Raw genomic sequence first — 57671 nt, 5'->3', positions numbered from 1 at the left:
TTCAGCTTGATGGAGCGCACAGTCAGAAAATGATCAGGGTCGATCATCGGGCCTTTTTTGTACCAAGCTTCGAGTAATTCAGGCTGACGTCCCGTAAGCATGATGTACATCCGTGAGGTAAGCTTGCCTTCATTTTTGAACTTTTGAACCAAGTCGATCACGTCCTGACCCGAACCCGCATCGTGGAAGGAAGTAATTCCTTTCTCGGCCAATTCCTGAAGAGCCAAAGTGAGTGCTTCCTCATTTTTCTCAGGGGTTGTCTCAGGGATGAGTTTAGCCACCAAAGTAAAGGCCCGCTCTACCAAGACTCCTGATGGGTTGCCGAGTTCGTCACGAAGGACTTCGCCTCCCTCGACTTCCTGTGTGGGTTTTTCGCTGCGCAAAGGAGTGATGCCCGCGAGTTCCATGGCCTTTTGGTTGACAAAGGAAGCATGACCAGAAGCATGGGCGAGGTACACCGGATTATTTGGTGTGACGGCGCTGAGGGCATCATGTGTTTGGAATCCTTTGACCGTTTTCTCGGGCATTTGCAGCCATTTGTCCTGATGCCAGCCTCGGCCTGTAATCCAGTCACCCGGCTTGGCAATGGCAGCAGCTTCGGCTACTTTCTGGATGAGTTCGTCGTAGGTTTTAACACCCATGAGGTCGATTTCGAGCTTGTTGTACCCGATGCCCATCAGGTGAGCATGAGATTCAATAAATCCAGGAGTCATGGTTTTGCCCTGTAAGTCGATCACCTCGGTAGACTCGCCCACAAATGCTTGGATTTCTTCGGTCGAGCCTAAAGCTAGGATCAACCCATCTTTGACGGCCACGGCTTGGACTTGCGGATTAGCTTCGTCCACCGTGTAGACCGTTCCGTTGATGAAAACTTTGTCAGCGGGATTTTCCGGACCGGATTTACATGCCCCGGCGAAAATTGCAAATAAAAGGAGAGTGTAGATATTCTTCATGGATTGATAAATTCTGAACCGAAGCTAGATGTTTTAGAGGAGGTGGGCAAATGGGATTTTTTGGAAGACAAAAAGGTGAAATCAGATTTTAGAAAAATGACTTTAATTACCAAAAATTGGTAATTTTATAAAAAAGAAAAAATTATGGGACGCAACACATCAGTTTCTTTGGGAGATTATTTTGAAAGTTTCGTGGACTCTAAGGTCTCGGAAGGAAGATTTTCGAGTGCCAGCGAGGTTATCCGTGCGGGCCTTCGCCTGCTAGAAGAAGAGGAAAATAAAATCCAAGCACTAAAAAATGCTATTCAAGAAGGCATTAAGAGTGGAATTATAGAAGATTTTGATCCTCAAAAACATCTTGAGTCCTTGAAAGCCAAGAAAAAACATGGCTAACTATTTTTTAACTTACAAGGCGGTTGAGGATCTATCGGAAATTTGGGATTACTCCTTTGAAACTTGGTCTGAATACCAAGCCGACAATCATGACTTAGGGAAAAATTACAAAGAAATTTCCTCCGAAATTTATGGTTATAAATCTGGTGAGCATATCGTTTTCTATCGAAAACTGAGTGAAAAAACCATCGAAATTGTTCGGTTTTTACATTCTAAGATGGATTTGAAAAGTAGAATTCTGGAATGAATCCAACCCTGAATCCTCAAAATTAGAACTCAATTGCAACTAAAAATTTGTGTGTGGCTTTTCTGAGCTCATTGAAAAATAATCACCTAACCAATACCTTTTTCACCAGCACCTTTCGATCATCCGTTTCCAACTGTAAAAAGTAAACTCCGGGCAGAAGGGCTTGGGTTTGGATTTCGATTTCCCGGTTGGCGGGAATGGTAATTTCATCCAATAGGATTTGGCCCAAAGAGGTGATCAGCCTTGCTTTCGCAACGGTATTGGAGACCACTTTAAACGAACCTGAGGTCGGATTGGGATAGACTTTGACCAAGAGTTCTCCATCGGTTGGATTTTCTGATTTTACGGATTTCAGATAGGTAATTCCTCCGCCTCGGCTTCCCAAAATCAAATCCACGTTTTCATCGAAACCCGGATTGACTACCGAGATCCACGTGTTTCTTCCCAGGCGGAAAGGGTAATTTTGATCTTCCATCTTAACCAAAACCTGATCTCTAACCTCCGAATTCATCATGTCCTTGACCAGAAATATCCGTCCTGTCTGATCCGCCGAGTACAAATCCGGTTTGTCCTGAATTCGTACCGACACACTCAGATTTCTGTTTGCAGGATTATCCTGATAACCCAAGAAATTAGCTGTTTTCAAAGTAGCCGAGCGAGCTTCCAGATCTAATTCATAGAGCGTCAGGCTTCCATTTTGCGCAGCGACGAGCAGGTAATCTTTCCCTTGGTAAGGAAAAAGGGTCAGCTGATCCCCTACCCGAAGCGCCAAGCCGGAAAGCTGAAAATCGTTCCAATCCGCACCTTGACTTCGTAAAAGTACCTGACTCGGGACACCATTGGTAGTCCGCACCGCAGAGACTAAGAGATAAGATTGGTTTTTTACACTGCCGTATTCGATCAGTTGGATCTCCAGCAGGTTTAAATTGGATAAACCGAGGTAGTCTTCATTCAACAGCTCAAATCGGTCTCCGAAGTAGCTCAGGCGATAGGCTTGGCCTTGGACAGTATTTCCATTTTTGACATTTGCCGTCAACCAAAGTTCCCCTGCAAAGACATTTCCTTTGAAGTAGGGTCTTACATTTTCCCCCAAATCGAACAATTGATCTTGAAGAATCGGGCTGATGACTCCCGTATTTTTCTCCAGCATCACTACCGCCTTGGCAAAGTCAATTCGAAATGGGGCTGAGGTCTCATTGGTATTCAGACTGACAATCAAATCCTCTTCGATCACTTGCCCCACATGAAATCTGGGAAAGACAGGCAGATTTCCAAACCCTGGTACCTCGGTGGAAAATGAAGTGAATTTTGGATTGTCGGAAGAACCCGAGTTGGGCATAAAATAGAGCGTATTGCACTCATCCCTTCCCAACAGCAGGTCAGGAACACCGTCTTCGGTAAAATCGCGGTACAAAATACTATGCCCACCGGCATGTAGGATTCGGGCACCCTCATCGATTTGGATATTGGGGCCTAGTGGACGGCCATCACAAGTTTGGCTAAAACTAACCTGTGCGCAAGCGCAAAATTCAAAATTACCCCAATGCCGGATAGGGAAGGAAAAACCATCGACATCCGGTGTTCCTTTTCGCTCCATGGAAGTATTGCGGTAAAACTCCAAAAAATCACCCACAGCAAAGTTGAAAATCACCAAATCCAAGTCCCCGTCACCGTCCACATCCTGAATAAGTGGAATATCCAAATTGTTGGCAGGTATGTTATTCGCACCTTCGAGTCTTAGGAAATTTTGAGCTATGGTCCATGAAACTTGAATCCCTGAAGAGGTATTGCGGAATGCCCGGATTCCAAGAGGAGTAGAAGTAAACAGGTCTTTTTTACCATCCCCATCAAAATCTGCGAAGACTAAAAATCCACTGATTTCTGTCGGGAGTAAATAGGCAAGATCCGGTCTTAATCTGAAATCCCCTCCAATTTTCTCAAAAACCTGGAGCTGTCGGGAATTGATATCCCATGCGACCCACTCCTCCACTCCATCTCCGGTGAGGTCGACTGTTTGGATTTGTGCAGAATTGATTCCTTGTGATAAGCCTATGGGAACAGTCTGTCCATTTACCCTTACCGATTTGCTTTGGTCCCAATCAAATACTGTCTGGGCGAAAGTCTGAGAACAGATCGACAGAAAAATCAGGACAAGTATTTTTTGCATAGCAAGGGAAAATGAAACTCCAAAATAAAACGAAACGAGCTCTGCAAAGATGTGGCCTTTGCGTTATTTTGTGGCAAATTTTCCCGAAAAATGAACCTCGATATCCTTTACCAGCTTTTTCTCAAAAGCACAGGCGTAAGCACCGATACCCGTAAGATCGATCCGGGTAATCTCTTTTTTGCATTGAAGGGACCGAATTTCAACGCGAATGACTTTGCGGCCAAAGCTTTAGAAATGGGCGCATCCGCTGTGGTGATTGACGAGGCAAAGTACTTCGTGGAAGATGACGAGCGCTATTTTATCTGCGAAGATGTATTGACCACCTTGCAACATCTGGCTACGCATCACCGTCGGAAGTTTACCATTCCGGTGATTGGATTGACTGGTTCGAATGGCAAAACGACTTCCAAGGAACTTTTGCATGCTGTCTTGAAGCAAAAATTCAATACGCTGGCCACTATCGGAAATCTGAACAATCACATTGGCGTGCCTTTGACTTTGCTCAGATTAAAGCCCGAACACGAAATTGCTATCATCGAAATGGGAGCCAATAAGCAGGGCGATATCAAGGAGCTCTGCGATATTGCCGAGCCAACTCATGGCTTTATCACCAATATCGGAAAGGCGCATTTGGAAGGAATGGGCGGTCCAGAAGGCGTGCTCAAAACCAAAACTGAATTGTACCAGCACTTGAGGGAAAATAAAGGGACGGTCTTTATCAACACCCAAGACCCGATCCTGTCGAATATGATCAAGCGATTTGAGAATCCGGTGCTTTATCCGGCGAATGGGGATTTCTGTGAAGTTCAGTTTCTGGGTGCGGATCCGTTTGTAAAGTTTTCGGTTGAAGGAGTCCCGGGTGAGCACTTGACCTCGCTGATTGGGGCTTATAATTTTGGAAATATCGCCAATGCCTTGACGATTGGGAAGTTTTATGGAGTGCCAATGGATAAAGCAGTAGAGGGAATTGTCCATTACAAACCCGAAAACATGCGCTCTCAACTCATCGAGAAAGGCAGCAATCTAATCATTCTCGATGCATACAATGCTAACCCATCGAGTATGGAAGTGGCAATCCGGACTTTTGGTCAGATGACCGGGAAAAAACACAAAATGATCATTCTCGGAGACATGTTTGAGCTTGGGGAGCATGCCGAAGAAGAGCACCGAAAGTTGGGTGAAATCGTCAGTGAGTACCCGATTGACAAGGTGTGTTTTACAGGTAAGCTGATTGTCTCAGCACTGGAAAAAGCTCCTAAAGCACTTTATTTCCCTGATCCTTTTTCCTTTAGAAACTGGCTGGAAGACAGCAAATTGGAAGACTACCTCATCCTGATCAAAGGCAGCCGTGGGATGAAGCTGGAGACCTTGGTGGATTTTATTTGAAAGTGGAAAGAAAAACTTCAGGCGTGAAAACCGGTATTTGAGACTTCTTGTAGTCAGCTGAGTTTCGGGTAATGATGCCTTTAATCTCTGGATTTTGGACTGCAGTAAAATGCTGGATAGCGTCCTCGAAATCAGAAAATCCACTTTTGATGGCTGAGAAAATTTCTTTTTCCGAGACGGGAAGGATTTTACAGAATCTCAACAATTCAGTAATCTTTTCCAATGCTCCCTCGTTGCCATATCTCTTCCGGAGTAGGTAATGAATATTTGCAACAGTGAGAGATGAGAAGAAAATCTGAATTTCCTTGTTTACTGCTTTTTCAAAAATTTCATCAGCTGAAAAATTAAATGGGTCTCTATTGAGTAGGAAATCTAAAATGACATCCGAATCTAAAAAGTAACTAGAGTCCATATTTTTCCTCCAATGCCTTGGTCAGTTCTTCTTTGTAGTCAAATTCACCTTCATGTTTCAGGCAGCCTTTCAACTTTAAAAAACTTTCTGGAAGTGGCTTCCTTTCTTTTTTCTTTGGTTCTTCTTTATGCTCAAAGGTGAGCAGCTTGAAGTAGTTTTCCACTAAAGAAGAAAGACTCTGTCCCTGGCGGGCTGCAAATTCTTTGGCTTTTTCGATCACCTCTTTTTCGAGGGTCAAGGTTAATTTCGTATTCATTACACGTGTAGTTTTTTTGAAATTTAACACGTGTAATTTACCATAAAGTTCACTTAATCCAAACCTCATAAACTTCCAAAGCATTAATCTAGTTAATCCTTCATTCTTGAATTTTCTACCTTTACTTTCACACATCTGCTTTCCCATGCGCCCGTATCTCGAATTTCTCTCAGCACTAGCCCAAAACAACCACAAAGACTGGATGGATGCCAACAAAAAATGGTATACCGACACCAGGGCTAGATTGCTCGAAGATGTGGAGATTTTGTTGAAAGAAATGACCGAGATCGAACCTGAACTTTCGGCTTTCAAACCCAAGGATTGTGTCTTTCGACAAAATCGGGATATCCGCTTTTCTGCCAACAAGGACCCATACAAAACAAATTTCGGGGTGTATTTTTCGCCGGGAGGAAAAAAATCACCCGGTCCGGGATATTACCTGCAAATCCAACCCGGAAACTCTTTTCTAGCAGGTGGAATCTGGATGCCGGAAGCCGATACGCTGAAGAAAATCCGGAAGGAAATCGACTACAGCGGAGCCGAACTTGAGCGAATAGAAAATGATCCTGAATTCAAAAAACTCTTCAAAGGTATAGAAGGCGAAAAGCTTAAAACCAGTCCACGCGATTACGAGGCAGATCACCCTTACATCGAATACCTGAAGCTGAAAAGCTTCACCGTTTCCCATCCCATTTCAGACAAGGCCGTCGATTCAGGGGCTTTTTTGACTTTTGCAATGGACGGATTTCGTCGGATGAAACCTTTCAATGATTTCCTCCGGCAGGCTATCGAAGAGGTCGAAGACGGATCTGGAATTCTTTAAATTCTCTTCATTAGGAATTAATCTGCCTTAGGATTTGGATCGGTGAAATCCCCTTACCTTTGCGCCATGATTGATTTCAAACAAATCCTTTCCGTTTCACTCATTCTGTTTTCGGTGATTGATATTCTAGGTTCCATCCCGATCATCATCAATCTCCGCAAAAAAGTAGGTCATATCCAATCCGAAAAAGCCACCTTGGCAGCAGGTGTGTTGATGATCGCATTTTTGTTGGTTGGGAAATCCATCCTTAGCCTGTTTGGCATTGGGGTAGAGGACTTTGCCATCGCAGGTGCCCTCATCATTTTTGCCTTGGGCGCAGAGATGATTTTAGGCATTGAGCTGTTCAAGCCCGATCCTGAGGCGACTTCCAGTGCTTCCATCGTCCCGATTGCATTTCCCTTGATTGCCGGCGCAGGCACTTTGACTACCATTCTGACGCTGAAAGCGGAATTTGAGCAGGTCAATATTGCCATCGGCATATTGCTTAACTTGATTTTTGTCTACATCGTGCTGAAAAGTACCACTTGGCTCGAGCGCAAACTCGGAAAGACAGGTGTCGATGTACTTCGGAGAATCTTCGGGATCATCCTTCTCTCCATCGCAGTGAAAATTTTCAAATCAAATGCCTTTCCGATCGCAGTCGGATAAGTTTAAAGCCGGAGACCCCGGCTTTTTTCATTTCTTTGCACTATGATTATCATTTTTACCGACGGTGCAGCCAAAGGAAATCCAGGTCCGGGAGGCTACGGTGTAGTGCTGAAATTTGGCCAGCATCGGAAAGAACTTTCTGAGGGCTTTCGACTGACGACCAATAACCGAATGGAATTGCTCGCGGTAATACGTGCGCTTCAGGAGCTCAAAACCACCGAATTCCCGGTTCAGATCTACTCTGACAGCAAGTATGTGGTCGATGCCATCGAGAAAGGCTGGCTTTGGGGCTGGCAGAAAAAGGGCTTCAAGGACAAGAAAAATCCCGATCTCTGGCTACGCTACATTCCCCTTCACCTAAAATTCAAACCCAAGTTTGTATGGGTTAAAGGCCATGCCGGCCATCCTGAAAACGAGCGCTGTGATCAGCTGGCAGTGGCTGCCGCCATGGGAAGCAACCTTCCTGCTGATACAGGGTATGAGCAAGGATTGGGGAATTGATTGGCTAAAGGCTTTGGATTTTATGGCTAGGAGAGGAATTCTTTTAGGAATGTTCTGACTGGGATAAGTCTGACAGTTTTTTCTTCCAGAGTTAGTTTGTCATTTTGGTCCATCGTAATGATGAAGCCCTCCTTTTTCCCGAAGAAGGTCATAGCCTCTACTAGTCCATCCAGTTCTCGCTGCTTGTTATCCCCGTGCACCTGATCAGTTACTTGGATGACCCACTTGCACTGCTTGTTTTCCAATACAACGAAATCACATTCTCTTCGCTCATTGAAGTAGTATAGCTCAAAATCCTTTTTTCTCAAGAGGATAAAAACCAAGTTTTCAAGGAGTCTGCCGCTGTCACCGCTGAAGCTGAGTGAGTTTGCTTTTGCAAATCCTGTATCGATAGCGTAGACTTTTTTGGGATTTTTCGAAATGCTTTTGGCGGACCAACTAAACTTTGGCACGAAAAAGAACAAGTAGGCATCTTCCATCCAGGATAAATAGTCAGAGACTGTGCTGGGAGAGCCCACATCAAAGGTCTTTCTCAAACTATTGATGCTCGTCGTTTTTCCCACATTGGACAGGAGAAATAGAGCGATTTCCATCAGGGTTTTGGTGTTTTTGATGCCATAGCGGATGGCGATGTCCCTGAAGACGATGTCTTTTAAGAGATTCTGAAGTACTTCGGGATTTCGGTCTCGAAGAAACTCAGGGAATCCTCCCGAAAACAGATAGTCTAGGAAACTCTCCTTACTGTCTTCGAGCTCAGTGTATGCCAAATATTCGGAGTAAGAAAATGGAAATATTTCGTACGAAAGGTGGCGTCCTGTCAGTCTTGTACCCAACTCGCTGCTGAGAAGAGAGGCATTAGACCCGGTGATAAATACTTTGCTTCCCCTGTCATGTAGCTGCCTGACGAAAACTTCCCAACCGCTGACGTTCTGGATTTCATCAAAGAAATAAACGGACACCGCCTCTCCAAACACTTCATCCAATTTGGCAAAGTCGCTAATCTCAAATCCGAATATCCTCGGATCCTCAAAGTTCAGGTAGGCATAATCTTTATGAGTATTGCTTATTAGCTGACGCATGAGGGTGCTTTTTCCGCAGCGTCGTATACCTGTGATTACCTCGATATGGGTACTTGAAGGCTTAAATCCAGTTATTGCCTCTCGTTCAGTGAGCCTGGTTGTTTTTGACAATCCTTTTTTCTGTCCACTGACTGCCGCTGCTAATTCTTCCTTAAGTACCATTGATCTAGTGGTTTATAGCCTTAAAGGTAAAATTTATTTTAAGGAAGTAAAAACATTTACTTTTCTAAAATAAAAAAGTTTACACTGTCAACGTAAACTTTTAAATGATTTCAAATAATACCTAAGACTAATTAGACCAATTCATTCATAGTCAGCAACGGAACATCAGTCCTGAGAAGATCCTTTAAGGGAGTGTATTCTCGGGAAGGATAGGTCCAACCTTCGTCGGATAACTCCCAAAGCAAAGGTGCCAGGTTTTGAACAGCCGCTTTGCAGCCTTGGACGATGGCCCCCATTTTTCCGGTCTGCTTGGAAAGTACCGCTTCATTCTCAATTTCAAAGGGACCTGAAAACCCTTTTTCCTTTAGAATAGATACAAAAGCTCTCCAATCCATAGAGTCACCTAGTCCAAATCCGGGAAGGGTGGCTTCATAATGGTGTCTATCCCAAGGATTTTTGCTGGAGCTGACACCCAGTTTTTCGGCCCATTCGGGACGGATTTGCTGCATCGGGTACATATTACCCCAGAAAGGATCGGGTACATTTCGGGTGGACTTCACATGGATACGCTTTAAGCGGGCCATGTCGGTATGCTTCATCACCTCCACCGGATCAGTATGCTGCCATACGTCATGGGAAGGGTCGTAGATTTCCCCGTGATTTTTTTCTGGCACCAATTCATACATCAGTTTACGGGCAGCGAGTACTCCGGTCAGGTTATTGAAAGTACCCGTGTAGCCGGAGCTTCTCCATCCTTCCATGGGACAGTTTTCATAGAGTACGGTCACCCCAAGACTATTGGCATAGCGGATGATCGGTCCGAATATTCGTTGATATTCCAGCAGGTTTTTTTCAAATCCACCGTCTTGATTTCCGAGCTCGTGATTGTATCCCACGAAGGTTCCGACTTTTACGTCATTCTCATCGCCTCCAAGCAGATAAGCCATACGTATGAGGCGTAGCAGGTGATTTTGGTTTTTGACTCTATGGATAGGGTCGCCACCGATGAGATTTTCAAATGCACCAATGGATAGTCTAAGATTGGCGCCATTAAACTGATCGATCAGGGCTTTGGCTTGGTCCGGGCCGAAATTTTCATAATCCAGATGCGTCGCCACGAAGTCATCCCGGGTCCCATCTTTTCTAAAGACACAAAGGTCAAGTCCTTGAACACCGATTTCTATTGCTTTCTCTACGGTCTGATCCAGGTTGAGCTGGTCAAATGCAGAAGTCATGATCCATATTGGGTTTGCCATGGTTTTTGGGTTTTTGCTAAAAATAAAAGAAAGACCTCATCTGAGGAAACAAGACCTGGATTAGTGGTGAAAAATGAATCGAAGACTTATTTAAGCTATCTTTGAAGAATGCGAAGTAGTAAAAAAACGATTCAGGGAAGAAAATTGGAAATCATCAAAGGAATCCTGGAAATCGAGGATGTAGAGTCCATAGAATTTTTAGAGGCATTTCTCAGAAATAAGATCCGGAGGATATCCAAGGAGGATTTATTGGAGGGAAATTCTTCTGCAGAAAAAGACCTTACCTAAAACCAAAGAAAAGGGATTCATGATTATCCCTCCGAATATTTTCTCCTGATTTCTACTTTTTGCTTTTGACGGTCCCAAAGGGCTTTGGCTAAATCAGAGGCTACTTGGTCAGGCTCCGATTCGTGGAGGATTTGCTTCAACTTATTTTCGGAAAGATCCACGCGATAGCAGATTTGAAGCAATCTTTCAAGGTTTCGATCCATCAGTTGACTGATGGCTTTGGACAAAATTTCTATTGCCTTTTCCTCGGAAAATTCCTCCTTGACTTCCGGAAGTTGAAAGTCTTTGGTGATTAGGGAGAAAGCTTCATTTGCGATGGGTTGAACCATAGTGAAAAATATAAGAAAAAAGCCCCGAATTGCTCAGGGCTTCATGTTATGCTTCTTTTTCAGTTTCGTTGCTCTCTTCCAGGACCTCAGGAATGCTTTTGCGAATGATCTGATACCAAGCATTTAATTTCTTGATATCGGATACATATACTCGTTCTTGATCGAATTCGGGAAGGACAGACTTCAGAAAGGCTCTCAATTCCGCATCAGAAGAGGATGCGTCCACACCGGTATCGCCTTTGTATTCAGCCTCGATTTTTTTCATCACAGACTCCAATGGCTCAGCACCTTCCTCGGTCATGGTGTAGATAGAAATATCACTCAGGATGGAAACTCTCATGGACATACCCGCCACCAATTTGGCCTTTTTCTCATCCAAAGATTCCAAAATCACACCCGAACGGGTTGGTTTGAGGATTTTATACAAACCCGGCTTACCGGCTACTGTTGCAATGTCTTTAAAATTCATATTCTTCTTAATTCAGGCTGCAAATATAGGACTCTCGATCAATTTCTTCCCTCAGCCTCGAATTCAGACACCAATTCATAAAGGAATTTGCTCAACTCTTCTTTTCCCTGACCCTTTTCTGCTGAGGTGACAAAGTAATCCGGAGTTTCACCGAAAATTTCTACCAGTTTATTCAGAAAAGTCCTGACGTTTTTGTCGGTTTGGGTTTTGGATTGCTTGTCGGCTTTGGTAAAAGCCACGGCAAAGGGCACACCTTCTTCCCCACACCAATTCAAAAATTCCAAATCGATCATCTGAGGCTCCAATCTACTGTCAATCAAAACGATCACCCCGCAAAGGTTGGCTCTGTTGGTCAGGTAGTCACTGATCATTTTTTCCCACTTTACCTTTTTGTCCTTACTCACCTTGGCGAAGCCATAACCGGGCAAATCCACCAAATACCACCGGTCATCAATGGTGAAATGATTGATCAATTGCGTTTTACCGGGTTTTTGAGAGGTTTTTGCAAGCTCCTTTACCCCAGTCAGCATGTTAATCAATGAGCTCTTGCCTACGTTGGATCGTCCGATGAAAGCAATTTCGGCCCGGTCGGGTTTTGGACACTTTTTGGGATCAGTATTGCTTATCAGGAAGGTTGCTTTTCGGATCATAACTTTTTTATTCGAGGCAAAAATACGCTTTTATTTCAGAAGGGCTTTTTGCCTTTGGTTTCAACATTTTTCGATTCCTCGGGTTTGTGTAGTAATATTGCGCCACCAAAGAAGATTCGTGATGTCCGTCGTCCCCTACAAAGATAAGCAAGACCCCAAGAAGGCACAGGTTGCTGAAATGTTTAACAACATCAGCCCTAAATACGATTTGCTCAACCATGTGCTCAGCTTGGGTATTGATATTATCTGGAGAAAAAAGGCGGTGAAAATGCTCAAAAAAGATCAGCCTAAGCTGATTTTGGACATTGCTACAGGAACGGGGGATTTTGCCATCGAAGCCTTGGCTCTCCATCCTGACAAAATCATCGGAGTGGACATTTCTGAAGGAATGCTAGCCGAAGGTCGAAAGAAAATGGTGAAGCGAGGTCTTCAGGACAAGATCGAAATGCACCTAGGAGATTCGGAGGGTCTGCAGTTTGAGGATAATAAGTTTGATGCGGTCATCGTTTCATTTGGAGTCAGAAACTTCGAGAATTTGGAAAAGGGGCTGGCAGACATGTATCGGGTACTTAAGCCGGGCGGCAAAACGGTGATTTTGGAGTTCAGCAAGCCAAAAGCTTTTCCTATGAAGCAGGCTTACTCCTTTTATTCCAATACCATTTTGCCTCAGGTGGGAAAAATTGTATCCAAAGACAATTCTGCCTATACTTACCTTCCTGAGTCTGTACAGGCCTTTCCCGACGGAGAGGATTTTCTGGCAGTATTGAAAAAAGTCGGATTTCACAGCACCGTATGCAAGCCACTCACTTTTGGAATCAGCTCCATCTACGTAGGACAAAAATAATCCTCCTTCTGCTTTCCTTTTTAGGATTGGGGCTTGATGCACATGCACAGGGTTTATTTGGAATGACCAGCACCTCAGGATCGGATGATAAGGTGATTTCCTACGGTTTTTTCTTGGCACCACACACGTCTACCTATCAAATCAGGTATTCGGAACAGTATTTCAACTTCAACCTGGCTGCCGGTCCCAATGATCAGATCTATTCAATTTACCCCAAATATACCCCCGGGTTTTCTTTGGGGTTCACGGGGATCCTGAGGTTTCACGACCAAGTCAATCTGATGTTTACTCCGAAGATCGCCTTTTATGAGTACCGGGTGGACTTCAACTATGTCAACCTCAACCCAAATCCGGCACCAACGCCAGTACCAGGGGGATCAGGAAACACTACTGGAAATACAAATTCTGATCCGGCGGCAAGTAACCTCGGCTATCGAACCGAAGAATTGGTCAATGAAGCGACTATTGTGGAATTACCCCTCCTCTTCAAATACCGATCCCAGCGATTTAACAATACCCGAATGTATTTTATCGGAGGAGGAAGCTATCAATTCCGCACCAAATCTCAGGATGAAGCCAATTTGGATCCTATTGTGACCTCTGGCCGGGATTTTACAATCGAGGCAGGAATGGGCTTTGAGGTTTATTTCAAGTTTTTCAAGTTTGCTCCGGAAATACGGTTTTCCCACGGGCTAAACAATCTTTACATACCAGAAAAAAACGACCCTCAGTTCAGGGATGTCATTTCCTCCATTCGCAGAAAAGGAATTACACTTTACCTCAATTTCCAATAAGCTCCGAAATTGATTCCGTAAAAACCTGAGCCTAAGGTCTGGGTTGAATTTTAGTCACACTGGTCATCCACCAGAATATTGCTATTTTAAGCCGAACAAGCAGAAAAGCCTGTTCGGCTTTTCTATTCCCAAACTAACCCAGCATCCAAACCATGACTCTCAGACCTTGGCATTTCCTTGCCTTAGCAGTATTCCTGCTCACCTTGATTTCATTTATTTGGCTATTTCAGGAGGAAAAAACCACGCCTGGTCTTGGTTCGATCCCTTTCATCTTTTGGTCTAGTTTCGTGGTCACGCTTTTTGTCGTACTGGCCACTTTTCTGGGCTCCAAAATCTTCCCACATAAAGAAACTCCAAAATCATGACGGGCTGGTTGATTCTATTTTTCACCCTGTTTTTGGCTTCTTTGGGATACGCCTCTTACAGATCCTACAGCAAAAACCGTAGTTCGGATGACTTTATGTTAGCCGGCTCCAATATTGGAGCGATATTGGGTTTTTTGACCTTTTCGGCCGCCTTGTTTAGTGCGTTTACCTTTATGGGTATGCCGGATTTCTTTCGGGTTCATGGTGTAGGTGCTTGGATTTTCCTTGGACTTTCGGATGCCCTGATGGTATTCTTTCTGCTATGGTTTGGATATAAGCTTCGAAAAAGAGCAACAGAAGTCGGCTATAAAGGGGTGGCGGGATTTGTACAAAATTGCTTTCAAACCCAGTGGGCAGGCTATCTATTGTTTCTCAGTTCCTTTTTGTTTTTGATCCCTTATGTAGCCATCCAGATCCGTGGGATATCGATTTTCTTGGATGCCGCTTTTCCCGACTTGATTCCGGGCTGGGGATGGGCGTCTCTTTTGGTGGTTTTGATGCTGGTTTACTCTGAAATTGGCGGACTTAAGGCAATCATGTACAGTGATGCCATCCAAGGATTGATCATGCTGGTAGTAATCTGGATTATCGGATACACTTGTTTGCAAATGGCCGGCGGCTTGGAAGCCGGAATTGCGAAAGTAACGGAGTCCAATGCAGGTCTCCTCAGCTTGCCGGGCCCAAAAGGGCTATTTAGCAGTCCTTTTCTGATCGCGTCAGCAATTGCGATTGTGATGATTCCGGTCTCTCAGCCTCAATTTACCACGCGACTGGTGGTGATGAAAGACCTCAAGTCGGTGCATAAAATGGCTTATGCGGTAGGCTTTTTTGCCATTTTGGTTATCCTTCCCACAGCCTTTATTGGACTTTATGGCGCAGTGAAGTATCCTGATAGCACAACCGCTGAGTTTCTTTCAGCAGCCTTATTGTTTGATCAGGCCAGCCCTGTGGCGGCATTGGCTGTGGTGGGCCTTTTTGCTGCGTGTTTGTCCACAACCAATGCTCAGATCTTTGCTTTGGGCACAGAATTGAGGTCATTGCTGACAGGTTCGGACAAAAAGGTCATGCGCATTACTCAGGTTGCCATCTTTGTTTTTTCCATCATCGTGTTGGTGTTTTCCACTTACATGAGCGATGAATTGGTGCTTTTGGCAAGAGTGAGTTTTGCAGGTACTTCCATGATCGCTCCGGTGGTTTTGGGAGCGGTGATGTTTAAGCATCCGCCCAAATCACTCCTTTTTTTATCAGCATTTGCGCTCGTTTATTTTGTGTTTTCGCTGGCCGAATTGGTCCCTGCCGGATTTGCGGGATTACCTACAGATGCAGCGATGTACCTCATCCTGATTCCTGCCACTGTGATTCTTATGCTTATTCATCATTTCAGTTCTAAATCTTCCCATGAAGCTTGATTTCAATCTTTCTTTAGAAAAAGTAAACCAACAACTCCCTCGATTCTGGGAGCTTTCGGGTCAAAAAATCCGATCCATCGAATCCACCTTTGATACGGGCAAAGGGGCTCCTGTCTTTACCGAAAAAGGAACCTATGTCACCCGAGGCTGGACTGAATGGACACAGGGTTTTCAGTATGGATCGGCGATTCTGCAATTTGACGCGACGGGTGAGACTGACTTTCTAGAAATAGGCAGAAAAAATACAGTAGCCAAAATGGCTCCTCACCTGACTCACATCGGAGTGCATGATCACGGTTTCAACAATGTCAGCACGTATGGAAATCTCCTTCGCCTGATTTTGGAAGGAAAGATTGAGGGTTCCGATTGGGAAAAGGAATTTTATACCCTAGCACTGAAAGTAACAGGAGCCGTACAGGCTACCCGTTGGACCACCATTCCAAGTGGAGGATTTATTTACTCCTTCAATGGTCCTCATTCTTTGTTTGTGGATACCATTCGCAGCTGTCGGGCCTTGGTCGTTTCACATCAGCTAGGACATGTACTTCAGGCAGAAAATGACAAGCGAATTTCCCTTATTCAGCGTGCGGTTCAGCATTTGTTGAGTACGGTTCGCTTTTCGATTTTCTATGGAAAAGGCCGAGACAGCTACGATATTTCCGGCCGAACAGCCCACGAAATCATCTTCAATACCAACGATGGCAATTATCGTTGCCCCAATTCCCAACAAGGCTATACCGGCTTTAGCACTTGGACGAGAGGTTTGGCATGGGCTATTTGTGGTTTGGGAGAGACTTTGGAGATTTTGGATCAGATCAAAGAGTCGGATTATTCCGATGTCATTTCCAAAAAAGATCTGATCGCCGAGCTTTCCCAGGCTGCCATCGCAACATCTGAGTTCTACTTGGCTAATACTCCTGTCGATGGCATTCCCTATTGGGATACCGGAGCGCCAAATCTTCACCGATTGGGGGACTACCTCAATCGACCTGCAGATCCATTCAATGGGTTCGAACCGGTGGACAGTTCTGCAGCATGCATCGCCGCCCAAGGATTGATCCGTATTGGCAACTGGCTAACAGCCTCAGATCCCGAGCGTGCCAAAACCTATCAGCAAGCAGGGATTCAACTGGCCAGTGTTCTCTTTTCCGAACCTTATCTTTCTACTCAAGGATCTCATCAAGGCTTGATTTTGCACTCGATCTACCATCAGCCTAATGGCTGGGACTATGTACCAGAAAAAGGTAAAGTGGCCCATGGCGAGTCCAGTATGTGGGGAGATTACCATGCTCGGGAATTGGCCTTGCTCATTCAGCGAATGGCTAATAAGGAACCTTATTACACTTACTTAAACTGCGTGCCGGCATGAGTGGAAAGTACAAACCCCAATACCCCAGAGTAGCCCAATTGAAAACGGCTGAGCAGTTTGGGCTGCATTTGGAAAAAGAAGGAATTCAGCTGGGTTTTGATGCAGAATTGATTTCCGAAGAAAATTCCCCTTTTGGAAAAGCACATACTCTCCGATCAGGAAGAACCATCGGAAATGCCATGTGCATCCTACCCATGGAAGGTTGGGATGGCACGGAAGACGGTAGACCTACCGATCTGACCAAAAGACGCTGGAAAAACTTTGCCCTAAGTGGTGCCAAGCTCCTTTGGGGCTGTGAAGCAGTGGCTGTCCGGCACGAGGGACGCGCCAATCCCAATCAGCTTTTGCTCAATGAAGATACATTCTCTGAATTCGTGGACTTGTTTGACTTGGTTCAAACTACCCATCAAGAGCATTTTGGAGAAACGTCCGATTTGGTAGTAGGACTTCAGCTTACCCATTCGGGGCGCTTTTGCAAACCGAATGACAAAAAGCACATGGAACCTAGGATCCTGTATCCTCATCCGGTTCTGAATAAGAAATTTGGACTGTCAGAGGATTATCCCTTGATGACCGATGAGGAGATCGATTCGATTATTGCAGATTACATCAAGGCTGCGGTGCTGGCACAAAAGGCCGGATTCCATTTTGTGGACATCAAGCATTGCCATGGCTACTTGGGACATGAGTTTCTCAGTGCCTATGATCGGGAAGGGAAATATGGAGGAAGCTTTGAGAATCGTACTCGATTTCTGAGAGATATCGTTAGCGGAATTCGGGCAGCCGCTCCGGGTCTGGAAATTGGGGTTCGACTGAGCATTTTTGACTGGGTACCTTTTCAAAAAGGCCCGGAAGAAAAGGGAGTTCCTGCTCTGGGAAGTCCCTATCGCTACGCTTTTGGGGGATCTGAAAATGGAATAGGAGAAGATTTTGAGGAATCTTCGACATTTCTGAATGTCTTAAAAGAATTGGACATCGAGCTCCTCTGTACTACAGCAGGCAGCCCGTATTACAATCCCCACATTCAGCGCCCGGCCTTGTTTCCTCCTTCGGATGGGTATTTGCCTCCCGAAGATCCCCTCCATGGTGTTGCCCGTCAGATCGCAGCTACGGCTCAGTTGAAAAAAGCTTTCCCGGAATTTTACGTAGTAGGTTCGGCGTATTCCTATTTGCAGGAATGGCTACCGAATGTTGGTCAAGAAGTATTGAAAACTGGAAAGGCGGACTCTATTGGCTTTGGCCGAATGGTGTTGAGTTATCCGGATATGCCAGCGGATATCTTGTCGGGCCAAGGCTTGAAGCGAGGCAAAATCTGCCGCACCTTTTCCGACTGCACTACCGCACCGAGAAACGGCATGATTTCAGGCTGTTTTCCGTTGGACCCGTTTTACAAATCCATGCCCGAGTACGACCAACTTAAAACTCTGAAAGGCGAATGAGAAAGACTGCATTAATTACCGGAGGCACGCGGGGAATTGGGCTTGGAATTGCCAAAAAGCTGGCCCAAGAAGGAATCGACTTGGCCCTGAATGGAGTCAGACCTGAGTCTGATGTGGAGGATATCTTGGAAGAGCTTCGCAAAACTGGAGTTCGAGTGGCCTATTTCCCGGGGAATATTGCCAAAAAGGCTGATCGGGAAATGATTCTAAGTGGGATAAAGGAAAAATTTGGATCCCTGAATTTCCTGATCAACAATGCTGGAGTGGCTCCTCGGGTTCGGGCAGATGTACTCGAAGTAGCTGAAGAGGACTTTGATCACCTGATGGATATCAATTTGCGAGGGACTTTTTTCTTGACACAGGCTATTGCCAATTGGATGCTGGAATTGAAAAAAGCAGGTGATTCTTCCGATTTTTCCATTGTCACCATCACTTCCGTGTCTGCAAAGCTGGCTTCGACCAATCGTGCTGCCTATTGCATGGCTAAGTCTGGACTATCGATGATGAGTCAGGTTTTTGCGGTGCGATTGGCAGAAGTTGGGATACCGGTTTTCGAGATTCAGCCAGGAGTGATCGAGACCGATATGACTGAGAAGGTCAAGGAAATCTATCAGGATCGAATCCAAAAAGGCTTGACCTTAGAGCCAAGAATGGGTAAACCCGAGGATATTGGAAAAATCGTAGCGGCCCTTCTCCGGGGAGATTTGAGTTATGCGACCGGACAAATTATTGCTGTAGACGGAGGTATGATGGTGGGGCGGCTTTGAGGAACTTTATTTGGGCTGAGCCGATTAAATCAATATTCTTTCTAAATTGAGTTATGCAAATCGAACGTACTGAAAAAGAAATCATTATCAGGGTTTCCTCAAAAACTGATCTCAGCGGATTGCAGCGGATTCTAGATTTTATCCGAGTGAAAGAAATGGGTGCGGAAAATATGGTTTCTGACGTGGAAATTGAGGAATTGGCAAGAGAATCCAAATCGACTTGGTGGAAGGAAAATAAATCCCGATTCATCAAGTGAATATTGTCGTAGATACGAATATCATTTTTAGCGCAATACTTAATCCCAATGGCAAAATCGGAGATTTACTTCTCGATCCTCTTGATCGATTCGCTTTTTTGCTCCAGATTTTTTGACCACGGAATTAGCCCGATATCACAAAAAACTGATTTCTCTATCCAAGCTTTCTGAAAGCGATATTTTGTTTTTGAAAAAGCTGGTTTTGTCAAAAGTGACTTGGGTTGATTTGGATACTGTCAGTGAAGAATCTTGGATGAAGGCGTTCCAACTAGTTAAACAAATCGATGAATTTGATGCTCCTTTTGTCGCTTTGAGTTTGAATATGAATAGCTATTTATGGTCGGGCGACAAAAAATTGAAAAACGGGCTGAAGGATTTGAGTTATGACAAAGTCATTGAAACGGATTCTCTTTTGGAAATCAGAAATGCTTTAGATTAGTGTTATTCCTTCATTTACTGATGTATCCAAAATCCCACCACCTCAAAACCGAAATCCTCGCAGGAATCTCCACTTTTCTAGCCTGCTTTTACATCATCATCGTCAATCCGGCAATTTTGGCTGAGGCGGGAATGCCGTTCTCAGCAGTGCTTACTGCTACCGTTTTGGTGTCTGCATTTGGGAGCTTGATGATGGGATTATATGCCAAAAATCCGATTGTCGTGGCGCCGGGCATGGGGATCAATGCCTTTTTTACCTACACCGCTGTGAAAGGCTTCGGATTGAGTTTTGAGGAAGCACTGGGAACAGTCTTTTGGTCGGGAGTGATCTTTTTGCTGCTTTCAGTTTTCAAGACCCGTGAAAAAATCATTCAGGCAATTCCTTCTGCTATCCGACATGCAGTTTCGGCAGGGATCGGATTATTCATTTGCTTTATTGGATTTCAGAATGCCCACTTCATCATTGACAATCCTGCTACTTTGGTCGGGATGGCCATGTTCAAAGATCCGATTACCCTGACTTTTTTGGCTGGACTGCTGATTACAGGAGCGTTAATCATCAGAAAGGTTTCCGGAGCGATCATCTTTGGGATCTTGATTACAACAGCATTGGCTTGGCCCATTGGACGCTGGTGGGGAGATGCGGCTGCAGTCAATTTCGGGGTTTCTACTCTGGTCAATTTCACAGGATTTTTTTCATGGCCTGACTTTAGTTTGGTAGGCAAAGCCGATATTCTCGGTTCACTGAAATACAGCTACATCCCCGTGATCTTTGTATTCACTTTCACCATTCTTTTTGACGGGATCAGTACCTTTGTTGGGCTGGCAGAAGCTTCAGGACTAAAAGATCCTGATGGCAATCCCCAAAACATGCGCAAATCGCTGTTGACTGATTCCTTTGCTACTTTGTTTGCAGGATTGGTAGGGAGCAGTTCGGGGACGGCTTACATCGAATCGGCAGTCGGAATAGAGGAAGGCGGGCGAACCGGAGCTACTGCGGTGACAGCAGGCCTGCTGTTTCTACCCTTTATGTTCTTTTCCCCGCTACTGTCCATTATTCCATCGATCGCAAGTTCGATTGCCTTGGTCTTGGTGGGTTCCTTTATGGTCATTCCTTTGACCAAGATCAACTGGAAAAAACCGGAGGAAGCCTTGCCTTCATTTCTGACCATCGTTTTAATTCCCTTTACTTACAGTTTATCCATAGGTATTTCATTTGGATTTATTTCCTGGACCCTGTTGAAGTTGGCTTCGGGAAAAATATCCGAAGTCAACCCTATTTTAGCCCTGATCAGCGTACTTTCGCTTTTCTTTTTGTGGCTATGATCAAAAAACTCCTTCTCGCGTTCTTTCTGATTGGTTCCCTTTCAGCAAACGCACAACGCATAGCCATCATGGGTGCCTTGGATCAGGAAATCGCCATTCTGCTCGACTCCATGAAGGGGAAAAAAGAGGTAGAAAGATCCGGCTTGACTTTTTATAAAGGAAAGCTGAAAGGTCAGAAAGTTGTCGTCATCAAATCAGGGGTGGGAAAAGTCAATGCCGCTTACAGCACGGCTATTCTTTTGGATCGATTTCAGCCTTCCCAACTGATTTTCACTGGCGTGGCGGGAGGATTGCATCCCGAGGCTTTGCCTGGCGATATCGTCATCGGAACCGAGCTGGTTCAGTTTGATTTTGGACAGATTGACTCTACGGGATTTAAGGTGTCTCCATTTCGAAAGCTCACCGGGGGTCGACATGATGAGCTGTACATTGCTGCGGACGCTGAGCTTTTAAAGCAAGCGGAACTCGCTGCCGGAAAGGTTGATTTTTTGTCCATATCGGGAAGGAAGCCAAGAGTTTTTTTAGGAAGAATTGCTACTGGGGATGTTTTCGTAAGTGATCAGGAGATGGCGGAAAATCTTTACCAAAATCATCAAGCGCTCGCCACAGAGATGGAAGGTGCTGCAGTAGCCCACCTTTGCCGATCAGTAGGGGTGCCATTTCTCGTTATTCGGAGCTGCAGCGACAACGCCAACCAAAATGCTCGCGTAAATTTCAATCAGTTTGTAGAACCTGCTGCTATCAATTCTGCAGGATTGGTTCTAAAACTTCTCGAATTCCTCTAACCAAATTCCAAATAATTAATCCTAGTTTTGAAGAATTTATCAAAAGGTAAATTTTCGAAAAATCAAGAAACTCTCTTCTCAAAACTCCCTATGGTACTCCAACTTATTCTCCTTGCAATTGGTCTGGTATTACTGGTCAAAGGCGCCGATTGGCTGGTAGATGGGGCATCTGTGCTCGCCAAAAAAAATAATGTATCGGATTTGGCGATCGGACTTACCATTGTTGCATTTGGTACTTCAGCTCCTGAATTGGTCGTCAATGCCGTGGCGGCTTCCGGCAACTATCCCGATATTGTATTTGGCAATATCATCGGTTCCAACAATTTCAACCTCTTCGTGATTCTAGGGATTGCAGGTCTTATTGTACCGCTTTCCGTCCAGTCCAGCACCGTTTGGAAAGAGATTCCCTTCTCTCTTCTAGCTGCTATTATTTTATTTTTTCTTGCAAATAATTACTTCTTGGCACAATCAGAGGAGCTTTCCCGATATGATGCAATCATCCTTTTGGTTTTGTTTTGTGCCTTCTTGTATTATGTGGCTACCCAACTGAAAAGCGATCCCGAAGCAGAAGTCGTCGCAGCCAAAGATTATTCTACTTTGAAAATCTGGGGGCTGATCATCATCGGCTTGGCAGGATTGGTCGGCGGTGGAAAACTGGTCGTGGACAATGCGGTAGCTATGGCCCAATCCCTTGGAGTCAGTGAAAAAATCATCGGACTCACCATTGTGGCAGCAGGAACCTCTCTTCCCGAATTGGCCACTTCTGTAGTAGCGGCGATGAAGAGAAATGCAGATATCGCCATTGGTAACATCGTCGGGTCCAATATCTTCAACATCCTGCTTATTCTCGGGGCAAGTGGATTAATCAGACCACTGGCCTACACCACTTCCTTCAATACTGATATTTACATCCTTTGTATTGGCACCATTTTCTTGTTTATGGCCATGTTTATTGGCAAAAAACACAGACTCGACAGATGGCAAGCATTTGTGTTATTAAGCTCATATTTGCTTTACACCGGATATTTGGTGGGCATGGAGTCGTAAAGTGAAATAAAACGGATGTTATCACGGGGTTCTGATCAAGGGTTGGAACCCTGTTTTTTTCCACTTGTAAAAATCAGAAGGGGGAAAATGTAAATTCCTTCTATTTTTCAGGCGATTAAGCAGGATTTATTCTGAATTAATCCAGTCCAGCCAAACCTATGAAGCTTAATTTCCAAAAATTCATTCTCCTTTTTGGGTTCATTCCACTGTATCTCGCCATGATCAATCCCGTTTTTGCTCAGCAAAGGGGAAGAATCAAAGGGGTGATTTTGGATAAAACCAGCACCGATCCCCTTCCCTTTGCTACCATAGGTGTATACACCGAAAAAGACAGCCTGGTGGGTGGAGGTATTTCTGACGAAAACGGAAAGTATCAGGTTGATCTTCCATTGGGGAAATTTTATGCCTTGGTGGAATTTATGGGTTATGAAGCAGTGAAAACTCCCGCTTTTTCACTGACAAGGGAGAATCCAATCCTAGACCTTGGCTCCCAAAGTCTTTCCACCACCGCTTCTGATCTCAATGAAGTAGTCGTGCAGGGAGAAAAAACCATCATGGAACTTTCGCTGGACAAGCGGATTTTCAATGTGGGAAAAGACCTCGCCAATGCCGGAGGAAATGCTTCTGACATTCTGATGAACCTGCCTTCTGTAGCTGTGGACCCGGAAGGAAATGTGCGGTTGAGAGGCTCCACCAATGTTAGAATTTTGATTGACGGGAAGCCATCCGGACTGGTCAGCTTCAAAGGCAGCAGCGGACTGAGGCAGCTTCCGGCCAATATGGTCGAGCGCGTGGAGGTCATCACCAATCCATCTGCCAGATATGAAGCAGAAGGGATGGCTGGAGTCATTAACATCATCCTGAAAAAAGACAGTAAACAAGGATTCAATGGCTCTTTTGAGGTCATCACGGGCTATCCGCTCAATTTAGGCTTTACCACCAATCTCAACTATCGCCACAAGCGGATCAACTGGTTTATTAACTATGGACTGTCCACCCGTCGGCAACCGGGAATCAGTGAACTGTACCAGGAAGTATACAATGAAGACGGGAGTACTTCCCTCCTTCTTCAAAACAATTCCCTGGACCTCAAAACGCTGAATAACAACCTCAGGGGTGGCTTGGATTATTACTTCAACGAAAACAGCATCCTGACGCTTTCTTACCTTTGGAGAAGAAGTGATGCCCATCGAATCTTGGATATCCGTTACGAAGATTACCTCAATACGACCAACAATTACCTGGGATACAGCCTTCGCCGTCAGGATGAAACAGAGGACGAACCCAATAAAGAAGCCATCATCAACTACAAGCGAAACTTTGGCAAAAAAGGGCACGAGCTGACTGCCTCCTTCACCTATTTGAACTATTGGGAGCGATCGGATCAGATCTACACCGAATATTCCTTCACTCCTCAAGGCACCGCTGTTCCGGCAAAAGATCTGGTTCAAACTTCCTTGAATGATGAATATGAAAATCAATATCTACTCCAAATGGACTATGTCAAACCCTTTGCGAGTAAAGGTAAATTCGAAACCGGCTTGAGAACCAGCTTCCGGGAAATGGAAAATGACTACCTCGTGCAGGAAAAAAATGAGTCGGGGGACTTTGTGACTATTCCCGGATTGGACAATATTTTTCTCTATGACGAAAATATCCTGGCAGCCTACGGGATTGTAGGAAATGAAACCGGCAAATGGAGCTATCAAGCCGGCCTGAGAGCAGAGCATACCGATGTCAATACCATCTTGGTGGAAACCAATGTCCAAAATCCCCGAAAATACACCAATCTCTTCCCAAGTGCACATTTGACTTATAATATTACGGAGGAGAACGCCTTCCAACTCAGCTACAGCCGAAGAGTGAGAAGACCTGTTTACAACGATCTGAGCCCCTATGTGACGCTGTCAGATCAACGAAATTTCTTCAGCGGAAATCCCGATTTGGACCCGGAATTTACCGATGCTTTTGAGTTGGGACACATCAAGTACTTCGACAGAGCCACGGTCTTCTCGACCGTCTATTTCCGAAACACCGTGGATAAAATCGAGCGAATCCGCCGGGTCAACGATAACGGATTCTCCGAAACAGCCCCTTTCAATCTGACTGGTGAAAAATCCTACGGGGTGGAATTCAGTGGAGATTACCGCCCTACAGAATGGTGGAAACTGGACTTCAATGCCAATTTCTTCCATGCACGCATCGATGCGAGCAATATCGGTCAGCCAGAAATCCGAACCACCTACTCTTGGTTATTCAGACAGACTTCCCGATTTACCTTTGGAAATGGATGGGATATTCAAGCCAGAGCAAATTATGAAGCCCGTCAACGAACCGCCCAGGGTGTACGGAAAGGAATCTTCTTCATGGACCTTTCGGCAAGCAAGCGGGTCCTTCAGGAAAGAGGGACTTTAATCCTTAACATTACGGATGTATTCAATACGCGAATCAACCGGTACATCACAGAGGGGTTTAACTTCCTCACCATCGGTGAATCCCAGATGATCCGGAGACAGACTAACCTTACCTTTGCTTATCGAATCAAGCAATAATCACCCAACCGGAAGCCCAGCTTCAAGGCCCTTCCCAAACAGATCACTCCCAGTATGCGTTTCTTTCTAGGTTTTATCGCCTATCTATTAGTTTGCTCGGTTGGTTTTGCCCAAAAAATCAATGCCTCCTATCGCCTGCACATCCAAAAAGCCAGCTCGGAAATTAGGGTGGACGGGGTGATGGATGAAAAAGCCTGGGAAGATGCCGAAGTGGCCACGGACTTTTTCATGATCACTCCGATGGATACCAGTTTTGCCAAAGTCAAGACAGATGTGCGGATGACCTATGATGACAAGCACCTCTATCTGATCGTCATCAACCATCATGCAGTAGATGGACCCTACATGGTCGAGTCGCTCCGTCGGGATTTTTCATTCGGAAAAAATGACAACTTTCTGCTCTTCATGGATCCCTTTGAAGATCTGACCAATGGATTTTCCTTTGGCGCAAATGCGGCAGGTGCCCAATGGGACGGGCAGATGTACAATGGTGGAGCTGTAGACCTGAGTTGGGATAATAAGTGGGTATCCAAAGTGAAAAACTACGAGGACAAATGGATTTTTGAAGCGGCGATCCCATTCAAATCCATCCGATACAAGAAAGGCATTACCGAATGGGGGATCAATTTTTCCCGACTGGATCTAAAAACCACGGAAAAATCCGGCTGGGCGCCTGTACCCCGACAGTTTCCATCTGCATCCCTTGCCTACACGGGCACCCTGGTGTGGGACAATCCTCCGCCTGATGCCGGAGCCAATATTTCTGTGATTCCTTATGTGTTGGGAGGTGTCAGCAAAAACCATCAGGCAGAAGGCAAGGAAGTCTATCGCCGGGAAGTTGGGGTGGATGCCAAAATTTCCCTCACCTCCTCCATGAATCTTGACTTGACGGTCAATCCGGATTTTTCCCAGGTCGAGGTGGATCGGCAAGTGACCAATTTGGATCGATTTGAACTCTTTTTCCCGGAGAGAAGACAGTTCTTTTTGGAAAACGGGGATCTTTTCGCAGGATTTGGCTATTCGACGATCCGGCCATTTTTCTCCCGAAGAATCGGCCTCAATGCGCCGATTCAATTTGGAGCCAGACTTAGTGGAAAGTTGAATAAAGACTGGAGAATCGGTGCGATGAATATGCAGACGGGTGAAGTAACTGAATCGGCTCTCCCCGCACAGAACTTCACCGTGATGGCCCTTCAGCGCCAAGTAGGAGCGAGATCCAATATCGGAGGGATATTGGTCAATAAACAATCCCTTCGATACGATCCTGATCAGGTGACAGACGGAAAACCCGTTTATGCTGAATTCAACCGAAATGTAGGCTTGGAATACAATCTAGCTTCAGCCAATAACCTGTGGACAGGAAAAGCCATGCTGCTCCAATCATTCGGACCTGAAAATATGGGTAGGGGATTGGTACATGCCGCCAATCTGAGATATGCCAGCGGCAACCTGACCTGGAACTGGCAACACGAGTATGTGTCTGAAAACTACACAGCCGAAGTGGGCTTTGTGCCTCGAAACGGGTTCTACCGAATCAGTCCCATGATCGGCTACCGCTGGTTTCCCAAAAGCGAGAAAATCTTGAGCCACGGTCCTGATTTCAACACATCAATTTTCTTCAACACCCGAGGAGAGCAGACGGACAACACCACATACGCGACATACAATGTTCGTTTTCGCAGCCAAAGCAATCTCTTGGGATGGGTGGCCTATGATTTTGTCAAGCTTCAGCGGCCCTTTGACCCAACCAATTTCTCAGGAAAATTTCTGGATTCCGGGACCGAACATACTTGGAATGCCTTTGGATTGGAGTACTCGAGCAAACCACAGTCCCTCTTTACCTACGCCTTCACCTCACGGGTGGGAGGATATTTTGCTGATGGGCAACGGTTCAATTTTACGACCGATTTTGGTTACCGATTCCAGCCTTATGTGAGTTTGGCCCTGAGTACCAATTTCAATCAGATCAATCTACCCCAACCTTGGGGGGATACCCGATTTTGGCTCGTCGGCCCACGGGTGGACGTGACCATGACCAATACGGTGTTTTTTACAGCCTTTGTTCAGTACAACGAACAGATCAATAATATTAACCTGAATACCCGGTTTCAATGGCGGTTTAAGCCTGCCTCCGATTTGTTTTTGGTCTACACTGACAATTACCTGCCCGCACCGTTTAATGTGAAGAATCGTTCAGTAGTGCTGAAATTTACCTATTGGTGGAATGTGTAGGCTGGGGTTTCCAGTTTTATACTTTCTTCTCGCGACTAAGTAATGACTTACCCTTGGGGTGGTTAAAAGGCCAAAGTTTACTGGGAAGAGCTGATTGTTAAAAAATTGTTGACTAAATCAAATATAGCCCACGATCAAAATTCACACATAAAACTAATCGTTTTATTGATCATATTTCTACAGAGTTGTGGGGAAAAAGAGAAAGCTTTTTCCTATGATTCTACTAAGATAATAGAAGTCAAGTCAGCCTTTTTGAAGGGCGATTCACCAGAATTTGATTTTGAATTACTCGACTCTATAAACCTTGAGGTTCCTGGAAACCCTCCCCTTACCTTAATCCAAGACTTGGTTTTTTCGCAAAACTTCTTCCTTCTTTTGGACAGAAAACAAGGCCTATTAAAATTTGACAACAACGGTATGGTTCTCTTGAAAATCGGAGAGTTTGGCGAGGGTCCAGATGAATATATTATGCCCTATGCGATTCACTTGGATGAAAAGGAAAATGTTGTCTTTGTGGCAGATTGGCAAAAAATGGTTATTCTGACATATAGCCTTGACGGAAAATTTGAATCAACAAGCAGGAAGCTTCCGGGTCATCCAATCTCTTTTTATAGCGATAATGATACCCTACTCATTGTTCAGGAGACAATAAATGGGACAAAAGAGTATTCTAGAGAGGTGATGATAAGCTCAATTGAACCCAATATCCTTGAAGTTAAAAACTGGGAAAGACCACTTTACAGCTACCATTCTAATTTCACAAATATCCATCCAATCCCCAGGATAATAAGTCGGGTAGGCAGTGTTCCCCTTTTTTATATGCCAATCATTCGGGGAGATATATCATCGCATAGTGACACGGATACGATTTTTAGAAAACAGGAGGGTCGATTGACCCCAGAATACCTACTTCATTTCATTGGATTTGACAACACAGTTCAACTGGGAATGTGGCAAGTGGTGATGTCAAATAGCCATGCGTTTTTACGAATTGTATATGACAATTCTTCCTATTTTATAGTAATTGATTTAGAAACCAATCGTCCCCTAATTCATTTAAGGAAATTATTTGATCAGGCGATGACAGATGAAATGATTCCAAGGCCTATTAAAGGAGATCGGTATTATTCCATTCTTAGAGATAGGGCGAATGGTTTGGAGAGAAATCCACGAATAGTGTTTTATCGTTTTCCGTTGGAAATCAATCAAAATTCACATTAAAAATGGTGGCGATTCCAAAGAGTGGCCTAGCGCGAAGGAATTGCCCATTCTCGAAGCCCGCAGCAAATTCCACCCGGAAAAAGCGGAACAGATTATCCAGTGAATATCCGATCTCCGTGTAATGAGGGGAGTTTTCGGTCTTGAGGTAATTGACAAAGACATTTTCCCTGACTCCTGAAAAACGAAGCATCGGTAGCTGGGTAAACAGGAATTTCCTGAACTGATAATGGGCTATCGCCGATACATACGTGCCTGATGTGCTGTATCGATAGTAGTCCATCACTCTGAAATTGGATGCGGCACCCATATTGGAAAATAAGGTTCGGTTGCCTCCAAAGTGCTTGAAGTCTTGGAAGAAAACCTGATTGGCATTTAGAAACGTGCCTCCGGTGACATTGAAGTCCAGCTTGCCACTCGCCGCAAATTTCACGGCATGTTGAATTGAGGTTTCGATTTGGTCAAAGTCTGCCGCAAAATCAGATCCCCACAAACCGGGCATTGCTTTTTGATACGTAAAAGTAATGAGGGGGGAGCGCTCATAATTGGGCGATTTTCGACCATTTCGGATGGTGTAGGACAAGCCGGGCCTCCATTCTACCGAACCATGAAGTTTGGCAATTCGGTGACTGAAAAATGCATCTTCTCGAGCCTCCACATTTTCCGGGCGATTGGAGGTATAGACTCTTTCGGGTTTGTTGTACATGCTGTAGTTGGAGGTATTCTCCAAGTTACGTCGCTCAGCCAGGGTGAAATTGACCCGGTAGGTCAATCCGTAATTGACCCGATGGGACCAATACGCACGGGCATATTCCTGCTCGTAAAGTTTCATGTAATTTTTGCGCACCAAAAGTGAGTAAGCAGCATTGACTTGCTCCTGGATCGGATCTTCAGCATTAAATTGATGGATAAACCTACCTCCTTCTATTCCCCAAGTCTGTCCGGAGGTAGGCTGGGTATGGGACCAGCGAAAATCAACTTTGGTGTATAAACGCTGACTGGAAAACCCATAGCGGAGTTCGGGCTCAATATTGAAGCTTTTTCTAAGCCGGCTGACCGAATCGGCCAGTTTGACTTCTTCGTATTTTCGATAAAAAAGAGCCATCCCCACTTTCCAGCCTTCCACGGTATTGAAGGAAAGCTTGGTCCAGTTTTCACGGAAACCCAACGAAACCCCTTTGCCAAAGCTGTAAGAGGCTCCGTTTAGAAAATCCAAGGGCTGATATTTTTTTCGGGCCCTTTTCGCGATGGAATCTACTTCACTGACTTTTGCCGCCTCAATCACCGCAAGGCTATCATCCCGTTTATAGCCTTCCAGTTCTTTCAGCGTGAGGGGTACCGGACGGATACTGTCCCAATAGCTTAGGCCCCGCTTTTTAGCCAGAGAATCCACGCTATAGCTTCGCTCGGAGATCACATCCCTTTTATCCTCCTCAACCTGTTCTTTGAGGACTTCTTTTTCATACTCATTGAGGAGCTTTCTATATTCTTTTCTGGTTTTGGGCTCTTCGCTTGCCAATTGCTCCAAGGCAGAAACCGATTTGGAAAACTTGGCTGCATTATCCGGAACTTCCTGGATTTTCTCGTCTATGATTTGGGGCTTGTAGGCGAGGTCGGGATTGAGGGTGACTTCATATTCACGGGTAGAAGCCAAATACTGAAACTCACCTGCAAAACCGAAGATTTTCCCACCAAAGGTATAGGTATGGGTCAAGGGCATCCATACATGATCGGCTACGGGGGCATATTGCTGTTTGGCACGGATCTGAAATCCGAAAAGGGAAGTTTTCAGGTCAAGACTATGGATCGCCCAAAGATCCTCGATGATGTAGATGTATCCTTCGAATACCCGCTCTCCCCTTGAACGTGGCGTCACCTTAATTTTGCTGACCATCACATTCTGGTCAAAAAAACTTCCTTCGTATTTGAATTGATAGTATTGAAAGGCATATCGGGAAAGTGGGGAGACAATCTCATTGATCTGATCCTGATAAAAAGAAGTCTGAATATAGGGTGCCGGAGAGGTACCTTGATTGTCTCCGTTGGTTCGGATCGAAATTACTTTTTCCTCCACTTTGTCCGGAAGAGTAAAAGTAATTCTCGATACAGATTCTGAGGTATATGCCTCATTCAGCTTGAGCCCTTCTTCTTCCAGCTTTTTCTTGAGGAAAAAAGGAGCGTCTGTGAGTTGTCCGGTACCTTTTAAGTACACGGTCATCGCATACTTCTGAAGCTGGAGACGATGGTATTTCGCCTTGGCAATGGCCTTGCGCATAATCGTCAGTGCCGGGTCTTCAGCGCCAGCCCTGACCTCTACCTCCCTTAAGTTGTAGATCTGTGGTTCCAGGATGAAATTCAGATCTACCCAGGAGGATTCAATCTGCACCGTCTGAATTTGGGATTTGTATCCTAAATATTGAACGACCACATCATAGAAGCCGGGTTTCAGCTTAAATTCATAAAGACCGTTTTCATTGGTGGGCACACCATCTTCCAGATTTCGGATAAAAACAGAAGCATAAGCCAAAGGCTCCCCTTCTTGGGTCGATACTTTTCCACGGATTCCCTGTCCATTGGCCATGAAAAAGGAGGCAGAAATCACAAGTGTCAATGCGAGACGAAGAATCCTTGTCATAAAAGTGGTCTAGGAGGTCTTTTCAAAGATGAGTAAAGGTAGGATTTGGTTGCTTTTGCCGATTTTCAAAAAAGAAAACTACGCCACCATTTAAGAAAATATAAGAAATGGAAAGTCCTTTCGGAACAACTGTTCCCCAGTTTCAACAGACATCCTTGAAAGTCGGCTTTAAAATGTAGCCATCCACAGGATTCTAAAACAACCCATTAAACGAACTGCACAAATTAACATGCCCTGAAAACACAGATCCGCTATGGATACAATACTCATGATTACCGAACTTTCTTATATAGTATTAAATAGCGTAATAGCTATAATAAATGAAAAAAATAGAAACTTGATCAGGATTATGGAACAAGACCTTAAAAGAGAAATATCTCTAAGGCGAAAGACTTTTTTAATTTTTTCATAGATGTCCAAAACGGGTCCAAACGCCACAATTTTTTTAACCCTAAATTTTCATATAATTAATAAAAATTGATTTTTTTAATTATCCATAAATGGAAAACGTTTTCCATTAAATTATTAACACATAAAACACTAAATCATTAATTTTTTGTTAAAATAAAGATTATTCTGTTGGAAAGGTATTTTTTGAACCGCTTAGGTGGCATTTGTTAAGATTTGCAAAATCAAATTCCTTGGGTCACATTAGGCTTGAAATTAAGTACTCATACCTATTTCGCTTTTTAAAAAAACAACAAACCCTATGAGAAATTATTTACCAAAGCTCAAGTCATTGATGCTTGCTATGGCGCTCTTCATGGGAGCAGCCATCGGTGTCAATGCCCAAAACCGAACCATCTCAGGAACAGTCCTGGATGCGTCGCTTGGAGACCCTGTTCCGGGTGCAACGGTACTCGTGAAAGGTACCACCCGAGGTACTGCCACTGATTTGGACGGTAAATTTACCCTCCCGCTTCAGGCCGGCGATCAAGTATTGGTGATATCCTTCGTGGGATATCTGACACAAGAAGTGGAAATCGGCAACCAGTCTACCATCACTATCAATCTTCAGGAGGACATTCAAAGCCTTCAGGAAGCCGTGGTTATCGGATACGGTTCGCAGGACAAAAAGGAAATCACTTCTGCGGTAGTCGGAGTAAAGCCTGACGATTTCAACCGAGGTAACGTATCCAACCCAACCCAATTGCTTCAGGGTAAGGTAGCCGGTCTATCCATTACCAGACCGGGAGGTAACCCCAATGCTGGATTCAACATCCGATTGAGAGGTCTTTCTACCTTCGGTGCCAACTCCTCTCCTTTGATCGTATTGGACGGGGTAATCGGTGCTTCCTTGGAAAACGTGGACCCGAATGACATCCAGTCCATCGACGTGTTGAAGGACGGTTCAGCTGCCGCCATCTACGGCGCCAGAGGTTCTTCCGGTGTTATTTTGATCACTACCACCAAGCAAGGCAAAAAAGAAGGTGTGACCAACGTGACAATCAACACCTTTGGTACCATGGACCGTGCAGCGAATCTGATTCCTATTCTTTCTGCGGAAGAATTCGTAGCCAGAGGGGGTACAGATTTTGGTGCCCGCACCGATTGGAGAGAAGAGTTGATCTCTGATGCCTTTTCTTACACCACCAACGCCAGTGTGTCAGGCAGCTTCGGCAACACCAGCTACATGGGTTCTGTCAACTATCGAAATAATAACGGTATTGTGGATGGGGTAGGAAATGAGCGATTGAACACCCGTCTGAACCTTTCTCAGGGAGCTTTGAACAACAGATTGAGATTCAACATCAACTTGTCATTTACCAATGTAGACTCCGAGGAAATCAATGGCGCAGCTTTCAGATATGCGACCATTTACAACCCAACTGCACCGATTTTTGCAGAAAATACTCAGGACTCAAGAGATTTTGGAGGTTATTTCCAGCGAGATTTGTTTGATTTCTTCAACCCTGTCGCGTTGGCCAGACAGCAGCGATTCGTAGGGGAAACAAAAACCGCCCTGACATCCTACAGAGCTGAATTTGACATCCTTCCCAACTTGACACTATCAGCACAGTATTCTCAAGACAGAAGAAATACGCTTTCCGGTGGTTTCTGGTCTTTGAATGATTTCCAAGTGGGTATTGGATCTCAGGGTTCTGCTGAAAGAAACACGTTCGACAGAAGTCAAAGAATTTTTGAGTCTACCCTACGATACGAAACAGACCTTTCTGATAAATTGAACATGACTTTATTGGGAGGTGTGGGAACTCAATTTACCACTAACCAAGGTTTCAATGCCCGAGTAAGACAGTTCCTTTTCGATTCGGGATGGAACAACTTAGGCGCTGGTGCTATCCGATTGGGTAACAACACCAACGTTTCTTCCTTCGCAAACCAAGATCAGCTAAACTCTGCTTTTGGTAGAGCGAATTTTAATTGGGACAACACCTTCTTCGTGTCCGCCTCTGTAAGAGCTGAAACTTACTCAGGATTTGGCGCCAATAACCAGACAGGTGTATTTCCTGCGTTCTCTGTTGGCTCGGACTTTACCCAACTTTTCGACATGGGCGTGTTCAATCAATTCAAGCCAAGAGTCTCCTATGGGGTGACCGGTAACCTTCCCCCATCTCCAACCTTGGCCTTGGGTGTGTTTGGCAATGGTAACCGAATTGATTTGGACGGGGATCCACTTACTCAAAACGACATCTTTGTCGGAATCAACCAATTCTCCAATCCAAACAGAGATCTGAAATGGGAAACTAAAAAAGAATTCAACGTGGGGATCGATTTCGGATTGTTCAATGGAAAAGTGAATGGTAGCGTAGATTACTACACCAGAAACATTTCTGACTTGTTGTTTAACGTGCCTGTTGCAACAGGTGCTCCTAACCCCTTTGATCCGGGACGATTCAACACAGCTTCTTCTACTTGGGTCAACTTGGCCGATTTGAGAGCTGCTGGTTTTGAATTCGCAATCGGTGTAAATCAAATCGGAAAAGGAGCGTTGAAGTGGACACCAAATTTCAACTTCACCATTTATGACAAAACGACCATCGAAAGCTTGTCGGCAGGTGATCTTGGTTTTGATGAATTGAGATTTGCTACTCCTGGTTCTCCGGGACAAAACAACAACCCCATCATCTACAACCGTGTAGGTCAGACTTTGGGTGATTTCTATGGTCCAAGACTTTTGGGATATACTGAATCAGGCCAATACATCCTTTCTACCACAGACCCTAACGAATTCGAAAGATTGGGTAATGGTCTTCCTAAAGGTGAATTTGGTTTTGCAAACAGCTTTATGTACGGACAGTGGACGTTGAATGTCTTCTTAAGAGGGGCTTGGGGTCATGACCTATACAACTCCTACAGAGGCTTCTATGAAAATGCTGATGCTGCGTCTAACACCTGGAACTCTGTAATTACCAGCAAGACTCCAACCAGTCCACTGGTAACTTCTACGCCAACCTTCAACAGTTCCTATATTGAGGATGCTTCATTTATCCGCTTGGACAACATGGAATTGGGTTACAATTTTAAAACCAAATCTCCTAACCTCAGTTCTTTAAGAATGTATTTCGCTGCTCAAAACCTGTTTACGATCACCAATTATACCGGTATCGATCCAGAGGTGAGAATCAATGATCAGGAAAACGGGGATGGTTTTACTACTTCTCTTTCTCCGGGTATCGAGCGTAGAAATACCTACTTCCAGACTCGTTCATTCACGTTGGGAGTAACTGTCAACTTCAAATAACCAATCAAATTCTACAGATATGTTTAAATCTATTCGTAAAATCGGTTTAGTGCTTCCCTTGGTCTTCGCCATGGGTGCATGTCAGGAGCTGGAGCAGGAGGTATTGGATGGGGTTACAGCTGAGGATGTTGCCAACAGCAAAAATCCGAATTTGATTGCCGTTCTTAAAGCTTCTGCTTACGCAAGAATCGTGGGCTCCTGGGGAGGCCACAATAGCATCTGGTCCATTCATGAAGTTTCTTCAGATGAGATGGCAATCCCTCAAAAAGGTGCCGACTGGGAAGATGGTGGTCTATGGCTTAGAATGCACAGACACACTTGGCAGCCTTCAGATGAGGCTTTCAACAACTCTTGGAACTATTGCTACACTGCCGTGGGTGAAATCAACAACCTGTTGATCCAATATCCTGAAGTAGAGGCATTGGGCGCTGAGCTGAAGGTTTTGAGAGCTTTGGTGTATCTATGGCTCATCGACTCGTTTGGAAATGTTCCGATCGTGACTGAAGAATCCACCGGAGGTAATCCGACCAACAATACACGTACAGAGGTTTTCACCTTCATCGAAAACTCCATTCTGGAAAACATAAATCTCCTTCCAGAGACTTCGTCTAAGTATACCCTTAACAAAACCTCTGCGAAGGCAATTTTGGCTAAGCTTTACCTCAATGCACAAGTGTACACCGGTACACCGCGTTGGGCTGATGCAGAGCGCTTGGCCGATGAGGTGATCAACAGCGGTCAGTATTCCTTGACTTCCAATTTCTTTGCAAACTTCTCTGAAAGAAATTCCGGCTCTACTGAGAATATCCTGACCCTGCCTTATGACCAAAACAACGCAGGCGGGTTTAATCTTCCGCAGATGACCCTTCACTACCTGAGTCAAAACACCTACAACTTACAAGAGCAGCCTTGGAACGGATATGCCTCTTTGGAGGAGTTTTACAACAGCTTTGACAACAATGATGTTCGTAAAAACTCATTCTTGGTGGGACCTCAGTTTGCTTCTGATGGAACTAGACTTAATGACATCTCGGCAGAACCAAATGATCCTGATGGACCACCATTGACCTTCACTCCTCAGATCAATCAACTTGCACCCAATGCCTTTAGACAAGCCGGTGCCAGAGTGGGTAAATTTGAATTCGCGCTTGGTGCAGCTTCGAGCTTGAACAACGACTATCCACTGATCCGATTGGGTGATATCATCCTCATCAAAGCTGAAGCAGCTCTTCGTCAGGGCAAAACCGCTATTGCACTAGCTGCTGCAAATCAGATCAGAACCCGCGCAGGTATGCCAGCATACACTACCCTTACTTTGGACGAATTGTACAATGAAAGAGGCCGTGAGATGTTTGCTGAGGCGAGCAGAAGAACTGATGCCATCCGATTTGGAAAGTGGAATTTGCCATGGTGGGAAAAACAAGCTTCTCAACCATTCAGAGCCTTGTTCCCGATTCCTTTGCAGCAGATCAATGCCAACCCTAACTTGAGACAAAATCCAGGTTATTAATCTGACTTGACCCAATGATAAAAGGAAGTGTGCCTTGGTACACTTCCTTTTTTTTCTGGAAGGTCTGGGTAAATTTGAGTTAAACCTGGCAGGTCATGAAAGACCTGCCAGGTTTTTTAGCCATCATCTGTGAAAATCAACAGGACAATCTTTCTCAGTTTTTTAATTCTCTTTTCCTGCGGAAAAAAGAAACAGGAACCCTCTGCCCTTTTCAAACTTCTGGACGAGGAGTACACCGGAATAAAATTCAGGAATGACCTTACTTACACCGAGAAAGTAAATCCCTATACTTTTCGCAATTTTTACAACGGGGCGGGAGTGGCCATCGGAGACATCAACAATGATGGGCTTCCTGATCTATTTTTTGCGGGGAATCAAACCTCGAACAAACTCTACCTCAATGAGGGAAATCTCCAATTCAAAGACATTACCGATACGGCCGGACTCAATTCAGAAGGTTATTGGTCGACTGGAGTAAGTATGGCGGATGTCAATGGGGACGGCCTTCTGGATATTTATGTTTGCAAATCCGGTCCGATGGAAGGTGACCGTAGACACAATGAATTATTCATCAATAACGGCGATCTCACTTTTACCGAAAAATCCAAGGAATACGGCCTGGCAGAAATTGGCCTCAGCCAACACGCGGTGTTTTTTGATTATGACATGGACGGGGATTTGGACATGTACCTCCTGAGCAATTCCGGACGTTCGGTGGGGGTGTATGACCTTAGGGAAGGACAACGGGAAATCCGCGATCCTGAAGGAGGAAATAAGCTTTTCAGAAATGATGGAGATAAGTTTACGGACGTTTCCGAGGAGGCAGGGATCTATGGTAGTGCCATAGGCTATGGTCTCGGAGTGACGGTGGCCGACTTGAATCAAGACAATTGGCCAGACCTGTATGTTTCCAATGACTTTTTTGAACGGGATTACCTCTACCTGAACAATCAGGATGGAACATTTTCTGAAGTCCTGCCTGAAATTCTCCCTGAAATCAGCATGGGAAGCATGGGGGCTGACATCGCTGATCTGGACAATGACGCGTTGCCGGATATTTTTGTCACAGAAATGCTCCCAATAGACCTGGCAAGGGTCAAAACCAAAACACCATTTGAAGATTGGGACAAGTATCAGGCGAGTGCCAAAGCCGGTTATCACCACCAATTCACGCGAAATACACTTCAACGTCATCTGGGTTTCAGACCGGGGACATCTATTCCGGTCTTTTCCGAAGTGGGCCGCCTTGCTGGAGTAGAAGCTACCGATTGGAGTTGGGGAGCCTTAATCTTTGATGCAGATAATGACGGACTCAAAGACATTTTCGTAGCCAACGGCATAGTCAAGGACTTGACCGATTTTGACTTTGTAGACTTCTACGCCAACAATCAGGAACAAATAGCTTCTTTCCGAAAGGACTCCGTGTTGGTAACCAAAATGATTGATGCTTTCCCGTCAATCCCTCAACGCAACTTTTTTTTTAAGAATAAAAGCGAATGGCAATTTGAAAATCAGGCTGAATGGTCGGGATTGGACCAATTTACCTTCAGTACCGGTTCAGCTTATGGAGACCTCGACAACGATGGGGATTTGGACTTGGTGGTCAATAACTTGAACGAACGAGCCTTTGTCTATCAAAATACCGCTACCGAATCCCAACAGGGAAATTACCTCACGCTGGATTTAGGAAAAGCCTTTGGAGCTAAGGTTACTGCCTATTCGGGAAACCAAACCTTTTATCAGGAATACCATCCCGTCAAAGGATACATGTCTTCCGTGGACACCAAAATTCATTTTGGCTTGGGATCAAATTCTCAATTGGATTCGCTTGTGATTCGTTGGCCTGTCGGGACGGTCACGACTTTGAACTCTGTCAAAGCCAACCAACACCTCAAGCTTTTCCCCGAACAAGAAGCCGTCAATCAACAACCTCCAGTTTTTGTCGACACTTCACTTTTCGTGCAAAGTGACTACCAGATTCCATTCAAACATCAGGAAAGCGATTTTATAGATTTTGACCGGGACCGACTTCGGTTTTGGATGGTGAGTAATGAAGGACCAAATGCCATCCAGGCAGACGTCAACGGCGACGGATTAGAAGATGTGTTTGTACCCGGTGCCAAAGGACAAGCTTCTGCGCTTTTCCTGCAGCATTCATCAGGCAAGTTCTCGGAAGTTCAACCGGCACTTTTTGCAGAAGATAGCCTTGCCGAGGACGTCAGCGGGCACTTCTTTGACGCAAACGGCGATGGGCACCTGGATTTGATGGTGGCAAGTGGAGGAATCGAGTTTTCAAACTTCGCCGGTACCTACACCGACAGGCTGTATCTCAATGACGGAAAAGGAAAATTCACAAAATCGACTCAGGTCTTTTCCTATTCGCCAACATCCTTTATTCTGTCGTTGGACTTGGATAAGGATGGAGATTTGGATCTCCTCATAGGCAGCCGATGTATGCCGTTCGATTATGGCATTCCTGCAGGTTTACAGGTCTGGCAAAATGACGGAAAAGGAAACTTTATCGAAATTACTAACCATATCCATCCCGAATTTTCCCAATTGGGCATGCTGACTGCCGGCGCTTTAGCGGATTTGGATGGGGATGGCCATACAGAACTGATCGTAACCGGAGAATGGATGCCCATTCGGATTTTTTCTTATGCTGAAGGGAAGTTTTTGGAAAAAACAGCAGATTTTGGATTCTCAGATTCCCGTGGGCTTTGGAACTGCCTTTTAGTCACCGATATCAACGGGGACGGAAAAGCAGATATTCTGGCAGGAAATCAGGGGCTAAATTCCAGATTAAGGACGGACTCCTCATCCCAATTGCAGATGATCGTCAATGACTTTGACCAAAACGGAGCCTTGGATCATATCCTGTCGAAATATGAGAATCAAAAAACAGTTCCGTTGGTGCTCAAGCCTGCCCTACTCCGACAAATCCCCTCCCTTAAAAAGCAGCTCCTGACTTATGAATCCTATCAAAACAAGCACCTGGAGGACCTTTTCCCTCAAGCTGTTTGGTCAAAATCCTTAACTTTAAAGGCCGAAAAGCTGGAAACCAGCCTTTGGATCAATAACGGAAGTGGAGCCTTCAGACTTGCTTCATTACCTGTCGAGATTCAATACGCTCCGGTTTATGCTATCCAAGTCATTCCGGGTAAATCAGGACTCCCCTATCTGATCTTTGGAGGAAATCAAAGTCGAATTAAGCCTGAGCTTGGCTCTCAACTTGGGAGTTATGGATGGGTACTGGAACCAACCTCCAACCAAAATTGGAAAGCACTGAAACCCCAAGAAAGCGGATTCTTTGTGCCCGGAGAAGTCAGAAGCATCCTCTCTATGGAAATCGAAAACAAACCCAACTTAGTCGTATTTAGAAATAATGAAACACCGATCGTTTTTACCATTCGCTAGTATTCTTTTGCTAATCACGACCCTGGCTTGTCAGTCACCCTACCAAAAAATGGAGGCTGAGCAACTCGCTTCAGGAAAAGTAGTCAATGACTTATTCTTCGGCTTAGAGCTCGGCATGAGTCAAAAACAATTTTTCGAAACCTGTTGGGATCTCAACAAACAGGGAGTACTGACCAACGGCCCCTCCGAACTTTCAGTGGAGCACAGCTTGGTTTTTCCTTCAGGAAATCCGGGTAAAATGCGCTTTTATCCCAAGTTTGCTGAGGATAAAATATATTTTATGCCGGTAGAATTTCAGTATGATGGGTGGGGCCCATGGAATGAGGACCTGGCCGTGGAAAAGCTTCGGGAGGATGTGGTGAAGCTTTTCGAAAAATGGTATGGAGAAGGGTTCATTGAAGTCACCAATGAGGACAAAACACAGATCGCCTACGTAAAAATGGATGGAAACCGACGCATCCGAATCTTCAAAAAACACATTTCCGCTGTCAGGGCAGAAATCTCAGACTTGCCGGTTCAGCGTAAAATCAGCCAAAAAGAATTATGAATAAACTATTTGGTGGGCTGATTCTACTTGCTGCCCTTTCCGCCTGCTCCAAACCAGAAAAAAAAGGGCCTACCCTTTTTGAAGAAATCAATACTGAAGTATCTGGAGTAGACTTCAAAAACGACCTCACCTTTGATGAAAAATTCAACATTTTCACCTATCGCAATTACTACAACGGTGGCGGGGTAGCCATCGGCGATGTCAATAATGACGGCTTGGCCGATTTGTATTTTACAGCAAACCTGGGCCCGAATAAGCTGTACCTCAACCGGGGAGATTTCAAATTTGAGGACGTAACCGAAACGGCCGGAGTGGCTGGCACTCGCGCCTGGAGTACAGGAGTGGCCATGGCCGATGTCAATGGGGATGGTTTTTTGGATATTTACGTCTGCAACTCAGGGGATATTTCGGGTGACAACAAGCAAAATGAGCTTTTTATCAACCAAGGCGACGGCACCTTCAAGGAAATGGCTGAGGCCTACGGTTTGGCAGATCAGGGATTTTCGACCCATGCGGTCTTTTTTGACTATGATAAAGACGGTGACCTCGATGTCTACCTGCTCAACAACTCCTATCAGGCGATCGGCACCTTCAATAAGATGCAAAACGAACGCCCAAAACGTGATCCTGTAGGAGGAGATAAGCTGTTCAGAAATGACGGGGATTCCTTTACCGACGTCAGCGAAGAAGCAGGGATCTATGGATCAGTCATCGGGTTTGGTTTGGGCATCACCATCGGAGATGTCAACCAGGACACTTGGCCGGATATTTTTATTTCCAATGACTTTTTTGAAAAGGACTATTTATATATCAACAATCAGGATGGCACCTTTACCGAATCCCTGGAATCCTATATGAGATCTATCAGTGCCGCCTCCATGGGCGCAGATATCGCGGATGTCAACGGAGATGGATTGCTGGATATTTTTGTGACAGACATGCTTCCGGAGTCTCTCAACAGGCTCAAGCAAGTGACCACCTTTGAAAACTGGGACAAGTTTCTTTTCAACAAAACACACGGCTACCACTACCAATTTTCCAGAAATATGCTCCATGTCAATAATGGGGACGGCACGTTTAGCGAAATGGGCAGATTGGCTAACGTGGAAGCGACCGACTGGAGCTGGGGAGCGCTATTGTTCGACATGGACAATGACGGCAAGCGGGACATCTTCGTGGCCAATGGCATCTATCAGGATATCACCGATCTGGATTATTTGAATTTCATTGACGACGAACAAACCAAACGGAAAATCATCTCTGAAGAAGGAGTCAATTTTAAGGCTTTGATCGATCCGATTCCAGTCCGGCCGGTTTCCAATTATGCATTTAGAAACCTTGGCAATCTCCAATTTGAAAATGTAGCGGATACCTGGGGGCTTGGCACTCCCATACATTCCAACGGTTCGGCTTACGGTGACCTCAACAATGACGGTACCTTGGACCTGGTGATCAACAATGTGAACCAACCTGCACAGATTTTCAAAAATCAGGGCAAAACTCTCCAACCGGAGAATCATAGTATTCAGTTTCAGCTGGTAGGAAAAGGAAAAAATACTGGGGCTATCGGAACCCAGATTCAGGTAAAAGCAGGAGATCAGCTCTTCTACGCCGAGCAGATGCCCAATCGGGGATTCCAATCCAGCGTCGATCCCAAAATCACCATCGGTTTGGGCAGACTTACTACCGTGGATGAAGTTCGGGTGCTTTGGCCGGATGGGAGCTACACCGAATTGAAAAATCAACCGGTCAATCAGTTACTTACTTTGAAATGGGAAGAGGCAAAAGCACTACCCCAGGGTGTTTCTTTTTTTCCAACGCCTGCGACTCCGCGATTTGTAAAGGCTCCTCAATCGAATTTGGATTTTAAGCACCTGGAAAACGAGTACATTGACTTTGATCGGGACCGGTTGACCTACCACATGTTTTCTACCGAAGGTCCAGCCTTTGCCAAAGCCGACGTCAACGGGGATGGCCTGGAGGATTTGTTTTTTGGAGGAGCTAAATCCTTCCCCGGAAAAATCTATCTCGCTCAGGCAAATGGCAGTTTTGTGGAAAAACCTCAGGCGGATTTAGTAGCCGATGCCCTCTCCGAAGATACCGACGCAGTCTTTTTTGATGCAGATGGAGATGGAGATCTGGACCTATTCGTCACCTCGGGAGGCAATGAGTCTGGATTTGGAAATCTTGATTTGACGGATCGACTTTATCTCAATGATGGAAAGGGGAATTTCAGCAAGGGTTTCCATACCGGAATGATGGGGGTGTTGGGCAGTAGTTCTGTGGTGGAAGTGTTCGATTTCAATGGGGACGGTGCCCCGGATTTATTTGTGGGCGGTCGCTTAGTGCCGTTTACCTACGGAGCACCGGCGGATAGTCAGCTTTGGATCAATGATGGGAAAGGCAATTTTACCGAGCAGTCTGCCACTTTTGCGCCTGAATTGAAATCTCTCGGAATGGTGACGGATGCCAAAGTCCTGGACTACGATGGAGACGGAAAGCAGGACTTGGCTGTGGTAGGCGATTGGATGGCCCCGACTTTCTTCAAAAACACGGGACAAAAGCTGGAAATAACCCCAATTGCAGGCATGGATCAACTCAAAGGCTGGTACCGAACCCTAGCAGTCGGAGATTTCAATGGGGACGGGAAGCCCGATCTGGCATTGGGTAACCAAGGTTTGAATACCCGAATGAAAGGTTCGACCACACATCCGGTCAAAATGTTCCTCAACGATTTTGACCAAAACGGCGCCATCGAGCAGATCTACACCCGGCAAATTGGCGAGGTGCAAGTGCCTTACACCTTAAAACATGAACTCGAAAAACAGGTGCCGAGCATCAAGAAAAAGTATATCCGCTACGCAGATTACAACAATCAAAGCTTGAGCGACATCTTCGCGAAAGAGGTCATCGACCGTTCGATTGTGCAGGAGATGAATCACCTCCAATCCGGCGTACTGATCAATCAGGGCAATGGGAATTTTGAATGGAAGGCGTTTCCCGTTGAAGCGCAAAAGACATGGATTTTTGCCATTCAATCGGTGGATTTGAACGCAGATGGTATTGAAGATCTGATTTTGGGAGGAAATCTGTCACATGTGAAACCGGAAGTCGGAACCTATGATGCCGGATACGGAGAGATTTTGCTTGGAAAAGGAGATGGAACCTTTACTTTCTGGCCAAACCGCATGCATGGCTTAAAGCTGGAAGGGGATATCCGACAATTTTCAACACTTGGGAAAAATCGCTTGCTGGTGGTGAAAAACAGCGCTCCTGCTGAAATCTGGACATATTGATGCGAAGGTATTTTATTCATTGGTCGATAGTCGGTATTGGGCTTTTGGGAATCATTTCCTGCAGCAAAAAGGAAACAACTCCTGGTTTTGATCCCCTTTTCGAATTAAAAAATCCGGACCAAACCGGACTTAGTTTCGAAAACCGACTTACCTCCACCGCTGAATCCAACATCATCGAATACCTCTATTTCTACAACGGAGGGGGAGTAGCTGCCGGAGACATCGACAATGACGGGTTGATTGATTTGTATTTTACCGGGAATCAGGTTCCCAATAAGCTTTTCCGAAACAAAGGTAATTTTCAGTTTGAAGACATAACCGAATCGGCAGGAGTAACCGGTGACGGAGGCTGGTCCACGGGTGTGACCATGGCCGATGTCAATGGAGACGGATTGGTGGATATTTACGTCTGCCAAGTGGGAGATTACGGGGCAATCAAAGGGCAAAATAAGCTTTACATCAACCAAGGCGAAGGGAAGTTTAAAGAATCGGCTGCCGAATACGGGTTGGACTTCAAAGGATTTTCTACCCATGCTGTATTTTTTGACTATGATCGGGATGGGGATTTGGACCTCTACCTGCTCAATCACAACGTAAAGTCTCCGGAGGTTTTTGCCCGGGCAGAAAACCGATCCAAGTCCGATCCCAGTGGAGATAAGCTTTACAAAAACCTACTTGCAGAAGGAAAAACAGGATTTGAAGACGTCACCGAAACCTCCGGCATTTACTCCAGCATTCTGGGTTTTGGCTTGGGGGTAGCTGTGGAAGATTTCAATGCCGATGGCTGGCTTGATTTGTACGTGTCCAACGATTTTACCGAAAACGACTACCTCTACCTCAACAATCAGGACGGCACCTTTCGCGAGGCATTGGATGAAATGATTTCCTCAACCAGCCGCTACAGCATGGGCAATGATGTCGCAGACCTGAATGGAGATGGTTTACCCGAAATTTTCACCACGGACATGCTCCCCGAGGATCCGGAAATCTGGATGAAATCTGTAGGTGAAGACAAGGCAGAAGTCTACCAAATCAAAAAGCAGTTTGGCTATCAGGATCAATATGTGCGCAATCATCTCCAAGTCAATCAGGGTAATGGACAATTTGCTGAAGTAGCACTGTTTGCCGGAGTGTATGCCTCGGATTGGAGCTGGTCCCCCTTGCTATTCGACATGGACAATGACGGCTTGGTTGACATTCATGTGAGTAACGGCATTGTGAAGCGTCCGAATGATTTGGATTTTATCCAGTACTCACAGGAGGCTGATGCCAGCACGCCTTTGGAGGTGCTGCGCAAAAAACAGATCGACATGCTGCCCAGTTTGAAAATTGCCAATTTTGCCTGGAAGAATCTGGGAGGCCTTCGCTTCGAAAATCAGGCAAAAGCCTTGGGATTGGATCAGGAGTCTTATTCCAACGGCTCTGTGTGCGTGGACTTGGACAATGACGGAGATTTGGACCTGGTGCTGAACAACCTTGATCAGGAAGCCTTTGTCTACCAAAACCGAAGTGAGCGATTGGGAAATTCTTACCTGAAAGTGGCCCTTATCCAAGAGGGTTTTAACTCACAGGCAATTGGTGCTCAGGTCACCGTTTTTGCAAAAAATCAAACCTGGACCCAGCGCATCAGCACAAGTCGGGGATTCCAGTCAGGACCGGCAGCCGAGCTGGTTTTTGGCTTGGGTGAAGTGCAGCAAGTTGATTCCATTTTAGTTTCATGGCCAAATGGGGATCGGGAAACCTTCTCCGGAGTAGCCGTGAATCAATCCATCAAGCTTTCTCACGGAAGCGGAAAGGTTCGGGAAATAGACCAATCCGAAAGTCCTTCCTCATTTTCATTTCCCCAAATCTCCTGGACTCATCTGGAAAAAGACGAAGTGGACGAGCTCAAACGTGAGTATTTGGCACCCAAAAGCTTTGCCCGAATGGGACCAGCCTTGGCGGTAGGGGATGTCAATGGTGACGGCATGGACGATGTATATTTGGGAGGAGCAAAAGATCAACCGGGGGCCATTTTCCTGCAGCAATCCGATGGAAGTTTCAAGGAAAATCCTCAACCCATCTTTACCCAATTAGCCAAAGCAGAAGATACCGTAGCCGAATTTGCAGACTTGAATGGGGATGGACTGATGGATCTTTACGTGGGCAGCGGGGGTTCGGAGTACGAGACGGGGAGTCTATTTTATTTCGACCGGGTTTTCTTTGGTGACGGCAAGGGGAATTTCTTTTTTTCCATGAATTCACTTCCTCCCATCGGGGAAAATACGTCGGCTATTGCGATTCATGATGTGGATGGAGACGGGGATTTGGACATTTTTGTAGCTGCCAGTCATCAGGCAGGAGACTACGGTGCCAGTCCACCAAGCAGCCTGCTGATCAACCAAGGCCGAGGGCAGTTTAAGGCCGAGACCGAAGCTTGGTTTGGAAAAGACATCGAGTTTGGAATGCTGAATGCGGCCTCTTTTGCGGATTTGGATGGAGATGGAAAGGCTGAATTGATCTTGGCCGGCGACTGGACGGGAATTCGGGTTTTTGACTTATCCGGAGGAAAAGCCGTGGAAAAGATGCCGAAAGGTCTGGCTTATTCTTCCGGTTGGATCAATGCTTTGAAAATTGCTGACCTAGATAAAAACGGCAAACCCGACCTGATTGTGGGCAATCTGGGTCTGAACTCCAAGCTGAAAGCGAGTGCCGAAAGGCCCGTATGGCTCTACCATCATGACTTTGACTCAAATGGACAAGCCGATCCTATTCTATTTCATTTCATGGGTGAAAAGCTGGTGCCTTTTCCAACCCGGGATGATCTGATCCGTCAGATTCCTGGCGTGAAACGAACCCATGCTTCCTATGCCGACTATGCCAAAATCAGCGAGCCAGCTGACCTTTTCCCGAAGGATCAATTGGAAAAAGCCCGTAAGCTTCCGGCTTTTGAGTTCCGCTCGGGAGTCTATTTCCAGGATGAAAAAGGAGAATTTTCCTTTGTGCCTTTTCCGGATGAAGTCCAGTGGGGGCCGATCTTAACACTTGAGATGGACACCCAAACAGGACAGATTTGGCTGGGAGGGAATTTTTCCGGGTTTCGCACCGACTTGGGCAAGTCCATGAACTTGTCTCCGCTCTCTTACCGATGGGATAACGGGAAATGGGTTAAAATACCGGTGAATTCCAGTTTCTCTCAAAAACTGGAGATCCGAAAGCTCAAAACTATCCGGGTAAAAAACCAAGAATGGATAATTGGATTGCCAAATGCCGGAACGCCGATTTGGCTGCACTAAAAACCTGCCACAAATCATTTGGGATTGATTCCCTTATACTTAGATTTGACCCTACATGTAAGGTGGTAAAATTCTCACAGACCCAATCCAGAGAATCGATTTATCACACTTAATTCAAAACCCAATATGCGTACGTTTAGAATTCTGGTCATCCCGGTGCTTTTATCCCTGATGATCTTTTCCTGTCAGGAGAAAAAAGACTACTCCCAAGCCATCACCGATGGCAGTTATTTCACCAAAGCCCAAAATCGGGTGACGGAGACGATTATCCACGATATATTCTCCCCTCCCGTGGCCGCAAGGATTTATTCCTATTCCTCCCTGGCTGCTTATGAAGTGGCTGCTGCCACTGACCCGACCAATTATGCTCCCCTAATGGGGCAACTGAATGGCTCGGAGCCCTTGGATGTCAAAGTACCTGAAAATGTCTATGCCCCACTTGCTGCCTTGGCGGCGTACTACCACGTGGGTACGGCTTTGATCTTTTCCGAAGAAAAGATGAACGAGCACCGGGATGCGGTATTTGCCGAACTCCAGGAAAAAGGAATCCCTGAGGATGTATTTGAATCCTCTGTCAATTATGGTCAAGAAGTGGGTAAAAAAATCATCGAATACGCCAAAAAGGACAACTACCACCAAAGCCGATCTTTTCCAAAATACACGGTAACCAACGAACCCGGAACTTGGCAACCCACTCCTCCTGCCTACATGGAAGCAGTGGAACCGCATTGGAACAAAATCAGAACCTTTGTGTTGGACTCCGCTTCACAGTTTAAAATAGCTCCTCCACCTCCGTTTTCTACCGATCCCAACTCTGAATTTTTCAAAAGAGCCCTGGAAGTGGTCGAAATTCAAAAAAATATGACTCCGGATCAAAAGGACATCGCCATGTTTTGGGATTGCAATCCGTACAAGATGAATGTCAAAGGTCATGTGATGTTTGCTGAGAAAAAGATCACTCCCGGTGGGCACTGGATGGGCATCGCTTCCATTGCCTCTGCTGCTGCGGGCAAAGACTGGAGAGGTACCGTGGAGGCTTTGGCCATGACCGCCATCTCGCTCAATGAGGCCTTTATCGCCTGCTGGGATGAAAAGTACCGCAGCCGCACCATCCGTCCGGAAACCTACATCAATCAGCACATCGATGAAAACTGGGTTCCGCTGCTTCAGACTCCGCCTTTCCCCGAGCATACTTCCGGCCACAGCGTGGCTTCCACCGCAGCTTCTTACACCTTAGCCCAGCTTTTCGGTGACCAGCTCCATATCGTGGACAGCACCGAAGTAGCCTATGGACTTCCGATTCGGGAGTTTGACTCCTTCTCACAGGCAGCTGCCGAGGCAGCCATCAGCCGATTCTACGGAGGGATTCACTACATGCCAGCCATCGAGGAAGGCAGTAAGCAGGGTCAGAAAGTCGGAGAACTGATCTGGCAAAAGATCTCCACCAAGCCGGAGAGGGTGGCGATGAAGAAGTAACTTCTAAGACGCAAGACAGTGTACGCAAGACACAAGAATTGAGAAATTCAGATCTTGGTTTTATAAAGAAATAAATCCCGGGCGAGCGCTCGGGATTTTTTGTTCGATAATTTGGAGTCTGACTTTGGCTTTACTCTTTCAAAAACTCCTCCAAGCGAAGCTTGTAAAGCTCGGGAACACCAATCTCGGGGGAGGAAAAAAATTCATCATTTTTAGTGAAAAAAGTTTGAAGGCTACTTTTCGGATTGATTCCCGGCTTGAGTTCATTTGTTTCGAAAAACTTGTTTTCTGGATCATAAATCACCTGAAAAGGAAACCGCGCCTCTTCCAGACTTCGGATCACGTAGGCTCTGTTTCTTTTCTTTTCTGTGTTTTGTCCGGCAATCACGCAGACTACACCTATCTCAGGATACTTATCCCGCATTTCTGTCCAAAAATCCGGTTGCAAGCCAAACAAAAGCATGGAGTTGATTTCCAAATTGAGATACACGATCATTTTTTTGGGACAGCTCAAACACAACTCTTTGGAATTTTCCCCATATCCAACTACCTCAAGACCTTCGGGGATTCTTATCGTTTCGCGCTCGCTTTTCTCCTTACATCCGAAAAAACAGCTCAAAAAAACCAGTGAAATCAAAATTCGTCTCATATCATTTACTTACGTTTTGCTTTGATCAGAATCGGATAGTCAAATTCCTGCTCCGTGATTTTGGTCCGGAGTTCAGGAGATAAAATAGTCTTCTCACTTTTCTTCAGAAACGAATGATAGGTCAAAAACCAGACATGATCCTCTTCCAAACCTATGGGATCATTCCAGATTTCTGCTTCCTGTTCGGGATAATCCAACCCTTGAAATTCTCCCGTGATTCTGTCGTAGAAATAAACCTTCTTTTGAGTACCGATCTCATTCCCTTGGAAATGGACATTGGCAATAATCTTTTTGGAATTGGAAAAAGCTGATTTGAAGACAGCAAATCCCTGCTCTTGGATCAGCTGATAGCCTTGCATCAGATCCATCTCCCAAAATTCCTTCGGAACCTGAAAGTGCCCCATATCCAGATTTAGTATAGGTTTTACCTGCCCGTTCTGAATAGTGTACAGCGTATCGTTGAAAATCTCTGCCAAAATCAAATCCCCACCTGCCGTCTCGTAAAAATTCCGCTCGGTCATGGGAAGCATTTCATTGGTGTAGTCATTGGGGAAATAGGATTGCAAAACTTTACCGGAGGAGTTTGTCCTTACCAATCGGTGTGTCACCAAAGGCTTATTGTAACTTCCATATAGGTAAAATTCATCGTTCTCTGCAAGGGTAAATGCACTGGCCAAATATTCCGCATCCGCGAGTTTCTGAAGTTCTCCTTGCTCACTGACCTGATACATGGTCGTACGATCTCCTAGCGTAGCGAGCACAAAAAGCCGCTCCTCCGCATCGATCTGAAAGTCCTGTAATCCTTTCAATTCATTGGGCCCCTCACCTTTGACCGCCACGGTTTTTAAGAATTGTCCTGCATCTGAAAAGACATGGATTCCATCCCGCTGTGCGATATCCATCACGTAGATTTTGTTTTTACTCTTTCTCACCCTCAGGTCATTTCCCATCAGGTTCTGAGCATTGGTTTCCAAGGGAATGAGGTCTACTATCTCCAACTCGGAACTCGGCAAGTTAATAGCATCCGAAAGGGAAAGTCTAAAGGAATCAGGATTGGAATTATTAGATTCTTTGGATGTACATCCGTAGAAGAAAAATAGAATGGGCAGTGATCTCAACAAGAAGTATTTCATGATGATCAGTTAAAGTAATGAGAAAAAGAGGCGGCTTGAAGCCGCCCCATTACGAGTTAACAGCTGTAGCATTGTAGGTAATACTTCGAGCACCTTGTACCAGTTTGATAGGTTTCGCAATTTAAAGCTTCCACCTTATCACCACACCAGTACATTCTTTGATAGCAAGGACCTGGTTCCAGTCCTTCATCTTGTGCCTTCGCACTTTGATTGAACATGAGGACTGATCCCAAAAACGCCAGTCCGAAGAATACTTTTTTGTACTATTCAGAGTTTAGTCTTAGTTTGAATTGAACTAAAAAAATTAAACTATTTGGGTTTGAATCAATAATTGTTTTCAAAGATGAATTTTCAAATTCTGCACTAGTTGGATTAATCTGTTCCTTTGAAATAAATGCTACAAACTTATCTTCATTTATTCCTATAACTTTTGGAAAGGGCTGATCAAAGCTTATGTCATTCTTGATATTTTGGAAGCTAAAACTGACTCCTGAGTCCCCATCTACCAAAGCCATTTTCGGAACCTCATTCAAAATATGAAAAAGCAAAAATTGATTTGCAGTTTTTTCAAATAAGGTGAAAAAAGAAGGTTGACTTTGAAGTGTAGATCTAAATTGATTAAAACCTTCTTGATCTAGTGGAAAGTCGGTTTTAGCAGGAAATGCTAGAGGCTCTCCTCCGTATGAAAATCTTTTAAACTCTACCAACTCTCCCTGATCTACCTTGTAAATAATGGGAGAAAATTGGGTGTGGAGCAAAGTGGTTGACTTTTCCCCATCCTTTTCCTGATGAAAAGGATTCATAGGATTCATTAAATATTCAATCGAAAATGGAAGATGTTTTGTAGTCACCTTACCATTTGGGTTAACAAAAACCAAGGTAAAATCCTGTCCTCCTCCCGTAATACCAACAAAACCTGAGTCAATCTTGGCAAATTTTCTCAAAGGCAATTCCAATCCTATGGGATCTTGGAGGATAAAACCACCATTTTCAAATTTTATGGGAAGGATTTTCCTCCCAATTCCGTCCAAGACGTAGATAAAATTCTTATCAATCCAAAAGTCTGAAATCTCTCTGGCCTCGTTTGGCCCTTCTCCTTTCCTCAAAGGCATAGGTACAAATTCACCCGACTGCTTATCAAATGCATATAGAGATTGAGAAAAATTAAAATCCCCTAATATGATTAATTGATCTATGAACATTGCTTTATCAATCTCATTGGGAAGCTGAGAAGGGTCGCCTGTCAATGGAATATAGCTTACCTCTTGAACAAGACTGGAGAGAGTAGCTGAATTTGTGGATTCTTCTGGAATAATAAGATGATCTACTCGTGGATTTTTCGATTTACATGCAAAAACCAAAATCACTAAGAATATCAAAGAACTGTTTACTTTTTTCATTTGAGCAGAATGAAATATAATGCATTAAGGAAAGAAGACCCTCCATCAGGTTGATGGAGGGAAAATTTAATTGTTTATTAACAAGATGTTGATTGTCCGCATTGACACTCTACACCCGAGTCATTTTGATGGCAAACTTGTCTTGTTGTACCTGTAAACCAGTTACAAATAAGAACTTCCACTTTACAGGTGATCCCACCTTCTCCTGGCAAAGAAGCCTGTGCCTTTGCACCCTGATTGAAAATGAGGACTGATCCCAAAAACGCCAGTCCGAAGAATACTTTTTTCATGGTTTTCGGGCCATTTGTGGGGACACGAACGGCGGCAATTTGATTAATAAGCTTTTGGCCAAAAACGGCTTCATTTTGAAGCTGAAACTAAATTAAGTTGAACTCCATGCCGAGGCAATACCTAGTCTGTTAATTTTAATGACAATTACAGGAAGGGCGTTTTTTTTTGCAGACGGTATTGACTAGGGTAAAGACCTAATAGTCAAACCTCACCAGATTAGGTTGTTCGTCAGTGGTTACCCCGTAGATTCTTCTATTCCTTTCATCCACGGCAAAGCCAAAGAGGGGAAAGTCAAGTTGATATTGGGCCAGAGGTTTACCAGAATAGTCAAATTCAAAAATCCGATTTAGATTGGTCATTTCACTAATTGCGGTGTAAGATTTACCGCTGAAAAGGACAAAGAGGGAGTTTTCTCCGGCAAATACATCTCGATATCGAGTAGTAGAAGTTTCAAGTGGAAAAGTAGGCATTTGATAACCTCCTGAATTTCCTATTCTAAAATCCTGAATGGTAGATTCAGGGCCGATTATGGTAGTGATCGACTGATCTGAAAGGCGAACAATGTCAATATAATCTACCTTCAACCCCGCTTTTACCGCATAGGTGCGGGAATTGTTAACCCGTAAGGGGCCTTGGAATACGTTACTTACCAAATTGGCATCCAATTCTTCCTCTTTATACCCATTCGGTAACTCCCTTCCTTTAATCATGTTTTTCCAATTCCCAAATGTGCTCAGCGTATCTCCAGAAATAGTTAAATGAAGATATTTTGTCCAGCCATCTACCACATGGGCTATAAATGAAGTATCAGAGGTAAAAGCAGCATCGGTAATAAAAAAAGCAGTAGCAGGCGCTCTAAATTGCCTTTCGGCCAAACGAGAAGAATCTGAAAGATCGAAGACAGAAAACACGTTGAGTTCAGGGTCATAAGTCAGGATCTTGCGGGGATCTTGAAGTGCTTCTAGTTGGGTGATAACCGTAATTTCACCCGGGCCCATTCCATCAATCCCCTTAGATCTAAGGTAAGCCTCTTCCTGAAGATCTATGATATGAAACTTATCATCTGATGTGTTTTTTCGCTCAAAAACCACCGCTTTGGATCCGATTATGGTGATTCCACGAGGATTGAGTATTTTTGGAAAAGAGTATTTATGACCCTTCAATGATATTGGAGTAGGTAGATCCTTTTCTAAGAAATACAACTCGCTTTTTGGGTTTGTACCCTTTGAACACCCCAACAGTAGGTAAACCAAAATAATACAGGATGTTGCAATCTGATTTCTTTTCATCGATGGAGAAATAGGAAGCGGATTGAGCGGGGTTGAAACAACCCCGCTGACTTACTTAAATGCAAAATTTGATACCTTCGATCCACGTAGCTTCTGCCACATTCCCATATCTAGGATGGCGGCAAGATTCATCAGATTGACAACAAACGCCCCCGGACGAATTCCCATCATCACCTGGCAGAGAAGCCTGTGCCTTCGCACCTTGATTAAACATGAGGACTGATCCCAAAAACGCCAGTCCGAAGAATACTTTCTTCATAGTTTTTTAAAGAGTTTGAATTGATTAAAAAGTTTTTGGCCAAAAACGGCTTCATTTTGAAGCTGAAACTAAATTAAGTTGAACTCCATGCCGAGGCAATACCTAGTCTGTTAATTTTAATGACAATTACAGGAAGGGCGTTTTTTTTTGCAAACGGTAAAATACAGTTGTAAATCTTTTTAGCTGTACTTTTTGATGAAAATCATACGAACTACCCAAAGTAAATTTTTATTAATGAATATACGGAATCTTGCCAGTAGCATTTCTAAAGCTCAGAAGACCAAGTTAACGCCATATTTTTGGGAATCTTCGGTCTTCGGTCATCGGTCGCCTGTGCTGAGCGCAGTCGAAGCATCCAGCCCAAAATCAGTGGAATATTCGTCAACTGGCAGAATAGCGAATAATCAGTTTTTTATTTCATCTTGTTGCTGTTGCAATAGAGGGTGTACCCCATAATAAGAGAAGGGGTATCCCCAAATTCTACATCTGATACGCCTGTTTTGATTTGATTAATCGATCTTCACAACCTCCATTTCCGCATCATTTTTTGCAAAAATCACCCAGATTTGGGATCCTACTCTCACTTCTTTAATCTCCTTCACATCCCCGTGGATTTTCATGGTGTATTTCTTTTCCGACCTAAAATCCCCCTGCCCGGTTCCTGTTAAAATGTTCCCCCAACTTCCCTGATAGGCTCCAAAATAAGGAGCCGAAGAGGTGTTGTTACCCCCAATTATTAAATCAGGAAACCCATCCTGATTGACATCGGTCAAGAGGATCGCCTCAATTGGGGAAAATTGAGCTTCGGCTGGAAGTGGTATTGACTGAAACTTTTTACCCTCTTGGTTTACCAAAACCACGGATTCAAATTGATGGGCTTCCAGTTGTTTTGCTCCTTCCAGATCAAACCTGCGAAAAATCTCCTCCACAGTTTTTCCCGCAAAATCGGTATAGTTCACAAAGTCCTTTTTAAGGACAGGAATTTGTTTGGTAAGCTCATCTTTTGAGGCTATCGAATAATATTTGCCGTCTTCCGGATAGGAAATAATTTGTTCTATACTTCCATTTTGGTCAAAATCTTTGACCATCATCCTTACAGGGAGCTTTTCAAAAGTTTTCAGACGGCTATTCAATCCCAAGTTTCCTACCACCAAATCGGGGTAGCCGTCTCCATTTAGGTCTGCGGCAGCTAATGAATTCCACCAACCGGATGAATAATCCAATCCGAAGTGTGATGTTTCATTGATCAGTACTCCATTTTTATTCAAAAAAACGGTAATCGGCATCCATTCTCCCACCACCACCAAGTCTAAATTTCCATCAAGGTCTAGGTCTGTCCATACGGCATCTTTTACCATCCCCAAATATTCCAAGTCAGGAGCGACTTCCTTCGTCACATCCACAAACTGATGGTCACCGAGATTTTTCAACAGATAACTTCTGGGACTCAGACCATACTTACCCGGCACATTTCTACCACCGATCATCAAATCCATTAAACCATCCTGATTGAAATCAACAGATCTCACGACAGATACCTGGGTATTGATTTCCAATGGCAAGGGAATTTTCTTATAAAATCTTCCATTGCCGTCATTTAGATATAAAATAGTGGACCCCACTTCTTCAGTTGGGAGTGGAAGATTCCCACCTCTTCCTACCACCAAATCCATCGCTCCATCTCCATTGACGTCAAGCAGCTCTGCACAAACATCCTCCAAAAATGCATCCTCCTCCAATAAGGGCTGAACTATCGGAAAAAACTTACCTTCTTTATTTTGAAGGAAAACTACTCCTGCCTGACCCGAAGCCCCTCCGACAAAAACATCCTCTCTCCCGTCCCCATTTAAATCCCCGATAGTCAAGGCAGGTCCTTCCTTCGATAATTTGTGCGGCAACAAAGGCTCTACATTGAAATCATTGTACTCATTTTCAAAGTGAATAAATTCCAATCCGGTTGAATTTCTCTCCAAAACTCTAACCCCGGATTTTTCGGGTGAGGGAGTAGGCTTGGATTCCTTCGTAGCTTCAGTCTCCTTCATCACCAGGGTAGAATTGACCCGGACCTGTGTGAAGGTTTCAGATTTTCCACTGGGCCAAATGATCTTGACGGAATCCAGAATTTCGTGGCTACCCACTCCAAAATGAAGTTCCGGGGCTACAGCGGATTGAAAACCCCTGCTGGTATAATTTTCCCGAACCTGAACTTGATTTTTGGAATAAATCTCCACCCTGGCACCAATTCCAAATTTGTTCCGGTTTTGGCCTTCAAATTTGACTTTTAAATAGTTCTTGTCGGCGGTATCCCCGGAAATCTGATCGAGTCTGTTTTGAAAAATTCCAGCTTGCTCATTGATGTTGTTGACGACCAGATCCAGGTCTCCATCATTATCCAAATCAACATACACCGCTCCATTGGAAATGCTTTTCTCCGATAAACCCCACTTCCGGGAAAGATCCTCAAAAGTCAAATCCCCGTTATTTTTAAAAATAAAATTACCAACATCTCCCGGAGGCATCTTTTTGGCAAGTTGTAGATTCCGAAGGTCAGGCTTATTTTGAAAACCGTCTTTCAACTCAGGATTCATCAGGAAGTTGATGTAGTCCAAATCATTGGGTCTTCTCACAATTCCATTGGAAACAAACAAATCTTTCCATCCATCATTGTCAAAATCGGCGAACAATGCCGACCAACTCCAATCCGTAGCATATATCCCCGAGTATTGTCCGATTTCTGAGAAGGTCCCGTTTCCATTGTTAAGTTGGAGCGTGTTTCTGGAAACCTGCCTTTCAAATCCGAAACTGAGCTTAAGTTGATAAATTTCCTCACTGTCTTCTCCTGCTGACATTTTCTTGATTTTCTCCTCTTTGGGAAGCATATCGAGGGTAATAAAATCTATCCAGCCATCATTATTGATGTCAGCAAAGTCATTTCCCATCGAAAACCTGCTGCTGACCGTAGTCATCGCAGAAATCTGCTCTTTGAATGTGCCGTCAGTTTGATTGATATAGAGATAATCATTTTCATTAAAATCATTGGAAACGTAGATGTCTGGCCAGCCATCGTTGTTGATATCCGTAATACCAACTCCCAATCCATATCCAATATGACTTGAAAATATTCCTGCTTCATTGGTCACCGGGGTAAAACGGATTTCACCCTTTTCAGCATTATTTCTGTAAAGTCGATCTCCCTCAGGCCCACTGTCCATATACCTGAGAGATGCTCTTCCATAGCTATTTTCTGTATGTACTGCATGATTAAGCAAATACATATCTAAATCCCCATCCCGATCATAATCAAAAAATGCAGCTTGGGTACTGAATCCCTGAAAATCTAGTCCGTATAATTGAGCGCTTTCGGTAAAAGAAAGGTCACCATTGTTGATATAAAGTTCGTTTTTACCTTTTATCCCCTTCCAATCGCCCAATCGGCATACATAAATATCCAACAATCCATCCCCATTGATATCTACCATGCTTACCCCGGTTTTCCAAGGACCAAGGGATGAGGTACCACTCGATTCGGTAATGTCTTCAAATAAAAAGCCGCCTTTGTTTAGAAAAAGCTTATTGGGCAGTTGGTTAGAAGAGAAATATAAGTCAACGAGGCCATCATTATTAATATCCCCTGCAGCTACTCCGCCACCATTGTAGAAATAGAGGTATTCGATGATATTGAATTCCTCTTTTTCAGTCAATTTATTAATGAAATTTATCCCTGTTTTTTTAGAATCTAAGGAAATAAATAACATTTCCCCGCTTTGAAAGTCAGCTTTTGGAGAACAGGAAATAAGTGCCAAAAGAAAAAAAAAGTAGGTTTGGCAGTTGGCATATTTCATCTGTTTATAATTTGATTTTTAATGGCCAGATAGCCTGTCCCGATCTTTCATCGGGAGAATGCCCCGGATAATCATTCCCCTGTGTGAG

The 57671-nt window shown here is 44.7% G+C and carries 45 protein-coding genes (1 of these 45 running past the window's edge); 29 read left to right on the top strand and 16 right to left on the bottom strand.

The features are described from left to right. Positions 1–953, bottom strand: partial view of an amidohydrolase gene (locus CLV31_RS09615; RefSeq protein ID WP_111392686.1) — the 5' portion only. 754 nt of this gene lie to the left of the window's left edge; only the first 953 of its 1707 coding nucleotides appear in the window; the start codon lies at positions 951–953; the stop codon falls past the left edge of the window. A gap of 144 nt (positions 954–1097) precedes the next feature. Between CLV31_RS09615 and CLV31_RS09610 the strand changes: the two genes are divergently transcribed. Both CLV31_RS09610 and CLV31_RS09605 read left to right on the top strand, forming a co-directional pair. Continuing rightward, positions 1098–1346, top strand: coding sequence for a type II toxin-antitoxin system ParD family antitoxin (locus CLV31_RS09610; protein ID WP_111392685.1), 249 nt, complete (start codon positions 1098–1100; stop codon positions 1344–1346). Further along, positions 1339–1593, top strand: a complete 255-nt coding sequence (locus CLV31_RS09605; RefSeq protein ID WP_111392684.1) for a type II toxin-antitoxin system RelE/ParE family toxin — start codon at positions 1339–1341, stop codon at positions 1591–1593. The genes CLV31_RS09610 and CLV31_RS09605 overlap by 8 nt, the downstream gene beginning before the upstream one ends. An 82-nt stretch (positions 1594–1675) precedes the next feature. Here the strand turns inward: CLV31_RS09605 and CLV31_RS09600 are convergent, their stop codons facing one another. Then, positions 1676–3760, bottom strand: a complete 2085-nt coding sequence (locus tag CLV31_RS09600) for a T9SS type A sorting domain-containing protein (protein WP_111392683.1) — start codon at positions 3758–3760, stop codon at positions 1676–1678. A gap of 90 nt (positions 3761–3850) precedes the next feature. Between CLV31_RS09600 and CLV31_RS09595 the strand changes: the two genes are divergently transcribed. After that, the gene (locus CLV31_RS09595; protein ID WP_111392682.1) at positions 3851–5146 is read left to right on the top strand and encodes a UDP-N-acetylmuramoyl-tripeptide--D-alanyl-D-alanine ligase; all 1296 of its coding nucleotides are present in this window, start codon (positions 3851–3853) and stop codon (positions 5144–5146) included. On the opposite strand, the gene CLV31_RS09590 is transcribed toward CLV31_RS09595, so the two are convergent. After that, positions 5139–5558, bottom strand: a complete 420-nt coding sequence (locus tag CLV31_RS09590; protein ID WP_111392681.1) for a type II toxin-antitoxin system VapC family toxin — start codon at positions 5556–5558, stop codon at positions 5139–5141. The genes CLV31_RS09595 and CLV31_RS09590 overlap by 8 nt on opposite strands. Continuing rightward, positions 5548–5961, bottom strand: a complete 414-nt coding sequence (locus tag CLV31_RS22050) for a DUF6364 family protein (RefSeq protein ID WP_245943374.1) — start codon at positions 5959–5961, stop codon at positions 5548–5550. Before CLV31_RS22050 ends, CLV31_RS09590 begins: the two co-directional genes overlap by 11 nt. Here CLV31_RS22050 and CLV31_RS09580 point away from each other — a divergent pair. The 3 genes from CLV31_RS09580 to rnhA all read left to right on the top strand — a co-directional run bounded on the left by CLV31_RS09580 (position 5960) and on the right by rnhA (position 7786). After that, positions 5960–6637 (top strand): DUF2461 domain-containing protein, encoded by a 678-nt coding sequence (locus tag CLV31_RS09580; protein WP_111392679.1) that lies wholly within the window; start codon positions 5960–5962, stop codon positions 6635–6637. The two genes, CLV31_RS22050 and CLV31_RS09580, sit on opposite strands and share 2 nt — an antisense overlap. A gap of 66 nt (positions 6638–6703) precedes the next feature. Next, a complete protein-coding gene (locus tag CLV31_RS09575) occupies positions 6704–7285 on the top strand; it encodes a MarC family protein (RefSeq protein WP_111392678.1) in 582 nt (193 codons plus the stop codon). Between the two features lie 42 nt (positions 7286–7327). After that, a complete protein-coding gene (gene rnhA, locus CLV31_RS09570) occupies positions 7328–7786 on the top strand; it encodes a ribonuclease HI (RefSeq protein ID WP_111392677.1) in 459 nt (152 codons plus the stop codon). A gap of 26 nt (positions 7787–7812) precedes the next feature. Here rnhA and CLV31_RS09565 read toward each other — a convergent pair whose 3' ends face one another. Next, the gene (locus tag CLV31_RS09565; RefSeq protein ID WP_111392676.1) at positions 7813–9027 is read right to left on the bottom strand and encodes an ATP-binding protein; all 1215 of its coding nucleotides are present in this window, start codon (positions 9025–9027) and stop codon (positions 7813–7815) included. A gap of 131 nt (positions 9028–9158) precedes the next feature. After that, on the bottom strand, positions 9159–10283 hold the full coding sequence (locus CLV31_RS09560; protein WP_111392675.1) for a sugar phosphate isomerase/epimerase family protein: 1125 nt from the start codon (positions 10281–10283) through the stop codon (positions 9159–9161). A gap of 108 nt (positions 10284–10391) precedes the next feature. Here CLV31_RS09560 and CLV31_RS09555 point away from each other — a divergent pair, with 108 nt between their 5' ends. Then, positions 10392–10571, top strand: a complete 180-nt coding sequence (locus CLV31_RS09555; protein ID WP_111392674.1) for a hypothetical protein — start codon at positions 10392–10394, stop codon at positions 10569–10571. A gap of 23 nt (positions 10572–10594) precedes the next feature. On the opposite strand, the gene CLV31_RS09550 is transcribed toward CLV31_RS09555, so the two are convergent. From CLV31_RS09550 to yihA, 3 genes are read right to left on the bottom strand one after another with little or no spacing between them, the layout of a single operon-like run. Next, positions 10595–10900 carry a hypothetical protein gene (locus CLV31_RS09550; RefSeq protein ID WP_111392673.1) on the bottom strand — a complete coding sequence of 102 codons (306 nt, stop codon included), beginning with the start codon at positions 10898–10900 and terminating at the stop codon, positions 10595–10597. Positions 10901–10946: 46 nt separating this feature from the next. Continuing rightward, positions 10947–11369, bottom strand: coding sequence for a DUF5606 family protein (locus CLV31_RS09545; RefSeq protein ID WP_111392672.1), 423 nt, complete (start codon positions 11367–11369; stop codon positions 10947–10949). A gap of 38 nt (positions 11370–11407) precedes the next feature. Then, a complete protein-coding gene (gene yihA, locus CLV31_RS09540) occupies positions 11408–12019 on the bottom strand; it encodes a ribosome biogenesis GTP-binding protein YihA/YsxC (protein ID WP_111392671.1) in 612 nt (203 codons plus the stop codon). Positions 12020–12140: 121 nt separating this feature from the next. Between yihA and ubiE the strand changes: the two genes are divergently transcribed. The 15 genes from ubiE to CLV31_RS09465 all read left to right on the top strand — a co-directional run bounded on the left by ubiE (position 12141) and on the right by CLV31_RS09465 (position 28864). After that, the gene (gene ubiE, locus CLV31_RS09535) at positions 12141–12863 is read left to right on the top strand and encodes a bifunctional demethylmenaquinone methyltransferase/2-methoxy-6-polyprenyl-1,4-benzoquinol methylase UbiE (protein WP_111392670.1); all 723 of its coding nucleotides are present in this window, start codon (positions 12141–12143) and stop codon (positions 12861–12863) included. Continuing rightward, positions 12812–13657: a type IX secretion/gliding motility protein PorT/SprT gene (gene porT, locus CLV31_RS09530; RefSeq protein ID WP_111392669.1), complete on the top strand. Its 846-nt coding sequence runs from the start codon at positions 12812–12814 to the stop codon at positions 13655–13657. Before ubiE ends, porT begins: the two co-directional genes overlap by 52 nt. Positions 13658–13809: 152 nt before the next feature. Further along, on the top strand, positions 13810–14022 hold the full coding sequence (locus CLV31_RS09525) for a hypothetical protein (protein WP_111392668.1): 213 nt from the start codon (positions 13810–13812) through the stop codon (positions 14020–14022). Next, positions 14019–15431: a sodium:solute symporter family protein gene (locus CLV31_RS09520; protein ID WP_111392667.1), complete on the top strand. Its 1413-nt coding sequence runs from the start codon at positions 14019–14021 to the stop codon at positions 15429–15431. The genes CLV31_RS09525 and CLV31_RS09520 overlap by 4 nt, the downstream gene beginning before the upstream one ends. Then, positions 15421–16800, top strand: coding sequence for a glycoside hydrolase family 88 protein (locus tag CLV31_RS09515; RefSeq protein ID WP_111392666.1), 1380 nt, complete (start codon positions 15421–15423; stop codon positions 16798–16800). Before CLV31_RS09520 ends, CLV31_RS09515 begins: the two co-directional genes overlap by 11 nt. Further along, positions 16797–18239 (top strand): oxidoreductase, encoded by a 1443-nt coding sequence (locus CLV31_RS09510; RefSeq protein ID WP_111392665.1) that lies wholly within the window; start codon positions 16797–16799, stop codon positions 18237–18239. The genes CLV31_RS09515 and CLV31_RS09510 overlap by 4 nt, the downstream gene beginning before the upstream one ends. Next, positions 18236–19006, top strand: a complete 771-nt coding sequence (locus CLV31_RS09505; protein WP_111392664.1) for a 3-ketoacyl-ACP reductase — start codon at positions 18236–18238, stop codon at positions 19004–19006. The genes CLV31_RS09510 and CLV31_RS09505 overlap by 4 nt, the downstream gene beginning before the upstream one ends. 53 nt (positions 19007–19059) lie before the next feature. After that, positions 19060–19263, top strand: a complete 204-nt coding sequence (locus CLV31_RS09500; RefSeq protein WP_111392663.1) for a hypothetical protein — start codon at positions 19060–19062, stop codon at positions 19261–19263. Between the two features lie 88 nt (positions 19264–19351). Continuing rightward, the gene (locus CLV31_RS09495; protein ID WP_111392662.1) at positions 19352–19702 is read left to right on the top strand and encodes a PIN domain-containing protein; all 351 of its coding nucleotides are present in this window, start codon (positions 19352–19354) and stop codon (positions 19700–19702) included. Between the two features lie 20 nt (positions 19703–19722). Then, the gene (locus CLV31_RS09490; protein ID WP_111392661.1) at positions 19723–21027 is read left to right on the top strand and encodes an NCS2 family permease; all 1305 of its coding nucleotides are present in this window, start codon (positions 19723–19725) and stop codon (positions 21025–21027) included. Then, entirely contained in the window at positions 21024–21812 is a 789-nt protein-coding gene (locus tag CLV31_RS09485; protein WP_111392660.1) for a 5'-methylthioadenosine/adenosylhomocysteine nucleosidase, read from the top strand. Before CLV31_RS09490 ends, CLV31_RS09485 begins: the two co-directional genes overlap by 4 nt. Positions 21813–21902: 90 nt before the next feature. Next, the gene (locus CLV31_RS09480; RefSeq protein ID WP_111392659.1) at positions 21903–22859 is read left to right on the top strand and encodes a calcium/sodium antiporter; all 957 of its coding nucleotides are present in this window, start codon (positions 21903–21905) and stop codon (positions 22857–22859) included. Between the two features lie 158 nt (positions 22860–23017). After that, positions 23018–25411 (top strand): outer membrane beta-barrel family protein, encoded by a 2394-nt coding sequence (locus CLV31_RS09475; RefSeq protein WP_111392658.1) that lies wholly within the window; start codon positions 23018–23020, stop codon positions 25409–25411. 54 nt (positions 25412–25465) lie between these two features. Beyond that, positions 25466–27643 carry a DUF5916 domain-containing protein gene (locus CLV31_RS09470; protein WP_111392657.1) on the top strand — a complete coding sequence of 726 codons (2178 nt, stop codon included), beginning with the start codon at positions 25466–25468 and terminating at the stop codon, positions 27641–27643. Positions 27644–27808: 165 nt separating this feature from the next. After that, positions 27809–28864, top strand: a complete 1056-nt coding sequence (locus CLV31_RS09465) for a 6-bladed beta-propeller (RefSeq protein ID WP_245943372.1) — start codon at positions 27809–27811, stop codon at positions 28862–28864. Here CLV31_RS09465 and CLV31_RS09460 read toward each other — a convergent pair. Further along, entirely contained in the window at positions 28845–31496 is a 2652-nt protein-coding gene (locus CLV31_RS09460) for a DUF5686 and carboxypeptidase regulatory-like domain-containing protein (protein ID WP_111392655.1), read from the bottom strand. The two genes, CLV31_RS09465 and CLV31_RS09460, sit on opposite strands and share 20 nt — an antisense overlap. Positions 31497–32205: 709 nt before the next feature. On the opposite strand from CLV31_RS09460, the gene CLV31_RS09455 reads away from it, so the two are divergent. From CLV31_RS09455 to CLV31_RS09425, 7 genes are all read left to right on the top strand, one after another. Next, positions 32206–35199 carry a SusC/RagA family TonB-linked outer membrane protein gene (locus CLV31_RS09455; RefSeq protein WP_111392654.1) on the top strand — a complete coding sequence of 998 codons (2994 nt, stop codon included), beginning with the start codon at positions 32206–32208 and terminating at the stop codon, positions 35197–35199. A 19-nt stretch (positions 35200–35218) separates the two neighbouring features. After that, complete coding sequence (locus tag CLV31_RS09450) at positions 35219–36709, top strand: RagB/SusD family nutrient uptake outer membrane protein (protein ID WP_111392653.1); 1491 nt, start codon at positions 35219–35221, stop codon at positions 36707–36709. 129 nt (positions 36710–36838) lie between these two features. Next, complete coding sequence (locus CLV31_RS09445; RefSeq protein WP_111392652.1) at positions 36839–40126, top strand: VCBS repeat-containing protein; 3288 nt, start codon at positions 36839–36841, stop codon at positions 40124–40126. Between the two features lie 49 nt (positions 40127–40175). Beyond that, positions 40176–40673, top strand: a complete 498-nt coding sequence (locus tag CLV31_RS09440) for a hypothetical protein (protein WP_111392855.1) — start codon at positions 40176–40178, stop codon at positions 40671–40673. Then, entirely contained in the window at positions 40670–43969 is a 3300-nt protein-coding gene (locus CLV31_RS09435) for a VCBS repeat-containing protein (protein ID WP_111392651.1), read from the top strand. The genes CLV31_RS09440 and CLV31_RS09435 overlap by 4 nt, the downstream gene beginning before the upstream one ends. Continuing rightward, a complete protein-coding gene (locus tag CLV31_RS09430) occupies positions 43969–47244 on the top strand; it encodes a VCBS repeat-containing protein (protein ID WP_111392650.1) in 3276 nt (1091 codons plus the stop codon). Before CLV31_RS09435 ends, CLV31_RS09430 begins: the two co-directional genes overlap by 1 nt. A 126-nt stretch (positions 47245–47370) precedes the next feature. Continuing rightward, complete coding sequence (locus tag CLV31_RS09425; RefSeq protein ID WP_111392649.1) at positions 47371–48720, top strand: vanadium-dependent haloperoxidase; 1350 nt, start codon at positions 47371–47373, stop codon at positions 48718–48720. Positions 48721–48850: 130 nt separating this feature from the next. Here the strand turns inward: CLV31_RS09425 and CLV31_RS09420 are convergent, their stop codons facing one another. The 6 genes from CLV31_RS09420 to CLV31_RS09395 all read right to left on the bottom strand — a co-directional run bounded on the left by CLV31_RS09420 (position 48851) and on the right by CLV31_RS09395 (position 57442). After that, positions 48851–49369 carry a hypothetical protein gene (locus tag CLV31_RS09420; protein WP_111392648.1) on the bottom strand — a complete coding sequence of 173 codons (519 nt, stop codon included), beginning with the start codon at positions 49367–49369 and terminating at the stop codon, positions 48851–48853. Positions 49370–49374: 5 nt separating this feature from the next. Beyond that, positions 49375–50502, bottom strand: coding sequence for a 6-bladed beta-propeller (locus CLV31_RS09415; protein ID WP_111392647.1), 1128 nt, complete (start codon positions 50500–50502; stop codon positions 49375–49377). A 263-nt stretch (positions 50503–50765) separates the two neighbouring features. Further along, the gene (locus tag CLV31_RS09410) at positions 50766–51902 is read right to left on the bottom strand and encodes a 6-bladed beta-propeller (protein ID WP_111392646.1); all 1137 of its coding nucleotides are present in this window, start codon (positions 51900–51902) and stop codon (positions 50766–50768) included. 77 nt (positions 51903–51979) lie between these two features. Next, positions 51980–52192, bottom strand: coding sequence for a hypothetical protein (locus CLV31_RS21720; protein ID WP_146250881.1), 213 nt, complete (start codon positions 52190–52192; stop codon positions 51980–51982). A 195-nt stretch (positions 52193–52387) separates the two neighbouring features. Further along, complete coding sequence (locus CLV31_RS09405) at positions 52388–53356, bottom strand: BF3164 family lipoprotein (RefSeq protein ID WP_181452600.1); 969 nt, start codon at positions 53354–53356, stop codon at positions 52388–52390. Positions 53357–54250: 894 nt separating this feature from the next. Beyond that, a complete protein-coding gene (locus CLV31_RS09395; RefSeq protein WP_245943371.1) occupies positions 54251–57442 on the bottom strand; it encodes an FG-GAP-like repeat-containing protein in 3192 nt (1063 codons plus the stop codon). Between the last annotated feature and the right edge of the window lie 229 nt (positions 57443–57671).

Origin of the sequence: Algoriphagus aquaeductus (assembly GCF_003253485.1) — a bacterium.
Lineage (GTDB): Bacteria > Bacteroidota > Bacteroidia > Cytophagales > Cyclobacteriaceae > Algoriphagus > Algoriphagus aquaeductus.
This window is presented reverse-complemented; position numbering and strand designations above follow the sequence as displayed.

Excerpts from the sequence above, each read along its gene's own strand:
- CLV31_RS09610 (WP_111392685.1), top strand. The coding sequence starts at position 1,098 with ATGGGACGCAACACATCAGTTTCTTTGGGAGATTATTTTGAAAGTTTC.
- CLV31_RS09605 (WP_111392684.1), top strand. The coding sequence starts at position 1,339 with ATGGCTAACTATTTTTTAACTTACAAGGCGGTTGAGGATCTATCGGAA.
- CLV31_RS09600 (WP_111392683.1), bottom strand. The coding sequence starts at position 3,760 with ATGCAAAAAATACTTGTCCTGATTTTTCTGTCGATCTGTTCTCAGACT.
- CLV31_RS09595 (WP_111392682.1), top strand. The coding sequence starts at position 3,851 with ATGAACCTCGATATCCTTTACCAGCTTTTTCTCAAAAGCACAGGCGTA.
- CLV31_RS09590 (WP_111392681.1), bottom strand. The coding sequence starts at position 5,558 with ATGGACTCTAGTTACTTTTTAGATTCGGATGTCATTTTAGATTTCCTA.
- CLV31_RS09580 (WP_111392679.1), top strand. The coding sequence starts at position 5,960 with ATGCGCCCGTATCTCGAATTTCTCTCAGCACTAGCCCAAAACAACCAC.
- CLV31_RS22050 (WP_245943374.1), bottom strand. The coding sequence starts at position 5,961 with ATGGGAAAGCAGATGTGTGAAAGTAAAGGTAGAAAATTCAAGAATGAA.
- CLV31_RS09575 (WP_111392678.1), top strand. The coding sequence starts at position 6,704 with ATGATTGATTTCAAACAAATCCTTTCCGTTTCACTCATTCTGTTTTCG.
- rnhA (WP_111392677.1), top strand. The coding sequence starts at position 7,328 with ATGATTATCATTTTTACCGACGGTGCAGCCAAAGGAAATCCAGGTCCG.
- CLV31_RS09565 (WP_111392676.1), bottom strand. The coding sequence starts at position 9,027 with ATGGTACTTAAGGAAGAATTAGCAGCGGCAGTCAGTGGACAGAAAAAA.
- CLV31_RS09560 (WP_111392675.1), bottom strand. The coding sequence starts at position 10,283 with ATGGCAAACCCAATATGGATCATGACTTCTGCATTTGACCAGCTCAAC.
- CLV31_RS09555 (WP_111392674.1), top strand. The coding sequence starts at position 10,392 with ATGCGAAGTAGTAAAAAAACGATTCAGGGAAGAAAATTGGAAATCATC.
- CLV31_RS09550 (WP_111392673.1), bottom strand. The coding sequence starts at position 10,900 with ATGGTTCAACCCATCGCAAATGAAGCTTTCTCCCTAATCACCAAAGAC.
- CLV31_RS09545 (WP_111392672.1), bottom strand. The coding sequence starts at position 11,369 with ATGAATTTTAAAGACATTGCAACAGTAGCCGGTAAGCCGGGTTTGTAT.
- yihA (WP_111392671.1), bottom strand. The coding sequence starts at position 12,019 with ATGATCCGAAAAGCAACCTTCCTGATAAGCAATACTGATCCCAAAAAG.
- ubiE (WP_111392670.1), top strand. The coding sequence starts at position 12,141 with ATGTCCGTCGTCCCCTACAAAGATAAGCAAGACCCCAAGAAGGCACAG.
- porT (WP_111392669.1), top strand. The coding sequence starts at position 12,812 with ATGCAAGCCACTCACTTTTGGAATCAGCTCCATCTACGTAGGACAAAA.
- CLV31_RS09525 (WP_111392668.1), top strand. The coding sequence starts at position 13,810 with ATGACTCTCAGACCTTGGCATTTCCTTGCCTTAGCAGTATTCCTGCTC.
- CLV31_RS09520 (WP_111392667.1), top strand. The coding sequence starts at position 14,019 with ATGACGGGCTGGTTGATTCTATTTTTCACCCTGTTTTTGGCTTCTTTG.
- CLV31_RS09515 (WP_111392666.1), top strand. The coding sequence starts at position 15,421 with ATGAAGCTTGATTTCAATCTTTCTTTAGAAAAAGTAAACCAACAACTC.
- CLV31_RS09510 (WP_111392665.1), top strand. The coding sequence starts at position 16,797 with ATGAGTGGAAAGTACAAACCCCAATACCCCAGAGTAGCCCAATTGAAA.
- CLV31_RS09505 (WP_111392664.1), top strand. The coding sequence starts at position 18,236 with ATGAGAAAGACTGCATTAATTACCGGAGGCACGCGGGGAATTGGGCTT.
- CLV31_RS09500 (WP_111392663.1), top strand. The coding sequence starts at position 19,060 with ATGCAAATCGAACGTACTGAAAAAGAAATCATTATCAGGGTTTCCTCA.
- CLV31_RS09490 (WP_111392661.1), top strand. The coding sequence starts at position 19,723 with ATGTATCCAAAATCCCACCACCTCAAAACCGAAATCCTCGCAGGAATC.
- CLV31_RS09485 (WP_111392660.1), top strand. The coding sequence starts at position 21,024 with ATGATCAAAAAACTCCTTCTCGCGTTCTTTCTGATTGGTTCCCTTTCA.
- CLV31_RS09480 (WP_111392659.1), top strand. The coding sequence starts at position 21,903 with ATGGTACTCCAACTTATTCTCCTTGCAATTGGTCTGGTATTACTGGTC.
- CLV31_RS09475 (WP_111392658.1), top strand. The coding sequence starts at position 23,018 with ATGAAGCTTAATTTCCAAAAATTCATTCTCCTTTTTGGGTTCATTCCA.
- CLV31_RS09470 (WP_111392657.1), top strand. The coding sequence starts at position 25,466 with ATGCGTTTCTTTCTAGGTTTTATCGCCTATCTATTAGTTTGCTCGGTT.
- CLV31_RS09460 (WP_111392655.1), bottom strand. The coding sequence starts at position 31,496 with ATGACAAGGATTCTTCGTCTCGCATTGACACTTGTGATTTCTGCCTCC.
- CLV31_RS09455 (WP_111392654.1), top strand. The coding sequence starts at position 32,206 with ATGAGAAATTATTTACCAAAGCTCAAGTCATTGATGCTTGCTATGGCG.
- CLV31_RS09450 (WP_111392653.1), top strand. The coding sequence starts at position 35,219 with ATGTTTAAATCTATTCGTAAAATCGGTTTAGTGCTTCCCTTGGTCTTC.
- CLV31_RS09440 (WP_111392855.1), top strand. The coding sequence starts at position 40,176 with ATGGAGGCTGAGCAACTCGCTTCAGGAAAAGTAGTCAATGACTTATTC.
- CLV31_RS09435 (WP_111392651.1), top strand. The coding sequence starts at position 40,670 with ATGAATAAACTATTTGGTGGGCTGATTCTACTTGCTGCCCTTTCCGCC.
- CLV31_RS09430 (WP_111392650.1), top strand. The coding sequence starts at position 43,969 with ATGCGAAGGTATTTTATTCATTGGTCGATAGTCGGTATTGGGCTTTTG.
- CLV31_RS09425 (WP_111392649.1), top strand. The coding sequence starts at position 47,371 with ATGCGTACGTTTAGAATTCTGGTCATCCCGGTGCTTTTATCCCTGATG.
- CLV31_RS09420 (WP_111392648.1), bottom strand. The coding sequence starts at position 49,369 with ATGAGACGAATTTTGATTTCACTGGTTTTTTTGAGCTGTTTTTTCGGA.
- CLV31_RS09415 (WP_111392647.1), bottom strand. The coding sequence starts at position 50,502 with ATGAAATACTTCTTGTTGAGATCACTGCCCATTCTATTTTTCTTCTAC.
- CLV31_RS09410 (WP_111392646.1), bottom strand. The coding sequence starts at position 51,902 with ATGAAAAAAGTAAACAGTTCTTTGATATTCTTAGTGATTTTGGTTTTT.
- CLV31_RS21720 (WP_146250881.1), bottom strand. The coding sequence starts at position 52,192 with ATGAAAAAAGTATTCTTCGGACTGGCGTTTTTGGGATCAGTCCTCATT.